We start from the raw sequence: 46,183 nt of genomic DNA, 5'->3' as shown, positions 1-46,183 counted from the left end.
CGCTTGATGCGCGTTCTGAGCGTCAGGTTGTTACGCTCGATACGCTGGGTGAATATCTTCCCGGTCAGATGCATCTCGCTCGGCACCTCTCTGGCGTAACTCCCCCAGTCATCAGTGGTGATAAAGCCTATCTGGAACGGAGAAAGCAGGCTCAGCAACCGACGGCATGTCTCATCGTTGCGTGGGCCAAAGGTATATGCCACGACGCGTTTTCTCTTGGTATCAAAGGCATACCAAAGCCAATGTCGATGCTGTTTGTTGCCGACATAGGCCCATTGCTCATCAAGTTCGCAGATAAGCGCCACGTCATCGAGCACCACCTTTTCGGAGGTTACTTGCCTTGGGGTGAGTTTTTTAGGGCGCGTATGACAGTGTTGATGCCAATCTTGAGCACGCGAGCAGTATCACGAACACCTGAGCCGTTGAACGCCATATCAACAATCTTGTCTTTGACGCCAGGCTTGCGGGCTTCATAGGTGTAGGTGAGCTGAAACACGTGCGGACAGACGGGGCAACGATAGCGAACATGGCCAGCAGGGGTCTTACCATGGCGATATACGTGGTCAGAGTTACAACGAGGACAGTGGACGGTGATGGATGCCATGAAGCTGTCGGTCTCAAAAGAGTTCATCATATCAACTCAACCGATCGGATGCATCACCGGCAATTGGATACCACTGGATGACCAGAAAGTTTATCGTATTGCCTCCAATACTTATATCGCGGCAGGTAAGGACGGCTATAACAGTCTGCTCAAGCGTGAAGACTTACCCAACAAAGGGGACTACGTTGACTCGGGCATAGGTGAAAATGAAATGTTTATGGAATATGCAGAAGCACAAGGAAATCTCACTGCCCTACCCTACCGTCACCTACTACAAACCTTGATATCTAAGCTAGCAATCAAATTCAACGGCGCCTGAGGGCGCCGTTTTTATGGCATACTCCCCAGCCAGCCATGCCCGAGGAGATGATTTGATGGCCAAGTACGACAAGATTTCCCCCGAGACCCAGCAGGAGGCGATGAAAATTGCCCGTGCCAACCAGAAGCCGGGGCAGACCAAGGAGCAGACCCAGCTTATCGCGCAAGGGATCCAGAAAGGCATCGACGAGTACAAGAAGCAGATGAAGGCGCGGGCCCGTGAAGCGAGCCGCCAGAAAAAATTGCAGGCCAAAGCCAGGCAGCCACAGGGCGCGCCACAAACCGAGGAACAAGACGATCAGCTGGAGCTGGTTGAAGTAAGCCATCAGCATCCCCTGCCCTGGATATTGCTGGTGCTGAGCTGGCTGGGATTTGCTGCAGCCTGGTTCTGGTTGCACTAAGAGTGCGCTAGCAAACCTTTATCCGAGATCCTCTTCACAGCCCGGGCCCGGGCTGCTGGTGATTACCTGCGAAGAGTGGTTAAATCCCGCGCCTCTTGCACCGGACAATCGGTTTTTTGACGATCAGTTTTCAGGAAAGATGTTATGAACCCCGCTCCGCTCTATCTGCTGGCCCCTTTTGTTCTGTTCCTTGTGACCATGCTGCTCTATCGCATTTCGCCGCTGCGGGCGGTCGCCGCCGGTGGGGTACGCTGGTTTATCCTCCCCGCCTTCACCCTGTTTATTTTACTGATCATCATCAATGGAGCCGCCGATCCCACCCTGCGCGATCCGGCATTCCACTGGTTGATGCCGGGCCTTGGCTTTGCCCTGAGCCTGTTTCCGGCCCTACCCAAGGCGCTGGTGCCACGGCTCGCGATCAAGGAGGGGGCCTTTGCCGCCCTCGGTCTGATGCTGATGAGCCTGGCCATGGTCTACTGACCGACTGGCACAGCCGTTAGCATGGCTCAAGGGGCGCTCTGTGACGGGCGCCCCTTGTACAAACAATGGCCTGCAGGCATCTTGGTGACAGGATAACCAGCAAGGAGGCCAAATGGACAATCCGCCCGATTTCATGGCGCTGTGGGATTATCAGGATCCCGCCGCCAGCGCCCTGCGTTTTCACACCCGTCTTCCCGAAGCGCGCGCCGCTGCCGACCTGCAACTCGAACTGGAGTTGCTGACCCAAATTGCCCGCACCCACTCGCTGCAGCGCCAGTTTGCCGAAGCCCATCAGCTGCTCGACGAGATAGCGCCTCGCCTCACCGACAAAACCCCCAGAGCCTGGATCCGGGCCCTGCTGGAGCGAGGCCGCACCTTTAACTCGGCGGGCGACAAAGCCAGAGCCAAACCGCTGTTTGAACAAGCCTGGCAATGGGGGCTCAAGGAGAAGGAGACCTATCTCGCCATCGACGCCGCCCACATGATCGCCATCGCTGCGCCGCTGGAAGAGCAGAGCCGCTGGCATCAACTGGCAATGGAGCTGGCGGAACGCAGCAGTGACGAGAAGGTGCGTGGCTGGCTGGCTCCCCTTTACAACAATCAGGGCTGGACCCTGTTCGAATTGGGCCGCTTTGATGAGGCGAAAATCCAGCAACAGAAGTGCCTGGCCTGGCATCTGCAGCATAACCAGCCGGCCAAGGCGTTTATCGCTCGCTGGAGTCTGGCTCGCCTGACTCGGGCCCAGGGTCAGCACCAGCAGGCGCTGGCAGAGCTGCACCTGCTCAAGGCCGATATGGCCGAGGCTGGCGAACCTGAGGATGGTTATCTGTTCGAGGAGCTGGGGGAGAATGCCTTGGTGCTGGACGATCCGCTGGCCGCGGAATACTTCTCCCGCGCCTGGTTTCTGCTGTCACAGGACCGCTGGTTCAGCGCCAACGAGGGGGAACGACTGGCCCGCCTCAAGCGCCTCGCCAAACTCTGATCCCCAAAATAGCAAGGGCGGCACGCTAGCCGCCCTTTCTGCTGGCAAGATGGTTCAGGCCCGATTGGACTCCTCCCACCCCTGCTTTTTACGGTAAATGGTGGAGGGGCTGATCTCGAGCAGGGCCGCCGCCTTGGGAATATTGCCGTCACAGCTGGCGATGGCCTGTTCAATCACCTCTTTTTCCACCAGCCAGAGCGGACGAATTGGCCCGTTGGCCACACCGGTGGCGGCCGGAGCCGATGCCACCGCTGCCGCAATCGCAGTCGGTAGCTGGGGACGAACCCCATTGAGCGGTGGCGGCAGAATATCCGGGCTCACCAGCTCCTTGTCATTGAGCACCACGATATTGCGTACCACGTTTTGCAACTCGCGTACGTTGCCGGGCCAGGGGTAGTCGAGCAGCACTCGCGCCGCCTCGACATCAAAATCCTTGAAGCGTTTGTTCTCCTCCTTGGCGTAGCTCTGCAGCAGGGTACGCGCCAGCAGCAGTATATCCTCACCCCGCTCCCGCAGCGGCGGCAGGGTAAGCGGAATGACGTGGAGCCGATAGTAGAGATCCTCGCGAAAACGGCCCGCTTTTACCTCGACCAGCGGATCCCGGTTGGTGGCGCAGATAAAGCGCACATCCACCGTCTCGAGCTTGCCGCTGCCGACCCGCTGCACGGTCCCGGTCTGAATAAAGCGCAGCAGCTTGCTCTGCAGGTCGAGATCCATCTCGCAGATCTCGTCGAGAAAGAGGGTACCGCCATCGGCAAGACTGGCTGCCCCTTTGCGATCCCCCTGGGCGCCGGTAAAAGAGCCCTTCACATGACCGAAGATCTCGCTCTCCATCAGATCGTGGGGAATGGCGGCGCAGTTGAGGGCAATAAAGGGCTGTTCGCTGCGGGGACTGCACTGGTGAATCGCCTCGGCACACACCTCTTTGCCGGTGCCGCTCTCGCCAGTGATAAAGACGGTCGCCTTGCTGGGCGCCGCGCTCTCGATGATGCGATAGACCGCCTGCATCGACATGGAGGCACCGATAAAACCGAAAAACGAGCTGCGTTCGAAATTCTCCCGATAGTGGGCAACCAGCGAGCTCAACTGCTGGTGTTTCAAGGCATTGCGAACGGTGGCGCAGAGCCGCTTGCTGTCAAACGGCTTGGTCAGAAAATCGAAGGCACCGAGGCGCATCGCCTCCACCGCCACATCTACCGAGCCGTGGGCGGTGATCACCACCACAGAGCAGGGCAACTGCTGTTCGGTGATCATTTGCAGAATATCCATACCGGACATATCCGGCAGCTCCAGATCCAGCAGCACCACGGGGGGAGGGCTTGCCAGCAACTGCGCCAACGCCTGCTGACCGCAGTCGGCCAGCACCACCTCGTACCCCTCCTGGCGCAAGTACTGTTCATAGACCACCGCCAGACTACGGGTATCTTCCACCAGCAGGACACGCGATTTATTTTCAGCCACTGGACTCATCCTTGTATTTGATTCTGCGATCTATTTTGCCTTATTTTCGCGCGCAAACCCAACGCCAAGACAGCTCTGTTATCCCGCGATTGCAGGGAATACACAAGTAAAAACGGCTCCTTAAGGAGCCGTTTTTCACTACAAGAAAAGATTACTTCTTGGCATCGTCTGCAGTCGGCTTCTCGATAGCCAGCAGCTCAACGTCAAACACCAGTACGGCATTCGCCGGGATGGAGCCTGCACCGTGCTCGCCATAGGCCAGCTTGGACGGCAGGAAGAACTTGAACTTGGAGCCAACCGGCATCAGCTGCACACCTTCGGTCCAACCCGGGATAACCTGGTTGAGCGGGAAGGTAGCCGGCTCGCCGCGATCGACGGAGCTGTCGAACTTGGTGCCATCGGTCAGGGTACCGGTGTAGTGAACCTTGACGATGTCGGTAGATTTCGGCTTGGCGCCAGTGCCCATCTTCTCGACCACGTATTGCAGGCCGGATTCAGTGCTCTTAACACCCTCTTTCTTGGCGTTGGCAGCCAGGAACTCTTCGCCCTTCTTCAGATTCTCAACGGCGTCTTTCTCGGCCTTGGCCTTGGTCAGCTCGTTGATCTTGGCGTCGTAATCCTGCAGTACCTTCTGGATCTCTTCATCAGTCATCTTGGCTTCTTTGCCCAGACCGTCAGTCACCCCTTTCAGGATCACGGCGTTGTCCAGTTTGATGCCCAGTTCCTGCTGACGCTCCAGGGTATTGGCGATGTAACGACCCATGGAGAGGCCAATTGCGTAGCCAGATTGCTCTTCAAAGCTCTTGGCTTCGGCCTTGGTCGCCTCTGCCGGCTTGCTGGCTTCTGCCTTCACTTCGGCGGTATTGGCCGCAGCAGGCTTCTCGTCTTTTTGGCAAGCAGTCAGACCGACGGCAACGGCCGCCGCCAACAGGGACACCTTCAGAAATTTGTTCATCAGTTTCTCCAAACTCCAAATACCGCTCTCGGTTCCATCGTGAAATGAGAGGTTTATCGTGATAAGCGCCTTATACTAACGCCGTGATCGCAGGTAACAAAAGCGTGAGACCGCAAAAATGATAAAAAGTGCCATTTATCTGGTGAGCCTCTGTTTAATGCTCACCGGTTGCGAGCAGAGCTCCCAACCCAACCAGCAAATGACCCTCGCCAGCACGGGTCTGCTGACCGCAGATCTCTCCAGTGATGGCAAGCAAGCCATCGTCTCCAGCATCAGCCAGGGCATCATCGTCTGGGATCTGGAACAGAACCGTCAACGCTGGCGCTGGAAGCAATCCGACTCGGCGGATGATCTGGTATTCATTACCCGCTTTTCCGAAGGCAACAGCCATGCCGTCACCGCCACCCCCGACACCTTTGCAACCTGGCGGCTGAGCGACGGGCAATCACAAGGCTACTACTCACTTCCTGAATCCAGGCTGAGGGACATCGCGCTCTCTGCCGACGGTCGTTATGTGCTGATCGGGCGGGAAGATGGCAAGGCCGAGTGGCTCGATACCCGAAGCGGTCGTCGCCTGCAGTTTCTGGGGCACACCGAACAGGTCAATACGGTGGATCTCTCCGCCAACGGTCGCTACGCCCTGACCGGCGGCAACGACTACAGCGCCTATCTGTGGGATACCCGTAGCGGGCAGGTGATCTGGCGCTTCAACCATGGTGGCCGGGTGATCATGGCCAGACTAGAGCCGAGCGGCCGCTACGCCTTCACCGCCGACAGCAGCCGGGCCAGCATCTGGGATCTGAAAACCGGCAAGGAGGTGAGTCAGCTGCAATATGATCACCGCTTCGAGGTCTACACCAGCGCCCGCTTTGCCAACGATGGCAAGTGGCTCATCACTGGCGCCCCTTCCCGTCAGCTCTCCCTGTGGCAAGTGAGCGATGGTGCCCTGCTGCAGAGCTGGCGCGTCTCGCCGCAACCCAAGGTGAAACCGCCCAGCGCAGTGGTCTACGGCGTCGCTTTGCGCGACAATAGCCACCTTGTCAGTGCCAGCTCCAGTGGTCTGGCCGAAATCTGGACAATCAAGTAAGGACCCGAAGGCCCATGAGTCAGCAACTTAACGATCGCATCGAAACCCTGGAAACCCGTCTCGCCTATGCGGAATACACCATAGAGCAGCTCAACGACGAGGTGACCACCCAGGGCCGTGAACTCGATCGGCTCAAATACCAGATCCAGCTGCTGATCGACAAACTGCAAAGCGTACAACCCAGCCAGATTGCCAGCATGGCCGAAGAAACCCCGCCGCCGCACTATTGATGGGTGCGCAATCAACAAGCTGTCTGCTCAAGACCAATAAAAATCCGAAACCGGCTAAACCGGTTTCGGATTTTTTTATCCAAATGCTCTGACAGCTGCGACTCGGCGCTTCAGAATCAGCCCGCGTTAACCTTTGTAGATCTTGGGGTTAAACACATCCCGCAGCCAGTCACCCAGCAGGTTGATGACCAGCACCAGCACCACCAGACAGATGCCTGGGAAGGCGGTGATCCACCAAGAGCCGGAGAAGATGTAGTTGAAGCCGACGCTGATAAGCGAACCGAGCGAGGGCTGATCAACCGGCATCCCCAGACCGAGGAAGGAGAGTGCAGCTTCACTCATGATGGCGTTGGCCACCTGCACAGTGGAGATCACCAGAATGGGCGACAGGCAGTTGGGCAGAATGTGGCGGAACATGATGCGCGGGGCGCGGAACCCCATCACCTTGGCCGCTTCCACATACTCCTTCTTCTTCTCCGCCAGCACAGAGGCGCGCACAGTACGGGCGTACTGCGGCCACTCGGCGATACCGATGATCACCACCAGCATCATGATGGCAAACTTCGAGTAAAACTCGGAGCCAAAGGTTGCCTGAAAGATGGCGGAGATGATGATCGCCACCATCATGGTGGAGAACGACAGCTGCACATCGGCAAAGCGCATCAGCAGGTTGTCGATACGACCACCGAAATAACCGGCAATCAGACCGATGACGATACCGAGCACCAGCTGCAGCGCCACCGCAAACAGGCCGATGGTGAGGGAGATACGGGCGCCATAGAGGATGGTGCTCCAGATATCCCGCCCCTGGTTGTCGGTGCCGAGCCAGAAGCGCTCCTCGCCACCTTCGAGCCAGGAGGGGGGCAACTCGGCATCCATCAGATCAAAACTGGTCTGGTCATAGACGTTGTGCGGGGCGAGCCACGGGGCCAGCAGCGCCGCCAGCACAAATACCACGAACACCGCAAAGCTGAACATGGCTACCTTGTCCCGCAGGAAGTAGTAGACGATGTCAGAGTTCTTGAATCGTGCCCAACGGCTTGGGCTTGCAGTTACAGCATTAGTCATGCGCTTACCCCTTGGCAGTCAGGTTAACGGTCGGGTTGATCAACCCGTAGAGCAGGTCGACTAGGGTATTGGTCACCACGAAGATCAATCCCACGAAGATGACGTAGGCGGTGATGAGGGGCGTATCGACCCGGTGGATCGCCTCGAGGAACAGGAAGCCGGTGCCCGGCCACTGGAACACGCTCTCGGTCAGAATGGTGTAGGCCACCATGGTGCCGATCTGCACCCCACCGACGGTAATGACCGGCAGCATGGTGTTCTTCAGAGCGTGCTGATAGTAGACCTTGTTGTTGTCCAGCCCCTTGGCGCGGGCAAACTTGACGTATTCGGAGGAGAGCTGCTCCAGCATCTCGGAGCGCACCAGCCGGATAAACAGCGGCAGCATGATGGAAGAGAGCGACACCGCCGGCAGGATCAGGTGCAGGATGCCGTCCCAGGTGAAGAAGCCCGACTCCCAGCCCAGCAGGTTACGGGTCTCGCCGCGGCCATAGGCAGGCAGCCAGCCCAGCTGGATGGAGAAGAGGTACATCAGCATGATGGCGGTCAAAAATACCGGTATCGAGATGCCGATACTGCTCCCCGCCATGATGATCTTGGTGGGAATGCTGCGCGGGCGGATCGCCGAATAGACACCAAGTGGAATGGAGACCACCACGATGATGAGCGCGGCAGCAAACACCAGCTCAAGGGTAGCCACCAGCTTGTCGAGGATCACCTCGAGAGCGGGTCGCTTGAAGAAATAGGAGGTGCCCAAATCCCCATGCACCGCATTTTTCAGAAAGCGGCTGTATTTGATGAGGAAGGGATCGTTGAGGCCCATCTTCTCGCGTAACTCGTGACGCTGGGCTTCGGAGACGGATTGTCCCACCAGCTCGCGCAACGGGTCACCCAGGTTGTCCTGGATGGAGAAGGCGACCAGGCTGATGACGAACATCACTATCACGGCCTGATAGAACCGTTTCAGCAGGAATGTAAACATGCTTGTCCTTCTACGTGGCCTGTGTCGTGGCACAGGCTTCTGTTAGTGGGCGGAGTGACCAGCTGACCACCCCGCCCCGTCCTTCCTTAGCGCTTCTCTTACTTGCTGACCACCAGGTCACCCAGGTAAGGGAAGTTCATCACGTTGACCACCGGCTTGATGTCGACGTTTTTCTTGGCGCCATAGGCCAGATCTTCCCAGTGCAACGGCACGTAGGCAGCATCTTCGATCAGCATGGCTTCGACCTTCTTCAGCATCTCAGCACGCTTGGCCGGATCGGTCTCGGCGTTGGCATCCATCACCAGCTTGTCAGCTTCGGCGTTGGCGTAACCGGCACAGTTGTACTGGCCCATACCGGTCTTGGCATCCTTGGTGAAGGTCAGGAACTCGAAGAAGTTCGCGGTATCTTCGGTGTCGGAGTGCCAGCCGATCAGCTGCATGTCCGCGGCGCACTTGTCAAACTCGGGCCAGTACTGGGCCACCGGCATGGTCTTCAGATCCACCTTGATGTTGATCTTGGCCAGCATGGCGGAGACAGCCTGGGCAATCTTGACATCGTTGACGTAGCGGGCAGCTGGGGAGATGAAGGTCATCTTGAAGCCTTTCTCGTAACCGGCCTCTTTCATCAGCTCCTTGGCCTTGGCCAGATCATACTGGGGTACCAGCGCCTCGTTGTGACCGGCATAGCCTTTCGGGCTCAGTTGGCCCGCTGGGGTACCGAAGCCCTTGTTGATCTTCTCGACGATGCCCACCTGGTTGATGGCGTAGTTGATCGCCTGACGTACACGCTTGTCTTTCAGTGCCGGGTTGGTGTTCTGGTTCAGCTCGATGATGATGGCGCGGGTACCGGACAGGGTGACCAGCTGGGAGTCCTTGCCATTCTTCACGCGCTCCAGATCGTTCGGCGCAACCGGATAGATCATGTCCACGTCGCCACCCAGCAGGGCTGCAACACGGGTCGCATCTTCCTTGATGGGCACCACGGTCAGGTTCTCGACGTTACCCTTGGAGGCTTTGTCCCAGTAGTTGGCGTTGCGGGCATAATCCAGCTTCACACCCTGCTCGCGGAACTTGACGGTGAACGGGCCAGTACCGGAGACGTGGGTAGAGGCGTAGGAGTCGCCGTTTTTGACGATCTCGGCCTTGTCTTTGCCCGCTTCGGTCTTGCCGGTGTAGAACTTGGAGTCCATCGGGAAGATGTAGGTGACGGTCTGCAGCACCAGCGGGAACGGCTTGGCGGTGACGAGATCCACGGTGTAGTCATCGACCTTCTTCACTTCGCTGATGGGATCGAAGATCGCCTTGAAGTCGACGGAGGATTTCAGGCGGTTGACGGTCCACACCACGTCGGCGGCGGTGAAGTCGTTACCGGAGTGGAACTTGACCCCTTTGCGCAGGTGGAAGCGGACGGTCTTGTCATCGACACGCTCGAACTTCTCGGCCAGACGGGGCTCGAACTGCAGGTCCTGGGTGTAGCGCATCAGAGGATCGAATACCAGGTGCGACATCTCCAGGGTCTGACCGGAGAGCTGCTCCTGCGGATCCAGCGAAGTGGCGTCAGAAGCGACACCCACCTTGATATCAGCGGCTGAGACACTGAAGGCGAAACCGGCGGCAAACAGCGCCAGGGCAATCTTGGACAATCCTTTCTTCATCTTGTTCTCCATGCTTTTGGCTTTCTTATGACACTTTTTTTGACAAGCAGACCGGCGCACCGGCGCTCTCCTAGCTTGCGATTTCCAGCCCCTCGCGGGACATTCCCTTGAACTCCGGCATGAGGGAGATCAGCTTGCGGCTGTACTCATGCTCGGCATTGGTAAAGAGTTTCTCGGTCTCGGCCACTTCCACCAAATGGCCGTGCTGCATCACCCCGATGCGGTCGCACATCTGGCGGATCACCGGCAGATCGTGGCTGATAAACAGCATGGTGAGCTTGAGCTCCTGCTGCAGATCCTTGAGCAGGTTGAGGATCTGGGCCTGCACCGACACATCCAGCGCCGAGGTCGGCTCGTCGCAGATAAGGAAGCGCGGGCGAGTGGCCAGGGCGCGGGCAATGGAGATGCGCTGGCGCTGACCGCCGGAGAACTCGTGGGGATACTTGACCCCGGCACCACGACCAAGACCCACGTGATCCAGCAGATCGCCGACAATCCCCTCAATCTGGCTCTCACTGCTCGCCAACTGATGGAAGCGGATCGGCTCGGCAATGATGTCGCGCACCTTCATCCGCGGGTTCATCGACGAATAGGGGTTCTGAAACACCATCTGCATCTGGCGACGCAGCGGGCGACGCTCGCGCTCGCTCTTGAGAGCGGTCAGATCGATCCCCTCAAAGAAGATTTTGCCGGTATCAGGCGGATAGAGACCGGTGATGGCGCGGGCAATAGTCGATTTGCCGGAGCCGGACTCCCCCACCAGACCGAAGGTTTCACCCTCGAAGATCTCGAAGCTGATGTTGTTGCAGGCGCGCACATATTGGCGGCGGCTCGGGAAGATAGAGTCCTTGGTGACGAATTTCAGATCGACGTTATCCACCCGCAGCAGCGCCCCTTCATAGGCACGCTCGTCCTGACTCTGGCCGAGCCAGTGGGTCTTGAGGTCGATATTGGTATCCGGCGCACTGGCATCCTCGATATAGGAGACCAGCGGGAAACGCACCAGCTTCACATCGGAGCGGGGTACCGCCGAGATGAGGCTGCGGGTATAGGGGTGATTGGGGCTGCCCAGCACCTGTTCGGTCAGGCCGAACTCCACCAGATCGCCGCGATACATCACCGCCACCTTGTCGGTAACGTTGGAGACTACCCCCATGTCGTGGGTCACCAGCATGCAGCCCACCTGACGCTCTTTGCAGAGGGCGCGGATAAGCTGGAGGATCTGATCCTGAATGGAGACGTCCAGCGCCGTGGTCGGCTCGTCGGCGATGATCAGCTCCGGATCGCAGGAGAGCGCGATGGCGATAACCACCCGCTGACGCATGCCACCGGAGAACTGGTGCGGATACTGTTTGATGCGCAGCTCCGGCTGCGGAATACCCACCGCCCCCATCAGCTCCAATGCCTTGGCAAAAGCGGCTTCGCGAGAGAGGTCGGTATTGGCCAGAATGGTCTCCACCAGCTGATGCTCAACGGTGAACAGCGGGTTGAGGGAGGTCATGGGGTCCTGGAAGATGAACCCGATACGGGAGCCACGGATGGCCCGCATCTCATTCTGGCTCTTGCCGGAGATGAGCTCGCCATTGAGATAGATATCGCCACGGGCGATGCGACCCGGCGGGCTCAGGAGATCGATAACGGCGTTGCCGATGGTGGACTTGCCGGCACCGGATTCACCGACCACCCCGACAATCTCACCCTTTTCGATAGAGAAAGAGAGATCCTTCACCGCGGCCAGCACCCCGTAGCGGGAGGGGTACTCGATCCGCAAGTTCTTTACTTCGAGCAAGGACATGTTTACCTCTGCGGGGGACATCCGTCCCAAATAATTCGTCCGTAAATCAGCCGCAGATGCCGGTTGTTACCTCGGGCAATATTTGCTCAATCCATGAGGCAGCGAAACCAGCGATCCGGGCGGGTTTTTTGCATTTTTTTGGAATAACCCGCGAGTAACTTAGACGGTTTGACCACGGGTGTAAATGATTGAGTTATACAATTCCGCAATGTTTTGTGCAGATAACCACCAATTCGGCAGAGATAAATGATGATTTTCATCACACAAATGGCCGGTGCGTCCGTACATCTATTGGTATCATTACTTTAATTTCAACAACAACGCAACAAGCAGCATTTATCACTATTTCCAAAACAATCACCAGCCCCGAATGAGTAGTGAATATTTATGTGAAATGGATGATAAACGGCAGCATATGCCGATGAATGAAAATTAAGCAGATATAAATCGGGGGATGCCAGAACGGTCATCCCCCGGAAGGTGGCTCTCAACCGAGCCAGAATGCCAGTAATTGCATACAAAACAGGGCGAACAGGCCGGCGATCAGATCGTCCAGCATGATGCCCAGGCCACCGTGGATCCGGCGATCAAACCAGGAGATGGGCCAGGGCTTGAGCACATCAAACAACCGGAACAGCGCGAAGCCCGCCACCACCCACTCCCAGCCGTCTGGCGCGGCGATCATGGTGACGCCAAAACCGATCACCTCGTCCCAGACGATGGCGCCGTGATCCGGCATACCGATGGCATCGGTGGCGCTCTGGCAGATACGAATACCGACCACAAACCCCACCGCCAGCAAGGCGATAAACCAGTGGGTCGGCAGCCCGCTCACCAGCAGGTAGAGCGGAATGGCCGCCAGGGTGCCCATGGTGCCCGGCGCCTTGGGGCTGAGACCGGAACCAAACCCCACCGCCAAAAAATGAAGCGGATTTTTCAGATCCAGTCGTTTCAGCTCGGGCTTTATCCTGAACAAACTCATGCGAAGTGATCCCACCCTTTCAGTTGCAGCTCGACCGCTTGGTCGCCACGCAGGTAGTCGATGCCCGGCTCGCCCGCCACGATGCGGCCGATGCGGCTGAACTTGACCCCGCTGTGGGCCAGCGCCGTATCGAGCGCGCCGCGGTACTCCTCCGGTACGGTAAAGCAGAGCTCGTAGTCATCGCCACCGGCCAGCGCCAGTTGCCACGCCTCCTGCTCGCTCACCGCATCCTGCAGCACCGGCGAGAGCGGCAGCAGATCGAGATCGATCTGGGCCCGCACGCCGGAGGCCTTGAGGATATGGCCGAGATCCGATGCCAGACCATCGGAGAGATCCAGCGCACTCCCCGCCAGCCCGCGCAGCGCCTGACCGGCCAGAATGCGGGGATGGGGATGGTCGAGCCGTGGCAGCACAGCAGCCAGCTGGTTCTCGTTGAGGGTGCGTTTGCCCAGCAGGTGGGAGAGCGCCAGCGCGGCATCCCCCAAAGTGCCGGTGACATAGATGCCGTCACCGGCTTTGGCGCCGCTGCGCATCAGGGCGCGACCGGCAGGCACCGATCCCTTCACCGAGATGGTGATGGAGAGCGGCCCGCGGGTCATGTCTCCGCCCACCAGCGCCACATTGTAGTACTCGGCCAGCTCCAGAAACCCTTCGGCAAAACCGGCGACCCAACCTTCGTTGATGGCAGGCAGAGTCAGCGCCAGCGATACCCAGCGCGGCTCGGCCCCCATGGCGGCGAGATCGGAGAGATTGACCGCCAGCGCCTTGTAGCCGAGATCCACCGGATCCATGTCGGGAAAGAAGTGTACGCCGCTCACCAGAGTGTCGGTGCTCACCGCCAGCTGGGTATCGGGGGGCAGGGTCAGCAGGGCACAGTCATCTCCAGGGCCCATCACCACGTCCTTGCGGGCGTGGGGGACCTTGAAGTACTTATCAATCAGCTCAAATTCACCCATACAGTAAAAAGCCAGCAATAAGCTGGCTCCTCTCTTAGATGCTGACGGACAGCAGGATCAACGCTTGTTCAGCGACTTGATCACCTTGTCCAGTACACCGTTGACAAACTTGTGGCTGTCATCGGCAGCAAAAGCTTTGGCCAGCTCGATCGCTTCGTTGATGACCACGCGCGGCGGTACATCATCACGACGGGTCAGCTCATAGGTCGCCAGACGCAGGATCGCCTTGTCCACCATGTCCACTTCTTCCAGCGGACGGGAGAGGAAAGGTGCAAACACCTTGTCCAGCTCGCTGCAGTGGAGGGCTACCCCGAACAGCAGATCGCGGAAATAGTTCAGGTCTACACCCTTGGTGTCCTGATCGATCTTGAACTGCTCTTCGATGTCACCCACGTTAGCCTTGGTCATCTGCCACTGGTAGATGGCCTGGGTGGCGCAATGGCGGGCTTTACGGCGCTCAGACGGTTTCAATGTACTTCTCCTCGTTACACGTCCAGTTCTTTCAGGACGTTGATCATTTCGAGCGCTGCCAGTGCAGCCTCTGCACCCTTGTTACCCGCCTTGGTACCTGCACGCTCGATGGCTTGTTCAATGTTTTCAGTGGTCAGCACACCGAAGGCAACGGGAATTTCATATTCCATCATTACCTGGGCCATGCCCTTGCTGTTCTCGTTTGCCACCAGGTCGAAGTGGTAGGTGCCGCCACGGATGACAGTACCGACCGCCACGATGGCATCGTATTGACCACTCTTGGCCAGCTTCTTGATGACCAATGGCATTTCAACCGCGCCCGGCACTTTTACCAGTGTCAGGTTGCTGTCCTGCACTTGACCTTGACGCTTCAGTACGTCCACCGCGCCGTTCACCAGACTGTCGTTGATGAAGCTGTTGAAACGGGCAACAACAATAGCAACGCGCGCCTCAGGAGCGGCGATATTTCCTTCGATAACCTTCATTGGAAATCCTGTATCTGTGCAATCAAAAGGGCCGGAGTCAAAAGTGCGCACATTCTAGCACAACAGACCCACGACAAAAACCATGGCCGCAATAGACGGCCATGATCGCGATGTAACCAGTCCTGCGCACTTACTCGCCGGTGAATTCCACGACTTCCAGATCGAAACAGCTCGGAAGGGGATGGTACTTCTCTGGTAGAACGTTACTCGCCGATGTACTCAACCACTTCCAAACCGAAACCACCCGGAAGGGGATGGTACTTCTCTGGTGGAGCTTTACTCGCCGACGTACTCAACCACTTCCAGACCGAAACCACCGAGGGCATGGTACTTCTTCGGTGAGCTCAACAGGCGCATCTTGCTTACGCCAAGGGCCTTGAGGATCTGGGAACCGACGCCCACCCGGCGCGAGGTGCCCTGCCACTTGGCTCCTTCCGGCGCCAGCCCCTTGTCGGCGGCTTCAAAACCCTTGACCCGGGCCAGCAGCTCGGCGCCATGGGATTCCGCCCCCAAAATCACCAGCACCCCGCCTTCGCTGGCAATGCGGGCCATGGATTTGGGCAGCGGCCAGCTGCGGGCGGCGTGGCGGTCGGTCAGCAGCAGATCGCTCAGCACATCGTGCAGATGAACCCGCACCAGGGTTGGCTGGTCGGCCTGCACCTCACCCTTTTTCAGGGCGAAGTGAACCTGATTGTCGATGGTGTCGCGGAAGGTGATGAGGTCGAACTCGCCAAACTCGGTCGGCAGCTTGCACTCGGCCACCTTCTCGACCGTGGTCTCGTGCTGGTTGCGGTACTCGATAAGGTCGGCGATGGTGCCAAGCTTGATGCCGTGCTCCTCGGCGAAGATCTCCAGGTCAGGACGGCGCGCCATGGTGCCATCCTCGTTGAGGATCTCGACGATGACGGCGGCCGCCTCGAAACCGGCCAGACGGGCCAGATCGCAACCCGCTTCGGTGTGACCGGCGCGGGTCAGCACGCCGCCATCCTGTGCCATCAGCGGGAAGATGTGGCCCGGCTGCACGAGATCGGCCGCTTTGGCATTGGGCGCCACAGCCGCCTGCACGGTCACCGCGCGATCCGCGGCGGAGATGCCTGTGGTCACCCCTTCTGCCGCCTCGATGGAGACGGTAAAGGCGGTGGAGAACTGGGCATTGTTGCGATCCACCATCAGCGGCAGCGCCAATTGCTTGCAGCGATCCCGGGTCAATGTCAGGCAGATGAGGCCACGGCCGTAGCGGGCCATGAAGTTGATATCCTCCGGACGGACGCAGGAGGCGGCCATGATGAGGTCCCCTTCGTTCTCCCTGTCTTCGTCATCCATCAGGATCACCATCTTGCCAGCCTTGATATCGGCAATGATTTCCTGGGTTGTGCTCAGCGCCATGGGCTACTCCATCAGTGTGCTTGGGGGTTGAGCCCGCAGGCTCAACGCAAATGCGTGTGTATGTTGCTCTAGATTGGGGCTAGCGGCTCCATTTCAATCAGAGCGGGATCACAGAAAATCGTTTTGGTGGCCAGACTCAGCGCACACCGTCAGAGAAAACCGGCCTTGGCCAGCGTCTCCATGGTCAGGGTCGAGGCGCTGCTCTCCTGACTTTTCCCCATCATCAGCCGCTCCAGATAGCGGGCGATCTGATCCACCTCGAGGTTGACCTTGTGGCCCGGCTTCCAGCTGGCGATGGTGGTCTCCTGCGCGGTGTGGGGCACGATAGTCAGGCGGAAAAGGTCCCCCTGCACCGCGTTGACGGTGAGGCTGATACCATCCACCGCAATGGAGCCTTTCTCGGCGATATAGCGGGAGAGCTCCCCCGGCGCCTTGATCCAGTACTCGATGGCGCGGCCGCTGCTGGAGACGCTTTTCACTTCCCCTACTCCGTCTACGTGGCCGGAGACCAGATGGCCGCCGAGGCGGGAGGTGGGCATCAGCGCCTTCTCGAGGTTGACCCGATCGCCCACTCTGGCGGCGGCAAAACCGGTACGGGAGAGGGTTTCCAGCGACACGTCGGCGGTATAGCTCTTGTCGCCGAGCGCCACGACGGTGAGGCAGACGCCGTTGGTGGCAATGGAGTCGCCCAGCTTGACGTCGCTAAAATCCAGGCCCGGGGCGTGCACGGTGAGGGCCATGTCGTCGCCCTGACGGCGCAGTTCTGCCAGGGTTCCCACCGCTTCTATAATTCCGGTAAACATGCAGATCACCTTGCTGATGACGGGGACTGATTATGCCCCCTTGAACATTGATAAATCAGGCTATTTTGGCGGTAATGCGAATATCCGGCCCCACCATGCGCACATCCTTGATGGCGAGCTTGGGCGCCTGGAACAGCCGGGTCAGGCCAGGCAGATGGAACAGACCGCGTCCCTCGTCGCCCATCAGTTTGGGCGCCTGATAGAGCACCAGCTCATCCACCAGCCCTTTTTCCAGCAGGGCGCCGCAGAGCCGCGGGCCCGCCTCGACCAGCACCGAGTTGACGTTCTGCTTGGCCAGCAGCATGAAGAGGCTGACCAGATCCAGCTTGCCATCCAGCAGCGGCAGCTCCAGCTGCTGCACCCACTCGGGCCACTCGCCGGACGCCTTGTGACGGGCCAGCAGCACCGGGCTCTCGCTCTGGAACAGAGGCAAGTCGGGTGTGAGGCGGTTTTGCGAATCGACGATAACCCGCAGCGGCTGGCGCAGGGTCTCCTTGGGATAACTTACCTTGACCGAGGGGGGCAGCTCGTCCCAGCGCACGGTCAGGGAGGCACCATCGGCCAGCACGGTTTCAGCGCTGGAGAGCACCGCATCGTGGCGGGCCCGCAGCCGTTGCACGTCACGGCGCGCATCCGGGGAGGTGATCCACTGGCTCTCGCCGCTCGCCATGGCGGTGCGGCCATCGAGGCTGGCCCCCAGCTTGACGGTCACCCGCGGGAAGGCGGTACGCATCCGCTTGAAAAAGCCCGGGTTGAGCGCCTCGGCTTCGCTCGCCAGCAGGCCGAAATCTGTCTTGATCCCCGCTTCGGAGAGCATGCGCAGGCCACGTCCGCCCACCTGGGGATTGGGATCGACCATGGCCGCCACCACCCGGGCCACGCCAGCGTTGATCAGCGCCTCGGCGCAGGGGGGAGTACGACCGTGGTGGGAGCAGGGTTCGAGGGTTACATAGGCGGTGGCGCCGCGGGCGTTGTCACCGGCGGCGCGCAGGGCGTAGACCTCGGCATGGGGCTCGCCCGCCTTCTGATGCCACCCTTCGCCAACCACCACGCCATCCTTGACCAGCACGGCGCCGACGCAGGGATTGGGGGCCGTGGTGTAGCGGCCGCGGCGGGCCAGTTCGAGGGCCCGACTCATCCATTGGTAATCATCTTGACTAAACATTCGGGCTCCTTTGACAACACATCTCGACTTTACGCAGTATCGTAGGTTCGATTAGCGCAGCGTAATCGGACGCGGCAACATGGGTGAGAATGGCGGTTTACTTCCCCAGCTTGGCGATCTCTTCGCCGAACTCGCGAATATCTTCGTGTCCTGAGGTAGAGAGGGGCGAAGCGGATATCCACTTGCCCATCCGATACCATCATTTCTCCAATTTGGCGATCTCTTCACCGAACTCGCGAATATCTTCGAAGCTGCGATAGACGGAGGCAAAGCGGATATAGGCCACCTTGTCCAGACTCTTAAGTTCATCCATCACCAGATTGCCCACCAGCTCGGAGGCGACTTCGCGCTCGCCGGTGGCACGCAGGCGGGATTTGATATGGTTGACCGCCTTTTCGATGGCCTCCATGCTCACCGGCCGCTTCTCCAGCGCCCGCAGGATGCCGGCGCGCAGCTTGTCTTCATTAAACGGCTCGCGGGAGCCGTTGGACTTGATGACGCGGGGCATCACCAGCTCGGCCATCTCGAAGGTGGTAAAACGCTCGTGACAGAGCAGACACTCACGACGGCGGCGCACCTGATGGCCTTCTGCCACCAGACGGGAATCGATCACCTTGGTATCAACCGCACTACAGAATGGGCAATGCATCGGACCTCCGGCGTTAATGGAACAGGGACCGGCCCGGCGGGCCAGGATCTAGGTCGGCCAGTGTAGCACGGCCATCCAAAACCGGTAAAAGCCAGAAAAAACAATGCCACCCGCAGGTGGCATTGGTCTCAAACCGGATGGTCTGACTTATCAGCCATAAACCGGGAATCGGCGGCAGATATCCAGCACCTTCTCGCGTACGGTGGCCAGCACGGCATCGTTGTCGTGGTTGTCCAGTACGTCGCAGATCCAGTGGGTCAACTCGATGGACTCGGCTTCCTTGAAACCGCGGCGGGTGATGGCCGGGGTACCAATCCGTACACCGGAGGTGACGAACGGGGAGCGCGGGTCGTTGGGCACGGAGTTCTTGTTGACGGTGATGTTGGCTTTGCCCAGCGCAGCGTCAGCATCCTTACCGGTCAGCTCGCGGCCGATCAGGTCAACCAGCATCAGGTGGTTGTCGGTACCACCGGAGACGATCTTGTAACCGCGCTCGATAAAGGTCGCAGCCATCGCCTTGGCGTTTTTCACGACCTGAGCCTGATAGGTCTTGAACTCCGGCTCCAGCGCTTCCTTGAAGGCCACGGCCTTGCCGGCGATGACGTGCATCAGCGGGCCGCCCTGACCACCCGGGAAGACGGCGGAGTTCAGCTTCTTGTACAGATCTTCGTCGTCCGCGGCGGAGAGGATCAGACCACCGCGCGGACCGGCCAGGGTCTTGTGGGTGGTGGAGGTGACCACGTGAGCGTGGGGCACCGGGTTCGGGTAGACGCCGGCGGCAATCAGACCGGCTACGTGGGCCATGTCCACGAACAGGTAAGCACCGATCTTGTCGGCGATTTCGCGCATGCGGGCCCAGTCGACGATGCCGGAGTAGGCGGAGAAGCCGCCGATCATCATCTTCGGCTTGTGCTCAACGGCCAGGCGCTCCATCTCGTCGTAGTCGATCTTGCCGGACTCGTCGATGCCGTAGGGGATGATGTTGTAAAGCTTGCCGGAGAAGTTGACGGGGGAGCCGTGGGTCAGGTGACCGCCGTGGGCCAGGTTCATGCCGAGCACGGTGTCGCCCGGTTGCAGCAGGGCCATGTAGACGGCGCTGTTGGCCTGGGAGCCGGAGTGCGGCTGCACGTTGGCGTAGGTGGCACCGAACAGCTCTTTGGCGCGCTCGATGGCCAGGGTTTCAACCACATCCACATACTCGCAACCGCCGTAGTAACGCTTGGCCGGGTAGCCTTCGGCGTACTTGTTGGTCAACTGGGAGCCCTGGGCTTCCATGACGCGGGGGCTGGTGTAGTTCTCGGACGCAATCAGCTCGATGTGCTCTTCCTGACGACGGGTCTCGTCTGTGATGGCCTGCCACAGCTCTGGATCATAGCCGGCGATGGTCATGTCACGTTTCAACATCCGTTTCTCTCCTGAAAATCGTTTGCGCGTTAGGTGAAGTGGGCGCGGGCATTGTAACGTGAGCTGGATCAAAGAGACAGTCCAACCACCTAAAAAAATGTTGAATTTATGTTGTAAAAAACAAGATTCCCTCCCCGTTCAATACTCTGGCCGCTCCGCCAAACGGCACATTTTTCATCCCGCCGCGGGCGGGCAAAACCCGAAGGGGATCACAACGCCCTCTTTATCCATCCTGTAACATATTCATTCGAAACAAATTTAATGATGATGGAGCTGATTGCAGCCATGCATCCGAGGGGCTGCACCTAACCGGAGGAGTTCAAGATGGACCATCTGCTGACATTCGTGATCCTGGCTGTCTTTTTTCTGTTCTACTGGGTCTACTACACCAGCCAACGCAAACATCTCCCCACCACCTCGTGGGAGCAGCTCCCCACCAAAGCCGACTATCTGGCGGCCCACCCTGAATCAGTCGATGGCGACATCATCTTCTGTTATCACTGCGGCCACCACGAGTTGCGGGAGGTGGGCATGATGCACCTGACCGATTTTCGCCGGGAATGGGTCTGTGCCAAGTGCAAGCAGGTGCTGTTTCGCGAGAGCGAATAACGGCGCAGGGGCTGGCCCCCTCTGAACGTTGTGCATCGCCAGCAGGGATCAGAACGGCGCATCCCTGTTGGCCGCCAGCCACTGCTGCAACCCGCTCACCGCCGCGTCAAATTGCGCCCCGATTGCCGCAGGATCCCCGCCTCCCGCCTCAAGAGCCGCACAGTGGCTGGCAAATTCGGTCAACCCCAGCGCCAGCGCACTCCCCTTGAGCTTGTGCGCCAGCTGACGTTGCTCACTTCCCTCACCCTGAGCCAACTTATCCAGCAACACCCGCCCTTGCGACTCAAACAGCGCGACCAGCTGACGGATCCGCGCCATGCCGAGCAGGGGCAGATCGGCATCCAGCACCGGATTGGCACACTCGGGGTGGTTAGTTGGGGGCACGGCTACTGATAACTGCACCTGTGGCTCGATAGCGGCGCCCTCTTGCCGAAATAGTTGATCTATGGCGTTCGCCAGCACCGCCAGCCGTACCGGCTTGCCGACAAAATCGACAAACCCGGCGGCAAGGCAGTGGCGGATATCCTCCGGATACATCTGGGCCGAGATGGCGATGGCGGGCAGCGGCCGCTCATGCATCTCCTCGCTGATGGCGGCCAGATCCTCGCGCAGGGTCATACCGTCCATATCGGGCAGATTGATATCGAGCAGCGCCAGCTCGAAGGGGCACTCGGTCACCAGCGCCAGCGCGCTGCGACCATCCTCCGCCAGGGTGACGCGATGGCCGAGGCGGGTCAGCATGCCGTGCGCCACCAGCCGGTTGATCTCGTTATCCTCCACCAGCAGGATGTCGCGGGACTGGCCAAGATGCAGCGGTTGCGCCTCGGCAGGCAGCTGGGCACTCGAGCGCTGCAACGGCAAACTGAAGCTGAATTCACACCCCTTGCCCGGTTCGCTGGCAAGGATAAGCTCGCCCCCCATGGCGGCCACCAGCTTGCGGCTGATCGCCAGTCCCAGCCCGGTGCCGCCCTGATGGCCTATATCACGCTTGCGCTGGCGAAACGCCTCGAACACCGCCTCCTGCTCATCGGCCGGAATGCCGGGGCCGGTATCGCGCACTACGAAGCGGATGCAGGGCTCGGCACAAGGGCCATGACAGACAAGGGGCGCCACCGTCAGGGTAATCTGGCCACGGGCGGTAAACTTGACCGCATTGCCGAGCAAGTTGCCGAGCACCTGGCGCAGCTTGCCCAGATCCCCCTCGACCACAGGCGCCAGCTCGGGCGCATACTCCAGCACCAGGGCCACTCCTCTGGCCGCTGCCTTTGGCCGAAACAACGCGCAGAGCTCATCCACCAGCAGGAACAGGGGGAAGGGCTCACGGCGCGCCTCCACATGGCCCGCTTCTATCTTGGAGTAGTCGAGAATGTCGTTGAGGATCTCCAGCAGGGATTCGCCACTGTGCTCGATGGCGGCCAGATATCGCTGCTGGGTATCGCTCAGGTGGGTATCTTCCAGCAGTGTCAGCCCCCCGAGAATGCCGTTCATGGGGGTGCGGATCTCGTGGCTCATGGTGGCGAGAAACACCGACTTGGCGCGGTTGGCCTGTTCGGCCTCGGCGCGGGCTTGCCGCTGCTTCTCCACCTCCTCATTGAGCCGCTCGTTGGCGTGGCTGAGCTGGCCGGTGCGCTCCTCGACCCGCGACTCCAGCTCGCGCTGATAGCGGCCCAGCTCAACCGCATTGTCACGAAACACCTGCAGGGCCCGACCCAACTCCGCCAGCTCATCGCGCCCGGAGCTGGCGATCGGCTCAAGGGGGGCCAGATCCCCGCGCGCCAACCGGCTCATCCCCGCCACCGCCCGTTGCAGCGGCCAGACGATCCGGCCATAGACCATGCGCCACATCAACAGCATCAGCAGTAGCAGGGTGAGCAGGCCAATGGCCATCAACGCCTGCTCCAGCAGCCTTAGGCGCTGGCTTAGCGCCTGCTGGCTCTGCCCCAGCGAATCGCGGGCACGGCTGACCAGCTCTCCGACCTGCTGGTTGAGACTGCTCATCAGGGCTTCATTGGCATTGGCCAGCACCCGCAGCGCCTCCCCCTTGCCGAGCCAGTCGCTGCGCAGTTGCACCAACTTGTCGCTCTGCGCCAGCACGGTCAGCGCCTGCTCCACCGCCTGCCGGCGGGCCGGATCGGTCACAGCCCCGGCCCGCAGTTGCAAGATGGCCAACTCCCGCTGCCCCTCTTGCAATAGCGTTTGCAACTGTTCCTGCCGTTCGCTGCGCCACATCTCTTCGATGCGCTGCTGCTGCATCAGGGTGCGATGACGCAGCTCGGTCATCTGCTCCAGCCAGTCGAGATCCTGCTCCAGCAGGCGGTCCAGCGTCCGGGCCGCCTGCGCACCTTGCTGTTGGTAGAGGGAACCCAATCCCGCCACCATCACGGTTTCGGCGTTCTCCATCTGGCTGCGCGCCAGCTCGGCGATCTGTCCGGCCGCCGCCACCAGACGGGCCCGCTGCGCTTCACCCTGCGCCATCAGGGTCAACCGCTCCCCCACCAGCCAGCCCTGCTGGCCCAGATTGCCGATGATGCTCTGACTGAGCTGATCGAGGCTTGTTGAACCCTGCCCACGGCCGAGTTGCGCCAGCACCTGTTGCAGTTGTTGCCCCTGCAGGGTGAGCAAGCGTCCCTGATGCTCCCGCTCCTGCTCGCTGGTTGCGGTGGCCAGCAGCCGTGACGCGCTCTGGATCTCGCCGCTGAGGCGAGAGAGCGTGCGGGCCAGCTCCTGATCGGCCAACGTCTGCTGCACCCCTTGCTCCAGCTGGCGCAGATGGCTAAGCCCCACCCAGCCCAGCAGGGAGGCACTCAGTGTGAGTAATGCCATCAGGGAGAAGGCCAGCAGCAACTTGCCACCCAGGCCGGAAAAGATTCTCACGGGAAGTCCCTTGGTTGTGGTCGGCTTTGACCGGATAATATGACCCAACACTTTAACAAAACCCCTGACCATGCGAAGCGTCTATCTCTCCCCGTTGTTGCTGATCTGGTTGCTAATGCTTCCCCGCGCCGCCCTCGCCTTTGCGGTCGATATCTGGCCCGGCGGCGAATTCAGCGGCCAGCCGGTGCGCCAGCAGTGGCCGGAATCCGCCGCCGCAACCAAACCGCTGACCCTCTGTGCCCTCTACCCCCATCTGCGCGACGCCTACTGGCTTTCGGTCAATCAGGGCATGGTTGACGAGGCGAAGCGGCTGGGAGTCAAGTTGCAGATCCACGAAGCGGGGGGGTACGGCGCCCTCGCCGAGCAGCGCCAGCAGTTGCAACGCTGCGTGCAGGAAGGGAGCGACGCCATCTTGCTCGGCGCGGCGAGCTATCAGGGCTTGCGCGAGGCCATCAAGGTCACGCCGCTGCCGGTCTTTGGGCTGGTCAACGATCTGCCCAACGGTCTGGTGCAGGCGAAGGTGGGGGTCTCCTGGTACCAGATGGGCTGGCAAATCGGCCACTGGCTGGCGCAGCGTCACCCCGCCGGCAGCAAACCGGTCTTGGTCGCCCTCTTCCCCGGCCCGCAGGCGAGCGGCGGCAACAACTTCGTCGAGCCGGGCTTTGCCGACGCCATCAAGGGGAGCGCCATCAAACTGGTCACTACCGAGCGCGGCGACAACAGCCGGGAAATCCAGCGCACGCTGGTGCAGCAGACGCTGGCCCGCTATCCCGACCTCGACTATCTGGTGGGGGGCGCCATCGCCGCCGAAGTGGCGGTCAACGAGCTGGCGCAGCGCCATCTCGACAGGCCCCAGGTGCTGAGCACCTACTTCAGCCACGGCGTACAGCGGGGCTTGCGCCGGGGCAAGATCCTGGCCGCCAACAGCGATCAGATGCGGCTGCAGGGGCGCCTTGCGGTCGCTCAGGCGGTCTGTCTGCTGCAACACCCTGATGCCAATGCCGAGCAGTGCCCTCGGGTGATGGGGCCACCCATTCTGACGCTGTCTGCACCGCTGGCCGACCCCGCCGATTCCCTCTCGGATGGCGCTTTTCGTCCCGTCTATCGGGTCGAATAGCCGTTCCAAATCTGATCAGCACACTCAAGGAGAAGAGATGAAAGAGTTACATGCCAGCTGCCTGTGCGGCGCCGTCGCCCTGACCCTGCCGGATCAGTTCGACTATATGGGGAACTGCCACTGCAGCGAATGCCGCAAGTTTTCAGGGGGAGATTACGCCTCGGTCGGCGGACTGGATGGCAACAAGGTCACCATAGTGAAGGGGGAAGAGGCCATCGGCCGCTACCGGAAATCGGCAGAGACCACCCTGGCCTTCTGTCGTCACTGCTGCTCCAGCCTGTTCAGCCAGAAGAGCAGCAGCGGCAAGATCAACCTGCGCCTCGGGGTACTGGACGATGTGCCGAGCCAGCGACCCGCGTTTCACATCTTTGTCGGCTCCAAGGCGCCCTGGCACCAGATTGGCGACGACTGCCCGCAATTTGATACCCGCCCGCCGGTCTGATACCCGGTCAAACAGGTCAAGGTCACCGCAACGGGGTCAGGAGGCTATCTCGCCGGCAAACAGATAGCCTTCACCATGGACGGTGACAAACAGCTGGGGATCCCGCGGATCCGCTTCCATCTTGCCGCGCAGCCGCCGGATCAACACGTCTATGGTGCGATCGCTCGGGCCATCGCCGCGATGGCTGATAAGGGTCAGGATCCGCTCCCGACTGAGCACCCGCCCGGCATGGGCGACAAAGGCCACCAGCACTTCATATTCCGCCTTGGTCAGGCGCACCGGCACTCCGTCCTTGCTGAGCTGGCGACGGGGAATGTCAAAACGCCAGGGGCCAAAGCGCACCGCATCGTCAGCCACCGCAGGCTCGCTCGGCGCGGCGGCCGCCAGCGAGATCCGCCACAGCAGATTCTTGACCCGCACCAGCAACTCCCGTAGCTCGAACGGCTTGGTGACATAGTCGTCGGCCCCCATCTCGAGGCCGACTATCCGGTCTACCGCATCACTGCGGCCGGTGACCAGAATGATCCCCACCGTGCTGCGCGCCCGCAGTTCACGGGTCAGCAGCAGACCATCTTCCCCCGGCAGGTTGATATCCAGCATCACCAGATCGACCGTTTGTTCCGCCAGCACGGCGCGCATCTCCTGGCCATTTTCGACCGCCGTCACCCGATAGCCCTCCCGCTCGAAATAGCCAGTCAGCTTCTCGCGGGTAACCGCATCATCTTCAACAACCAGAATGTGGTAGCTCATGGGCAGGGTTCACGATGGTCGACAAGGGAGGATTATTCTATTCACATTTTGTCATAAATACCCCTATTTCATTAATTTGTGGCGGCAGCCCTGTTCACAACGCCTCCCTATCATGGCTCCCATCAAAAAAGTGATGTGAGAGAGCATGATGAAAAAACTGTGGCACTTCCTGCGCACCCCCAGCCGTCGCTGGTCGGTACTGGCGCTGCTTCTGGTAGGCGTCGGCGTCACCCTCGCGGGCACCGTCGGCCTGCACTACGGCTTTGAGAAAACCAGCAGCCTCGAATTCTGTATCTCCTGCCACTCCATGAAAGACACCGTCTATCCGGAGTACAAGGAGTCCATCCACTTCAAGAATGCCTCAGGGGTACAGGCGGTCTGTACCGACTGTCACCAGCCGAAGGACTTTGTCGGCAAGGTGGCCCGCAAGATGGAGGCGGCCAACGACCTCTATCAGGAGTACATAGGCCACAGCATCGACACCCAGGAGAAGTTCGAGGACCGGCGCCTGCATCTGGCCGAGAAGGTGTGGGCGCGGATGAGCAGCCAGAACTCCAAGACCTGCAAGTCCTGCCACAGCTACGACAACATGGATCACGCCAAGCAGTCCCCGGCGGCAGCGCTGGCGATGAAAGATGCGGCGGCGAAGAACATGAACTGCATCGAGTGCCACAAGGGCATCGCCCACGAACTGCCCAACATGGCGGGGGGCTTCCGGGCCACTTACGCCACTCTGGTCAACGACGCGCAAGAGGCGCCAGCCGCCGAGACCCTCTACAACCTAGGTGAAAAAGATCTCTATGCCAGCGAACAGAGCACCGACCCGGTCGGCAAACTGCTGCCCGCCTCCCGTATCGACGTGGTGGACCGCAGCGGCGATCGCCTCAAGGTGACCATCGAAGGGTGGCGCGAGAGCGACGGCAAGGGCCGGGTGCTGAGCGAATACATGGGCAAGCGGGTCTTCGTCGCTACCATCCGTGATGAACTGAAAGCGAGCGAGAAAGTGCTCAAGCAGGAGACCGACAGCGCCACCCATCTCAAGTGGGAGCAGGTTCAGGTGCAGGCCTGGGTCGATGGCAAGGGCTTTGAGTCCTCGCTCAAGCCAATCTGGGATTACGCCGGCGAGATGTACAAATCCACCTGTAACTCCTGCCACGGCGCGCCGGATCCCGCTCACTTCACTGCCAACGGCTGGATTTCGGGACTCAAGGCGATGTCTGCCTACTATCGCCTGAGCAAGGAAGAGGAGCGCACCCTGCTCAAATACCTGCAAAACCATGCCGCCGATACCGGTGGTCAGGGCAGCCACTAAGTCCGGATTCGAAAGAGGAATAACAAGATGATCAATATTTCCCGTCGTGGTTTTCTGGGTGGCTTGCTGGCCAGCGGTGCCTCTGCCCTGATCGGCCCCTCCCTGCTCGGTCGCGCCGTGATGGCTGCCGAGTCCGGCGAAAAACTGGTGCAGTCCGGCTCCCACTGGGGCGCCTTCCGTGCCCGGGTGGTCGATGGCCGCTGGGTCGAGACCCTGCCGTTCGAGCATGACAAGCACCCCACCGACATGCTCAAGGCCTTGAGTGAAGTGGTCTACAACCCCTCCCGCATCCGCTACCCCATGGTGCGGCTGGACTGGTTGCGCAAGGGCCACCAGTCCGACACCAGCGAACGCGGCCAGAACCGCTTCGTGCGTGTCACATGGTCCCAGGCGCTGGACTTCTTCTATCACGAGCTGGAGCGGGTGCAGAAGACCTATGGCCCGAGCGCCCTCTATGCCGGCCACTCCGGCTGGCAGTCGGTGGGCAAGCTGCACTCCGCTGGTGCCATGCTGGGGCGCGCCATGAACCTGCACGGCACCTATCTGGCCAAGGCCGGTGACTACTCCACCGGTGCAGCCCAGGTGATCCTGCCCCACGTGGCGGGCGCCATGGAGGTGTATGAGCAGCAGACCTCCTGGCCGCTGGTGCTGAAACACAGCAAGACCATCGTCATCTGGGGCTCCGATCCCATCAAGAACTTGCAGGTGGGCTGGCTGGTGCCGGATCACAGCGTCTACGACTACTGGGCGCAGTTGAAAGAGAAGGTGGCCAAGGGCGAGATCCGGGTGATCAGTGTCGATCCGGTCAAATCCAAGACCCAGAAGTACCTCAATTGCGATCAGGTGACCCTGAATCCGCAAACCGACGTACCGCTGATGCTGGGCATCGCCCACACCCTCTACAGCGAGAAGCGCCACGATGAAGCGTTCCTGAAAAACTACACCACCGGTTTTGACAAGTTCCTGCCCTATCTGCTGGGCACCAGCGACGGTCAGGTGAAGGATGCGGAGTGGGCCGCCGCCATCTGTGGCGTCCCTGCCGAGACCATCCGCGAGCTGGCCCGCGCCATGAGCAGCGGTCGTACCCAGCTTATCGGCGGCTGGTGCGTGCAGCGCATGCACCACGGCGAACAGTACGCCTGGATGCTGGTGGTTCTAGCCTCGATGATTGGCCAGATCGGCCTGCCGGGGGGCGGTTACGGCTTTGGCTGGCACTACAACGGGGCGGGCACCATCACCTCCAGCGGCCCCATCATGTCAGGTTTCAGCTCGGTCATTCCCGGGGTCAAGCCGCTCCATGACGGCGACTGGAAGGGCTACTCCAAATACATTCCGGTGGCCCGCTTCGTCGACTGCATCCTCAATCCGGGCAAGCAGATCGCCTTCAACGGCCAGACCATCACCTACCCCCACATGAAGATGGCGGTGTTCTGCGGCAACAACCCGTTCCACCACCAGCAGGATCGCAACAAGATGGTCGCCGCCTGGCGCAAGCTGGAAACCGTGGTCAGCATCGATCACCAGTGGACGGCCAGCTGCCGTTTCGCCGATATCGTGCTGCCCGCCACCACCACCTATGAGCGGGACGACATAGAGCAGTGGGGCTCCCACTCCAACGCGGGCATTCTGGCCATGTACAAGGTGGTGGAGCCGCTGTTCGAGGCGCGGGATGACTACGACATCTTCGCCGATCTTTGCCGTCGCTTTGGTCGTGAGGTCGAGTTCACCGGTGGCAAGAGCAAGCTGGAGTGGATCCAGAGCATCTATGACGATGCCCGCCTGCAGGGTCGCGGCATCGGCATCCGTCTGCCCCGTTTCAGCCAGTTCTGGCACGGCGAGGGCTTCGTCACCTTCCCGGCAGGCCAACCCTGGGTGCGCCACGAGTCGTTCCGTCAGGAGCCGGATCTGGAGCCGCTCGGTACCCCGTCTGGCCTTATCGAGATCTACTCCAAGACCATCGCCGACTACGGCTATGGGGATTGCCCGGGCCATCCGGTCTGGATCGAACCCTACGAGCGCTCCCACGGCGGGCCGGGCAGCAAACAGTACCCGCTGCACCTGCAATCCTGCCACCCGGACAAGCGGCTGCACAGCCAGCTCTGCTCCTCCGACAACTACCGCGCCACCTACACGGTGCAGGGTCGCGAACCTGTCTATATGAATCCGCAGGATGCCAAATCCCGCGGCCTCAAGGACGGCGATCTGGTGCGGGTGTTCAACGGTCGCGGTCAGGTATTGGCCGGTCTGGTGGTAAGCGATGACTACGCCCCCGGCGTGGTGCGCATTCAGGAAGGAGCCTGGTATGGCCCGCAAGAGGGTGGCAAGGTGGGGACGCTCTGTACCTACGGCGATCCCAACGTACTGACCGCTGACATCGGCTCCTCCAGCCTGGCGCAGGCTACCACGGCCCATACCGCGCTGGTGGAGATCGAGAAGTTCCGCGGGCAGGCACCTGCCGTCACTGCCTTCGGCGCGCCGGAATCGGCCAAGGGCATCGACCCCATGTTCCCGGCACTCTGACCCCGGGGGGACGAAAGCGCCCCCTTGAGTTTCCTTTATTTTTAAAGTCGTTAGAATCGGGAGCCATCAAGGCTCCCGATTGCCATCCACGGAGGAAAAATGCAGGAATTTATGGCTACCAGCGAACGCCGGGCCGAACTCTACTGGTGGTTCTCCACCCTGTTCGCAGCCGAACTCAGTGATGAGCAGATCGCCGAATATGACACTTATGATGTGCGAAGCTTCCTGAAAAGCCTCTCCACCCTGGATCCGATGCGCGAAGCCGTGGCCGAACTCAACGAGGCCATCGCGCGCTTGTTGGTGCGCCCGGATCGCCAGCTAGAGCTTGCCGCCGACTTCGCCGGGCTGTTTCTGGTGGATCCCAAACAGGGCGCCATGCCCTATGAATCGCTCTACCGCGGCGAGGCCAAGCTGCTGATGCAGGCCCCGATGGCCGAGATGCAGGCCCGCCTCGATCGCCTTGGTATCAATGTCAGCGATAAATACAAAGAGCCTGCCGACCATCTGGCAATCGAGCTGGATCTGATGGGCAATCTCATCATCCGCGCGGCGGAAGCCAAGAGCGCGGCCGAGCGGGAGCGCTGGCTCGACGAGCAGGAAGCGCTGCTGCACGGCCATCTGCTGGGCTGGTTTGACAAGTTCGAAAGCGCCTGTCGCGCCGCCGACCGGTTTGGCTTCTACGGCGCCAGTGCCCGTCTGCTGGGGGTCTTCCTCAAGATGGATGCCAACTACCTCTCTCTGGTCAAACCGGCACCGTCCGCCGACTGAGGCCGCGATGAAGACAGCCCTGCTTCTGATTGCATGCTGGCTGCTGGCCCTGATCCCGCTGGATCAGGGCATTACTCCCCTGATCGCGCTGCTGTTCAACCCGGATCGCGAGCTCTACGGCACCGCCCAGCTCACCGGCTTTGCCGGCATCCTGCTCACCCTCTACCTTGCCAATCTCGGCGTCGAGGTGGTGTTGCGCCGCCGCTTCCAGATCGCCGGCATGCTGGCGCTGCTGGCCGCCTGGATCGACTTCATCAACAGCAGTGGCAGCGAGTCGCACTTCCTGCTGCTCTATCTGCTTGCCCTCCCCTTCCATCTGATCGGCTGGCTGGTATTTGTGCGCGGTATTCAGGCGTTTGGTCGCCAGAAGGGATAACCACTCGCCCCCTTTCGCCATCCTTTTTATCAGGTTTTTCTGCCTATTCTTGCCGTCAAAACAACCAGATAACTCCGCTTGACTCCCGGCCAAACAGTTCGTGCCATACTGACAACTGATGCAAGTGATAAAACAATCAATGCCGAGGTCATCATGGATGGGAAGCTTTTCAACGCCGACACCGAGGCAATGTTGACCCAGCTGTCAGATCACACCGTCCTGGAACAGCTGATGGATAATGCCCCTCTGGGCATCGGCGTCTTTGACTGCGAATTTCGCTACCGTAAAGTCAATCAGGTGCTGGCCGACATCAATGGCAAAAGCATCGAGGAGCATCAGGGCAAGCATCTCCGAGAGGTGGTTCCCAAGCTGGCCCCGACCCTGGAGCCCATGTTTCAGCAGATCATGCGAAGCGGCATGCCCTACGTAGATATCGCCATCACGGGCCAAACCGCGGCGTACGACAACAGCTCACGCCGCTTTCAGGCCACCTACAGCCCGATGCGGGATGAGAAGGGAGAGCTGAACGGCATCCTTGCCATCGTGCGTGACATCACCGAGCAGTACGAAACCGAACAACGGCTGCAACTGGCAATGCGAGCGGCCCAAATCGGGGTGTGGGAGTGGCACGTGGCGGAGGACAGATTACTGTTCGACGGCCAGATTGAGCCGCTGCTGGGCATCGAGGCCAACCAGTTCCACGGCGGGCTGCAAGCGTTCGTCGACTGTTTTGAACCGGAATCCGGCAGCCAGCTCAAGGCCGCCCTGCAAAGTCATGACCCCATCCATCTCACCCTGAGCTACCTCACCGCTCTCAACGAGCGCCACTGGGTCGATATTCATGCCGACCATGTCCCCGCCACCGAGTCGGTCGGCCACCGGGTCATGGGGGTCATTCACAATGCCACCGCCCGCCGCCGTCAGGAGGAGCGACTCCATCAGGCCAACGTGGTATTCGATACCACGGCCGAGGGGATCATCATCCTCGACAGCGAGCACCATATTCTGTCGGTCAACCCGGCCTTCACCATGCTGACCCAATACAATGCTGAGGAGGTGATAGGCCGTACCCCGGATATCATCATGCATCCCAGGCGCTACACTGACCTCGACTATCCCTGGTATCACCTGCGCCCCGGCAACAACGCCTGGCATGGCGAGATGGTTTGTCTGCGCAAGGATGGTAGCTACTTCTCCTCCTGGCAGCAGATCAGTGCTGTCTATGACAACTTCAACAACACCACTCACTATGTGATCGCCCTTTCCGACATCAGCGCCATTCGCAAGGTGGAGGCCGAGCTGAATCACCTTGCCTATCACGATCCCCTGACCGAGCTGGGCAATCGTCATCTATTGCAGGAGCGGCTGGCCCTTGAGCTGAAAACCGCGCAGCTCAATCGCAAACGGTTGGGGCTGCTCTTTATCGATCTGGATGGCTTCAAGCTGATCAACGACAGCCTGGGCCACGGAGTTGGCGATGAGCTGCTCAAGCGGCTGGCAGAGCGGATCCGCGGCTGCCTGCAACACAACGATCTGGCGACCCGCCTCGGGGGAGACGAGTTTCTGGTGCTGATCCCCTATCTGGAGGAGCCTGACGAGCTGGCAACCCTGGCCAATACCCTGCTGACCGTGTTGCGTGAACCGGTTGAGCTGGCCCATGAGCTGGTGGCAATCTCGGCAAGTATCGGTATCGCCATCTATCCCGATCATGCAGACAGCCCGGAAACCCTGGTCAGCGCCGCCGACAGCGCCATGTACGAGGCGAAAAGTCAGGGGCGCAACGGATTCCAGTTCTATACCCCCTGCATGGCAGCTCGAGCCCGCGAGCGGATGCAGATTGAGCAGGGTCTGCTCAAGGCCCTGGAGCTCGAACAGCTCTGCATCTTCTATCAACCCATGACCAATCTGGCCAACGGCCACCTGAGTGGACTGGAAGCCCTGCTGCGCTGGCAGCATCCCAATGAGGGAATGATAGCGCCGACCCGTTTTATTCCGGTGGCGGAGGAGTGCGGCCTGATCGAGAAAATTGGGGAATGGGTGATGCGCAACGCCTGCGAGCAGGGACAAAACTGGCTGGCCGCCGGCCTGCCGGTGCCCCGCTTGTCGGTCAATGTGTCGGTGCGGGAGATGCGCTCCCCGGGCTATGTTGAACGGGTCGCCGCCATCCTGGCCGAGACAGGGTTTCCGCCAGAACGGCTCGAGATCGAGGTGACTGAGAGCATCATCCAGCGGGTCGAACAGAGTCTGGATCTCTTTACCCGCCTGAAAAATCTCGGCGTGCAGATTGCCATCGATGACTTTGGTACCGGCTTCTCGTCATTGAGTCTGCTCAAGACCCTGCCGATCGATCGCATCAAGATCGACCGGGCGTTTGTGCAGGCATTACCGGAAGACAAGAACAGTCGGGAGCTCTGCCGCACCATCATCAATCTGGCCGACAGTCTGGATATGGAGGTCACCGCCGAAGGGATTGAAACCAAGGCACAACACGCCTTCTTGCAGTCACTCAACTGCGGCGAAGGACAGGGTTATCTGTTCAGCAAACCACTGCATGTCGAACATATGGGAGATCGCCTGCATCAACGCTACGTCTCATAGCGGCAGGCAATCATCATCACCAGCCGGTCGGCATCCGCCTCCTGGCTGCCGACCGGATTACCACTCGATCTGCAAGCGGGATTCCCTACCATCATCACGATCATTGAGCATGCGCGTCAACGGTGATTCGCCAGCATAACGGGGAGCTGGATCGCTGAAGGTGAGTCTGGTACCGGGCTCCTTGGCCTGCCATGCATGACCAAGCTGATCGGCCACCCGATCCCGCAGCGCAGGTGAAGCCTCCTGATGGGTGATCGCAAACTCTTTCGGAGGTTCGCCAGCGGGCACTGGCGCATCAAACTGCCAGAGGGATGCACAGAGCAACAGAGAAAACATCATGACCTCCAATTAATCGACACGGCCCCCTTTTACTCAACCACCGATTAATTGTCACTCTTTGTCCTGTAACCAACTGTTGCCGCCTATCCAAAAGTCTAATTGCCCCCCGCAACCAAAGGTATAAGTTGTTAAGAAACCATTAAAAGATCTATTCAAAGGAGTGAGTGATGAGCGAGAGCAAGGTCTACCCAGTCAAACCCCACATCAGCAGCAATGCACTGCTCGACAAGGGCGACTATGCCGCCATGTATCAGGCTTCCGTCGAGGATCCCGATACCTTCTGGGGAGAGCAGGGAAAAATTCTCGACTGGATGAAACCCTATACCAAGGTCAAGAACACCTCCTACGATCCGGGCCATGTCTCCATCAAATGGTTTGAAGATGGCCAGCTCAACGTCTCGGCCAACTGTCTCGATCGCCATCTCGCCGAACGAGGTGACAAGGTCGCCATCATCTGGGAAGGGGACAACCCCGCCGAAGATCGCAAACTCACCTACCGCGAATTGCACAGTGAAGTGTGCAAGTTTGCCAACGTATTGAAAGCACAAGGGGTTCACCGCGGCGACGTGGTCTGCCTCTATATGCCTATGGTACCCGAAGCCGCCATCGCCATGCTGGCCTGTACCCGCATAGGCGCGGTACACAGCATCGTCTTCGGCGGCTTCTCGCCGGAAGCGCTGGCTGGTCGCATCATCGACTCGGGCTCGCGCATCGTGATCACCGCCGACGAGGGGCTGCGTGGTGGCCGTCCGGTGCCGCTCAAGAAGAATGTGGATGAAGCGCTCACCAACCCGGATACCCAGGTCAACAAGGTGATCGTGCTCAAGCGCACCGGCGGCAATGTCGCCTGGTACAACCACCGCGACATCTGGTGGCATGAAGCGACCGCCGCCGTCAGCAGCGACTGCCCGCCCGAGGCGATGAACGCCGAAGATCCGCTCTTTATCCTCTATACCTCCGGCTCCACCGGCAAACCCAAGGGGGTGCTGCACACCACCGGCGGCTATCTGGTCTATGCCACCCTCACCTTCAAATATGTGTTCGACTACCACGAAGAGGACATCTACTGGTGTACCGCCGATGTGGGCTGGGTCACTGGTCACTCCTATCTGGTCTACGGGCCGCTTGCCAACGGTGCCACCACCATCATGTTCGAAGGGGTGCCCAACTACCCGGCCACCAACCGCATGAGTCAGGTGGTGGACAAGCATAAGGTCACCATCCTTTATACTGCACCAACCGCCATCCGTGCCCTGATGGCCAAGGGTAACGAAGCGGTCACCGGCACGTCACGCCAGAGCCTGCGCATCATGGGTTCGGTGGGTGAACCCATCAACCCGGAAGCCTGGGAGTGGTACTACCGCACCATTGGCGATGAGCGCTGCCCCATTGTCGATACCTGGTGGCAAACCGAGACCGGCGGCATCCTGATTACGCCGCTGCCCGGCGTCACCGACCTGAAACCGGGCTCGGCGACTCGTCCCTTCTTCGGGGTGCAACCGGCGCTGGTCGACAACATGGGCGAGCCGCTGGAGGGGGCCACCGAGGGCAATCTGGTGATCACCGACTCCTGGCCGGGTCAGATGCGCACCGTATTCGGCGATCACGAGCGGTTCGAGCAGACCTACTTCTCCACCTTCCCGGGCCGCTACTTCACCGGCGACGGTGCCCGTCGCGACGAGGACGGCTACTACTGGATTACCGGTCGGGTGGATGATGTACTGAACGTCTCCGGCCACCGCATGGGTACCGCCGAAATTGAATCGGCGCTGGTGGCCCATCCCAAGATCGCTGAAGCCGCGGTGGTGGGGGTTCCTCACGAGATCAAGGGTCAGGGCATCTATGCCTATGTCACCCTGATCGCCGGGGAAGAGCCGAGCCGCGAGCTGCACAAAGAAGTGAAGGAGTGGGTCCGCAAGGAGATTGGTGCCATCGCCACGCCGGACGTGATCCACTGGGCAGAGGGGCTGCCGAAGACCCGTTCCGGCAAGATCATGCGCCGCATCTTGCGCAAGATCGCCACCGGCGAGACCGACAGCCTGGGGGATATCTCCACCCTGGCGGATCCGGGGGTAGTAGACAAACTCATTCGCGAGAAGTCGGAAGCAGCCTGATCCCGCTTCGTTTGTTGCTCAACAAAGCCGGCCCTGTGCCGGCTTTGTCGTTTCTCATCCGCCAGCAAACAGCAAGGCGGTAGCTACGGAGCCTTGCCGACCGAAACGTGCAATAAATAGCCAGATGTAGAGATTAGACCAGTAAAATGCTGCTAATTTTCACGAAATCAATATAATTGCGAAATCTGTGTGCCAGGGCACACCGATTTGCGCAGAAAATGGCTAGATTTCTGGTAGTCCACAAGATAGCTGATAGATAGCAGCATTATCATCGAGGATGTACTCAATATGTCGCAAAATCACCGCATTCTCCTGCTCAACGGACCAAACCTGAATCTGCTGGGCAAACGGGAACCGGGTATCTACGGCAGCAAGACGCTTGATGAGATCGTCGCCGATCTGAAGCTTAACGCCAGCAAACTCGGTGTCACTCTGGAACATCTGCAATCCAACGCCGAACATGAGTTGGTCGGCCGCATCCATCAGGCCATGGGCCAAGTGGATTTTATCATCATCAATCCAGCCGCCTTCACCCACACCAGCGTCGCCATTCGCGATGCGCTGCTGGGTGTCGCGATCCCTTTTATCGAGGTTCACCTGTCAAACGTCCATGCCAGGGAGCCGTTCCGTCATCACTCCTATCTGTCTGATGTCGCAAAAGGGGTCATCTGCGGGCTGGGAGCCGATGGCTACCAATTCGCTTTAACCGCGGCCGTGCACCATCTGCGCGCGGCTTGATAATCACTGATCAGATAAAGAAGAAAGAGAATGCTAATGGATATCCGCAAAATCAAGAAGCTGATTGAACTGGTTGAAGAGTCCGGCATCGCCGAACTGGAGATCTCCGAAGGTGAAGAGTCCGTTCGCATCAGCCGCAACTTCTCCGGTCAGGTGACCACCGCCATGCCGCAGATGATGATGCAGCAAGCCGCTCCGGTTGCCGCACCTGCCGCTGCCGCCCCGGTTGCCGCCGCACCGGCCGCAGATGCCGCCCCGAGCGGTCACCTGATGCGCTCCCCGATGGTTGGCTCCTTCTACCGCTCCTCCAGCCCGGATGCCAAGCCGTTCGCGGAAGTGGGTCAGCAAGTCAATGTCGGCGACACCCTGTGCATCGTCGAAGCCATGAAAATGATGAACCAAATCGAGTCTGACAAGGCCGGTGTGATCAAAGCGATCCTGGTTGAAAATGGTCAGGCCGTCGAATTTGACGAGCCGCTGTTCATCATCGAATAAGGGAAATCGCCACCCATGTTGGACAAAGTAGTCATCGCCAACCGCGGTGAAATTGCCCTGCGGATCCTGCGCGCCTGTAAAGAGCTCGGGATCAAGACAGTGGCCGTTCACTCCACCGCCGACCGGGAGCTCAAACATGTGCTGCTGGCCGACGAATCCATCTGTATCGGCAGACCGGCCAGTACTGAATCCTACCTCAACGTCCCGGCCATCATCGCCGCTGCCGAGGTAACCGGTGCCGTGGCCATCCACCCGGGTTACGGCTTCCTCTCCGAGAACGCCGATTTCGCCGAAGTGGTCGAAAAGTCCGGCTTCATCTTCATCGGCCCGCGCGCCGAGACCATTCGCCTGATGGGTGACAAGGTCTCCGCCATCGAAGCGATGAAGAAAGCGGGCGTACCGTGTGTACCGGGCTCTGACGGCCCCGTCGACAACGACACCAAGCACAACGCCGCCATTGCCAAGCGCATCGGCTATCCGGTGATCATCAAGGCCGCCGGTGGCGGTGGTGGTCGCGGTATGCGCGTGGTGCGCAATGAAGCGGAACTGGCGGGCGCCATCGCCCTGACCAAATCCGAAGCAGGCCAGTTCTTCAAGAACGACATGGTCTACATGGAGAAGTACCTGGAAAACCCGCGCCACATCGAAATTCAGGTGTTGGCAGACGGCCAGGGCAACGCCCTCTATCTGGGCGAGCGTGACTGCTCCATGCAGCGTCGCCACCAGAAAGTGGTGGAAGAGGCGCCGGCACCGGGCATCACCGCCGAAATGCGCAAGTTCATCGGTGAGCGCTGTGTGCGTGCCTGTATCGAGATCGGCTACCGCGGTGCGGGTACTTTCGAGTTCCTGTACGAGAACGGCGAGTTCTATTTCATCGAAATGAACACCCGTATCCAGGTTGAGCATCCGGTCACCGAGATGGTCACCGGTATCGATCTGATCAAGGAGCAGCTGCGCATCGCCGCCGGCCAGCCCCTGTCGATCACCCAGCAGGATATCCGTATCCGTGGCCATGCCATTGAGTGCCGGATCAACGCCGAAGATCCGGCCACCTTCATGCCCTCTCCGGGTCTGGTGCAGCGCTTCCACGCGCCGGGTGGTCTGGGCGTGCGTTGGGACTCCCACATCTATGCCGGTTACAAGGTACCGCCCCACTACGATTCGATGATCGGCAAGCTGATCTGCTACGGCGAGAATCGTGACATTGCCATCGCCCGCATGCGCCATGCGCTGGACGAGCTGGTGGTGGAAGGGATCAAGACCAACGTACCGTTGCAAAAAGAGATCATGAAAGACGAAAACTTCCAGCACGGTGGCACCAATATCCACTATCTGCACAAGAAGTTGGGTCTGTAAGGATCGCTGATAGAGACCCGATGACATTGCACGGTGGCAGTACCAACGCCCACTATCTGCACAAGAAGTTGGGTCTGTAAGGATCGCTGATAGAGACCGGACTTCCGGTGGAAGTCTGCTCCGCAAGGAGCCTCTGCTGAAAAAGGGCCATGGCGACATGGCCCTTTTTTGTTATCCTTGCGCCCCTCAAATTTGTCGGAGGCCAAGGTGAACCGTTTTGCTCTCGCCCGCCGGGAAGCAGCTTTCTGTCTGCTGCTGACCCTGTTCTACTTCTTTGCCTGGTATGGCACCGCCTATTTTATCCCGCTCCAGCTGGAGTTGTGGGGGCTGCCGTTGTGGTTCCTGCTCAGCTGCATGGTGATGCCGCTGCTGTTCATTCTGCTCTGCGCCCTGATGGTGAACCGGCTGTTTGTGGAGATCCCCCTCGATACCCACTCCCCTTCCGGCAAGGAGTCATCCCATGAATCTTGAGTTGATGCTGCCGCTCGTCATCTATCTGGTGCTGGTGCTGGGGGTGGGTTTCTGGGCCAGCCGCCATCGCGCAGAAGGCAACTTCGTGCAGGAGTACTTCATCGGCAACCGCAGCATGGGTGGGCTGGTGCTGGCGATGACGCTAGTGGCCACCTACACCTCGGCCTCCTCCTTTATCGGTGGGCCGGGCGCGGCCTACAAGATCGGTCTGGGCTGGGTGTTGCTAGCGATGATCCAGCTGCCCACCGTCTGGCTCACTCTGGGGGTGCTTGGCAAGAAGTTCGCCATCATCGCCCGCCGGGTCAATGCGGTGACCATCAACGACATGCTGTGGGCCCGCTACCAGAGCAAGGCAGTGGTGATCCTCGGCTCCGTTACTATCATCCTCGCCTTTATCGCGACCATGGTGGTGCAGTTTATCGGCGGCGCCCGCCTGCTGGAGACCGCCACCGGCCTCTCCTACCAGCAGGGCTTGATGCTGTTTGCCAGCTGCGTACTGCTCTACACCATCATCGGCGGCTTCCGCGCCGTGGTGATGACCGATGCCCTGCAGGGGATCATCATGCTGATCGGCACCGGCGCCCTGCTGGCAGGAATTCTGATTGCCGGTGACGGGCTGCCGAACCTTATCCACCAGCTCAGGGAGATCGATCCCAAGCTGGTAAGCCCGCAAGGGGCTGGCGACATGCTGACCCAGCCCTTTATGCTGAGCTTCTGGATCCTGGTCTGTGTCGGGGTGGTGGGGCTGCCCCACTCGGCGTTGCGCTGCTTTGGCTATCGCGACAGCAAGGCGCTCCATCGCGGCATTCTGATCGGCACCGTGGTCAGCGCCCTGCTGATGTTCGGCATGCATCTGGCGGGCGCACTTGGCCGCGCCATCCTGCCGGGCATGGACAGCCCGGACAAGATCATGCCCTCCCTGATGATGGAAGTGCTACCCCCCTGGCTGGCCGGGGTCTTTCTGGCAGCGCCGATGGCGGCCATCATGTCCACCATCGACTCCCAGCTGATCCAGGCTTCCGCCACTCTGGTGAAAGATCTCTACCTCAACTATCTCAATCCAAAGCAGGAGAAGCTGGAAGTGCGCATCCCCCGCCTCTCCCTGCTCTGTACCCTGATCCTCGGCACTCTGGTGCTGCTGGCGGCGTTGCAACCGCCCGAGATGATCATCTGGCTCAACCTGCTCGCCTTTGGCGGATTGCAAGCGGTGTTCCTCTGGCCACTGGTGCTCGGCCTCTACTGGTCGCGGGCCAACGGCCCGGGCGCACTGGCCAGCATGGTCAGCGGCATCGTCAGCTATGGGGTACTCAGTCAATGGGGTATCAAGCTGGCTGGCCTGCACGCCATCGTGCCAAGCCTCACGCTGGCGCTGGTGATCTTTATCACGGTCAGCCTGCTGACGGCACCGCCCTCGCGGGAAGTGCGCGAGCTTTTCGGGCAGAAATAATAAAAATATAAATTAGGGGTTCCAAAACTATCCCCAAATAGGTGTTTTCCGGTTAAACTGTGCGCCAAGTCACAGAACGTAGCCGCTGTATGCCCGTTAAAGCCACTCGACAAGTCGTTACTCAAGCCCTGCAGCGGCTCGGTTATGCCCTACTGCTGCCCGTCTCCATCCTGCCGATGGCGGCGTTGATCTACCGGCTTGGTCAACCCGACGTGCTCGATTTGGCGGTGCTCTCCCTCACTGGTCAGGCGATCTTCAGCCAGATGCCGCTTATCTATGCGGTGGCGATCGCCTTTGGCCTGAGTCGGCAGGAGCTGGGCGGACAGACGCTGGCGGGTGCGGTCAACTTCCTGCTGCTCAGCACCGCCTTCAATACGCTGGCCCCCAACCTGCACGCCGACATGATCTGCGGTCTGCTGGCGGGGCTCACCACCGCAATCATCTACCCCTGGGTACACCAGCAAACCCTGCCCCGCTGGCTGCAGATCGCCAGGGGGGAGTTTCCCAGCCTGCTGGTGTCGGCCTTGGCCTGCCTGCTGATCGCCATCCCCCTTTCGCTGCTGTGGCCGCCGCTGGAGCGCGGGCTGACCCTGCTCACTTCCGAGCTGCTTATCACGCCGTTTGGCGCCTTCTGCTACGGCACCCTCAACCGCTTGCTAATCCCGCTCGGACTCCATCAGGTATTGGGCAGCGTCATCGGCCTTGGCGAGAGCAACCTGCAGGCGCTGGCCACCGCCCAGCCCCTTCATGAAGGATATGTAGCCGGTCTTTACCCCATCATCATGTTCGGCCTGCCGGGCGCCTGTTTTGCCATCTGGCTGCACCGCCAACGGATGCAGCGGCTGCCACAGGGCGGGCTGCTGCTCACCCTGGCGCTAACCTCGGCACTGGTGGGTATCACAGAGCCTATCGAATTTTTGTTCGCCTTTACCGCCCCCTGGCTGTTTCTCGCCCACGCCCTGCTGACCGGGCTATCGCTCGCTGTCTGTAGCGGGCTGGGGATCAAGGTGGGCAGTTACTTCTCCGCCGGTCTGCTGGATCTAGTGCTGAGCTATCAGGCAGGGGAGCACAGCTTCTGGCTCATCCCGGTCGGTATCCTGTTCTTCGTTGCCTACACCCTGCTGTTCTATCAACTTCTGGAGCGTGCCCCGCTCAGCATGCCGAGCAAGCCCATCGCAGTGGAGCATCCGCGCCTTGCCAGTGTTGCCCCCTCAGACCCGCAGATGCTGGCGATCCAGTACCTCAAGGTGCTGGGCGGGATGGACAATCTGGTGGCGATGAGTGTCTGTATCACCCGCCTCAGCCTGCGGGTGCGCGATATTTCACTGGTGGATGAATCCCGCCTACTGGGCCTGGGCTGCCTCTCCTGGATCCAGCTCAACGACCACCAGCTGGTGCTGGTGCTGGGCCCCAGTGCCAGCCTGATTGAAGGGCAGATCCGCATGCTGGCGGAGCGCCAGTCGGTCCCGCTCGGCCTCAAACCAAATCAGGAGTCGGCCAGCCAGAGCAGCTGGTAACTCAGGCAAACGGCAACCGCTCGGCCACGAAATCCATCAGAGTGCGTAGGGCGGGAGCCAGATGCTCCCGGCTCGGATAGATAAGGTAAAACGGGTTGGCCGGAATGGGCTGATCCGGCAACACCTTCTGCAATCGCCCCGCCGCCAAATCCCCTTCACAGACATGGTGGGGCAACAGGGCAATCCCCCCGTCATGAAGCGCCATCTCCCGCAGCGCCAGCAAGCTGTTGCTGACACAGGCCCCCTGTGGCCGCCAGCCCCCCTCCTGCAATGGCCACACCGGCATGGCCGAGTGCACCAGACAGGCATAACGGCCCAGTTCGCTCAACTGTTGCGGCATGCCGTGGGCCGCCAGATAGGCAGGCGCCGCCACCAGATGGCGCGCCACCTGACCGATACGCCGACAGATGAGGCTGGAGTCTTTCAGCGGTGCCGCCCGCAGCGCCAAATCATAACCTTCCCCCACCAGATCGAGCTGTTCGTCACTCAGGGTCAGTTCCAGCACCACTTCGGGATAGAGGGCGCGAAACTCGGCGAGGATCCGGCCAAGCAGCAGGGTGCCGGTCGCCTCGGGGGCAGTGATCCGCACCCGCCCCGCCGGGGCCGAGCGCAGCCGTGCCATCGCCAGATTGGCACTGCGGGCCAGTGCCAGCAGCCCCTGACAGTGCTCCACATAGAGCTCCCCCTGCGGCGTCAGGCTCAACCTGCGGGTGGTACGCTGCAACAGCCGCACCCCGAGCTGGGATTCGAGCCGCGAGATCTTCTGGCTCACCGATGACTTGGGCATACCGAGCAGCTCGGCGGCCCGGGTAAAGCTTCCCTGCTCCACCACGGTGGCAAACAGCCCCATCAACTCCAGATCGACATTGTTCATATATTCAAACAGTCTTTATCGATTACCCATCTTAATCTTGATAATCAACCAGACTAGAGTGAGTGGCAATCCCGAACACAGCGATTAGAAAGGAAAAACCATGAAAGCCATTGCCCTGACTCACTATCTGCCAAGCGACCACCCCGACTGCTTCATCGCCGCCAACCAGCCCGATCCGGTTCCGGGCCCGCGGGATCTGCTGGTGCGGGTCACCGCCACCTCCGTCAATCCGGTAGATACCAAGGTGCGCTCCCCCAAGGCCAAAATTGAAAACTCGCCCCGGGTACTCGGCTGGGATGCGGTGGGGGAAGTGATCGCCACCGGCAGCGAAGTGACCCTGTTCAAGGCGGGCGACCGGGTCTGGTATGCCGGTGATATCAGCCGCCCGGGCAGCAACAGCGCCCTGCAACTGGTGGATGAGCGCATCGCCGCCATCGCCCCCACCAGCTTGAGCGATGTGGAGGCCGCCGCCCTGCCGCTCACCGCCATCACCGCCTGGGAGACCCTGTTCGAGCGCTTCGCTCTTACCCGCGAAAGCCGTGGCAAACTGCTGATCATCGGCGGCGCCGGTGGCGTGGGTTCCATCGCCATCCAGCTGGCCCGCCAGCTCACCGACATGGAGGTGATTGCGACCGCCTCCCGCCCCGAGAGCCGCGAGTGGTGCCTCGAGATGGGCGCCCATCAGGTCGTGAACCACCACAAGTTGCAGGAGGAGCTGACCGCCCTTGGCATCACTCAGGTCGATGCCATCTTCTGCACCAACGCCACCGCCGAGCACTGGGCCACCATGGCCGGGCTGATCCGCCCGTTTGGCCATATCTGCACCATCGCCGAATCGAGCGAGCCGTGGGATCTCTCCCTGCTCAAGAGCAAGAGCGTCACCTTCAGCCAGGAGTTCATGTTCACCCGCTCCCTGTTCCAGACGCCGGACATGATCGAACAGCACCGCCTGCTCGGCCGGGTGGCGGCACTGGTCGATGAAGGAGTATTGCAGACCACCCTGACCAGAACCATCCCGTCACTGACCCCGGTCACGCTGGCTCAGGCCCATGCCGAGGTGGAAGCAGGCCGCATGGTAGGCAAGCTGGTGATCGACATGAGCGGCTTTGCCAACTAAGCCCTCCAACGCACCATGATGGGATAAGTTCACCAAGGAGATGCCCCAAACGGGCACAATCAGCGGCACTCATGGCTGCCTGTGGCAGGCCAACGTCCGACAATCAGCCAAAAAAGAGGCCATTTCGCGAGAAATGGCCTGAATACCTGAACATTGGGGTAACAATCACACACATATCCTTATGCAGGACATATTCGTCTTTGCATCTGGCGTGCCAACAGCAGCATGAATGCGCCAAAACGGCGTCAGCCCGTCCTTGAGCAAGGTGCCGACCTTGCTCTTTTTTTGTCTGGCAGACTGTTTACCAGGCAAACAAGTGCAGATAAAAAAATGCCACCCGAGGGTGGCAGTGAAAGATGACGGAACTTGAGCAAAGCGTTCAGCGAAAACCGGTCGCCTTCGCCTGCATAGAGCAATACAGGAACCGTGCCAATCCGGCAAAAGCCCCCGAATCTCTCCACGTCATGGGCAAACCACGACAGCACTGCCCCATGATGGTAGAATCTCGCGGTTTCACATTTATGAAGAGTCGACGCCATGCCCTGGATACAAATTCGAATCAACGCCACTGCCAAGACCGCAGACAAGGTGAGCAACATGCTGCTGGGGCGTGGAGCCCAGGCGGTGACCTTTATGGATGCCAAGGATGTGCCCGTCTACGAACCCATGCCCGGTGAAACCCCGCTCTGGGGCGAGACCGAAGTGATGGGTCTGTTTGATGCCGAAACCGATCCGGCCCCCACCATCGCCTTCTTCCAGCAGATCTTCGGCGAAAACGTCGGCTACAAGGTCGAGCAGCTGGAAGACAAGGACTGGGTGCGCGAGTGGATGGATCACTTCCACCCCATGCAGTTTGGCGAGCGCCTCTGGATCTGCCCGAGCTGGCGCGATGTGCCGAACCCCGATGCAGTCAACGTCATGCTGGATCCGGGTCTGGCCTTCGGTACCGGTACCCACCCCACCACCGCCCTCTGCCTGCAATGGCTGGACGGCCTCGATCTGACCGGTAAAACCGTGGTCGACTTTGGTTGCGGCTCCGGCATTCTCGGCATCGCCGCCCTGAAACTGGGTGCCGCCCGCGTCATCGGAATCGACATCGACCCGCAGGCTATTCAGGCCAGCCGCGACAACGCCGCGCGCAACGGCGTCGCCGACCAGATTGAGCTCTACCTGCCGGCCGACCAGCCGCAAGATGTCGAAGCGGACGTGGTGGTCGCCAACATCCTGGCCGGCCCGCTGCGCGAACTGGCTCCACTTATCGCCGGCCACGGCAAGCCGGGCAGCCTGATGGCCCTCTCCGGCGTGCTGGAGAGCCAGGCACCGGAGCTGGAAACTATCTACGGCCAATGGTTCGAGATGGACCCGACCGCCGTCAAGGAGGAGTGGTGCCGCCTCTCTGGCCGCAAGCACGGCTAAACATAGCTCCCGCTCTCAAGGCGGCAAGTCAGCATCTTTATTAAACAAGAGCACCCGCGGGTGCTCTTGTTGTTTCTCCCTTTTCTCACTCTGGGGGAAGGTTCACGCTTCTCTGGCCAATGAGGGATTAACATCGTTCCTCCACATCATTGAGGCCCTGCCATGACCGAATACCAGAAGATGATCAGCAGCCAACCGTACAACTGCATGGCACCCGAGTTGGCCCAGTTGCGCAGGGAGGCGGCACGGCGCTATCGCCGTTTCAATCAGGCGGAAGATGGGGCTGAGCAGCGGGCACTACTGGCGGAGCTGATTGGCGAATTGGCTGAGAACGCCTTCATCTGCCCGCCCCTCTACTGCACCTATGGCCGCCACATCCACCTGGGCAAGGACTCCTACATCAATATGGGAGCGACCCTGCTGGACAATGCCCCCATCCGTATCGGAGCCAACGTGATGATTGGGCCAAACGTGCAGATCTATACCGCAGCCCATGCACTGGAGGCCGACGAACGGATTCAGGGGGTAATCCCCCCGAAAAACTGGGGTGCTCATAAGTAGAATTTTCTCGTATCTTGAACGCAGGAGGTTCTACATGAAAACATCACGCTTTAGCG

At 60.1% G+C, this 46,183-nt stretch carries 42 protein-coding genes and 2 pseudogenes; 24 read left to right on the top strand and 20 right to left on the bottom strand.

Going from position 1 to position 46,183, the window contains the following annotated elements:
- Positions 1–621, bottom strand: a pseudogene (locus AB5Y97_RS00670) (IS1 family transposase); the annotation flags it as partial.
- On the opposite strand from AB5Y97_RS00670, the gene AB5Y97_RS00665 reads away from it, so the two are divergent.
- The 4 genes from AB5Y97_RS00665 to AB5Y97_RS00650 all read left to right on the top strand — a co-directional run bounded on the left by AB5Y97_RS00665 (position 603) and on the right by AB5Y97_RS00650 (position 2,785).
- Positions 603–923: a 5'-nucleotidase C-terminal domain-containing protein gene (locus AB5Y97_RS00665; RefSeq protein WP_234920499.1), complete on the top strand. Its 321-nt coding sequence runs from the start codon at positions 603–605 to the stop codon at positions 921–923. The pseudogene AB5Y97_RS00670 and the gene AB5Y97_RS00665 sit on opposite strands and share 19 nt — an antisense overlap.
- Before the next feature lie 55 nt (positions 924–978).
- Positions 979–1,323: a DUF2956 domain-containing protein gene (locus AB5Y97_RS00660; RefSeq protein WP_005349520.1), complete on the top strand. Its 345-nt coding sequence runs from the start codon at positions 979–981 to the stop codon at positions 1,321–1,323.
- Between the two features lie 144 nt (positions 1,324–1,467).
- Positions 1,468–1,803 (top strand): hypothetical protein, encoded by a 336-nt coding sequence (locus AB5Y97_RS00655; protein WP_005335280.1) that lies wholly within the window; start codon positions 1,468–1,470, stop codon positions 1,801–1,803.
- Between the two features lie 112 nt (positions 1,804–1,915).
- On the top strand, positions 1,916–2,785 hold the full coding sequence (locus AB5Y97_RS00650; protein ID WP_201945767.1) for a tetratricopeptide repeat protein: 870 nt from the start codon (positions 1,916–1,918) through the stop codon (positions 2,783–2,785).
- Between the two features lie 54 nt (positions 2,786–2,839).
- Here the strand turns inward: AB5Y97_RS00650 and AB5Y97_RS00645 are convergent, their stop codons facing one another.
- On the bottom strand, positions 2,840–4,246 hold the full coding sequence (locus tag AB5Y97_RS00645) for a sigma-54 dependent transcriptional regulator (RefSeq protein WP_100654426.1): 1,407 nt from the start codon (positions 4,244–4,246) through the stop codon (positions 2,840–2,842).
- A 151-nt stretch (positions 4,247–4,397) separates the two neighbouring features.
- A complete protein-coding gene (gene fkpA, locus AB5Y97_RS00640; RefSeq protein ID WP_005335283.1) occupies positions 4,398–5,201 on the bottom strand; it encodes an FKBP-type peptidyl-prolyl cis-trans isomerase in 804 nt (267 codons plus the stop codon).
- Between the two features lie 118 nt (positions 5,202–5,319).
- On the opposite strand from fkpA, the gene AB5Y97_RS00635 reads away from it, so the two are divergent.
- Both AB5Y97_RS00635 and AB5Y97_RS00630 read left to right on the top strand, forming a co-directional pair.
- On the top strand, positions 5,320–6,288 hold the full coding sequence (locus AB5Y97_RS00635; protein WP_043820853.1) for a vegetatible incompatibility protein HET-E-1: 969 nt from the start codon (positions 5,320–5,322) through the stop codon (positions 6,286–6,288).
- A 14-nt stretch (positions 6,289–6,302) separates the two neighbouring features.
- Positions 6,303–6,518 (top strand): SlyX family protein, encoded by a 216-nt coding sequence (locus AB5Y97_RS00630; RefSeq protein WP_005335285.1) that lies wholly within the window; start codon positions 6,303–6,305, stop codon positions 6,516–6,518.
- A gap of 126 nt (positions 6,519–6,644) precedes the next feature.
- Here the strand turns inward: AB5Y97_RS00630 and AB5Y97_RS00625 are convergent, their stop codons facing one another.
- The 13 genes from AB5Y97_RS00625 to glyA all read right to left on the bottom strand — a co-directional run bounded on the left by AB5Y97_RS00625 (position 6,645) and on the right by glyA (position 20,316).
- The gene (locus tag AB5Y97_RS00625) at positions 6,645–7,586 is read right to left on the bottom strand and encodes an ABC transporter permease (RefSeq protein ID WP_019445927.1); all 942 of its coding nucleotides are present in this window, start codon (positions 7,584–7,586) and stop codon (positions 6,645–6,647) included.
- Between the two features lie 4 nt (positions 7,587–7,590).
- Positions 7,591–8,565: an ABC transporter permease gene (locus AB5Y97_RS00620; protein WP_005349514.1), complete on the bottom strand. Its 975-nt coding sequence runs from the start codon at positions 8,563–8,565 to the stop codon at positions 7,591–7,593.
- A 98-nt stretch (positions 8,566–8,663) separates the two neighbouring features.
- A complete protein-coding gene (locus tag AB5Y97_RS00615) occupies positions 8,664–10,220 on the bottom strand; it encodes an ABC transporter substrate-binding protein (RefSeq protein WP_368157054.1) in 1,557 nt (518 codons plus the stop codon).
- Between the two features lie 70 nt (positions 10,221–10,290).
- A complete protein-coding gene (locus tag AB5Y97_RS00610; RefSeq protein WP_368157052.1) occupies positions 10,291–12,015 on the bottom strand; it encodes a dipeptide ABC transporter ATP-binding protein in 1,725 nt (574 codons plus the stop codon).
- 487 nt (positions 12,016–12,502) lie between these two features.
- Positions 12,503–12,997: a phosphatidylglycerophosphatase A gene (locus AB5Y97_RS00605; RefSeq protein ID WP_201945773.1), complete on the bottom strand. Its 495-nt coding sequence runs from the start codon at positions 12,995–12,997 to the stop codon at positions 12,503–12,505.
- The gene (gene thiL / locus AB5Y97_RS00600; protein ID WP_201945774.1) at positions 12,994–13,953 is read right to left on the bottom strand and encodes a thiamine-phosphate kinase; all 960 of its coding nucleotides are present in this window, start codon (positions 13,951–13,953) and stop codon (positions 12,994–12,996) included. Before thiL ends, AB5Y97_RS00605 begins: the two co-directional genes overlap by 4 nt.
- Before the next feature lie 57 nt (positions 13,954–14,010).
- Positions 14,011–14,424, bottom strand: coding sequence for a transcription antitermination factor NusB (nusB, locus tag AB5Y97_RS00595; RefSeq protein ID WP_005343514.1), 414 nt, complete (start codon positions 14,422–14,424; stop codon positions 14,011–14,013).
- A 14-nt stretch (positions 14,425–14,438) separates the two neighbouring features.
- Positions 14,439–14,909 carry a 6,7-dimethyl-8-ribityllumazine synthase gene (ribE, locus tag AB5Y97_RS00590; RefSeq protein WP_005338866.1) on the bottom strand — a complete coding sequence of 157 codons (471 nt, stop codon included), beginning with the start codon at positions 14,907–14,909 and terminating at the stop codon, positions 14,439–14,441.
- Positions 14,910–15,185: 276 nt separating this feature from the next.
- Complete coding sequence (gene ribBA / locus AB5Y97_RS00585; RefSeq protein WP_201945776.1) at positions 15,186–16,295, bottom strand: bifunctional 3,4-dihydroxy-2-butanone-4-phosphate synthase/GTP cyclohydrolase II; 1,110 nt, start codon at positions 16,293–16,295, stop codon at positions 15,186–15,188.
- 149 nt (positions 16,296–16,444) lie between these two features.
- A complete protein-coding gene (locus AB5Y97_RS00580; protein ID WP_005349507.1) occupies positions 16,445–17,098 on the bottom strand; it encodes a riboflavin synthase in 654 nt (217 codons plus the stop codon).
- A 55-nt stretch (positions 17,099–17,153) separates the two neighbouring features.
- Positions 17,154–18,263: a bifunctional diaminohydroxyphosphoribosylaminopyrimidine deaminase/5-amino-6-(5-phosphoribosylamino)uracil reductase RibD gene (ribD, locus tag AB5Y97_RS00575; protein ID WP_201945777.1), complete on the bottom strand. Its 1,110-nt coding sequence runs from the start codon at positions 18,261–18,263 to the stop codon at positions 17,154–17,156.
- 199 nt (positions 18,264–18,462) lie between these two features.
- On the bottom strand, positions 18,463–18,912 hold the full coding sequence (gene nrdR, locus AB5Y97_RS00570) for a transcriptional regulator NrdR (protein ID WP_005338880.1): 450 nt from the start codon (positions 18,910–18,912) through the stop codon (positions 18,463–18,465).
- Between the two features lie 150 nt (positions 18,913–19,062).
- Positions 19,063–20,316 (bottom strand): serine hydroxymethyltransferase, encoded by a 1,254-nt coding sequence (gene glyA, locus AB5Y97_RS00565; RefSeq protein ID WP_368157049.1) that lies wholly within the window; start codon positions 20,314–20,316, stop codon positions 19,063–19,065.
- 324 nt (positions 20,317–20,640) lie between these two features.
- On the opposite strand from glyA, the gene AB5Y97_RS00560 reads away from it, so the two are divergent.
- Complete coding sequence (locus AB5Y97_RS00560) at positions 20,641–20,925, top strand: hypothetical protein (RefSeq protein WP_201945778.1); 285 nt, start codon at positions 20,641–20,643, stop codon at positions 20,923–20,925.
- A 48-nt stretch (positions 20,926–20,973) separates the two neighbouring features.
- On the opposite strand, the gene torS is transcribed toward AB5Y97_RS00560, so the two are convergent.
- A complete protein-coding gene (gene torS, locus AB5Y97_RS00555) occupies positions 20,974–23,799 on the bottom strand; it encodes a TMAO reductase system sensor histidine kinase/response regulator TorS (RefSeq protein WP_201945779.1) in 2,826 nt (941 codons plus the stop codon).
- A 70-nt stretch (positions 23,800–23,869) separates the two neighbouring features.
- Between torS and torT the strand changes: the two genes are divergently transcribed.
- Both torT and AB5Y97_RS00545 read left to right on the top strand, forming a co-directional pair.
- Positions 23,870–24,916 carry a TMAO reductase system periplasmic protein TorT gene (gene torT / locus AB5Y97_RS00550; protein ID WP_368157046.1) on the top strand — a complete coding sequence of 349 codons (1,047 nt, stop codon included), beginning with the start codon at positions 23,870–23,872 and terminating at the stop codon, positions 24,914–24,916.
- A 37-nt stretch (positions 24,917–24,953) separates the two neighbouring features.
- Positions 24,954–25,358 (top strand): GFA family protein, encoded by a 405-nt coding sequence (locus tag AB5Y97_RS00545; RefSeq protein WP_201945781.1) that lies wholly within the window; start codon positions 24,954–24,956, stop codon positions 25,356–25,358.
- A gap of 36 nt (positions 25,359–25,394) precedes the next feature.
- Here the strand turns inward: AB5Y97_RS00545 and torR are convergent, their stop codons facing one another.
- Entirely contained in the window at positions 25,395–26,108 is a 714-nt protein-coding gene (gene torR / locus AB5Y97_RS00540) for a two-component system response regulator TorR (RefSeq protein ID WP_042080622.1), read from the bottom strand.
- A 145-nt stretch (positions 26,109–26,253) separates the two neighbouring features.
- On the opposite strand from torR, the gene torC reads away from it, so the two are divergent.
- The 5 genes from torC to AB5Y97_RS00515 all read left to right on the top strand — a co-directional run bounded on the left by torC (position 26,254) and on the right by AB5Y97_RS00515 (position 33,682).
- Complete coding sequence (gene torC, locus AB5Y97_RS00535) at positions 26,254–27,420, top strand: pentaheme c-type cytochrome TorC (RefSeq protein ID WP_201945783.1); 1,167 nt, start codon at positions 26,254–26,256, stop codon at positions 27,418–27,420.
- 27 nt (positions 27,421–27,447) lie between these two features.
- Positions 27,448–29,940, top strand: coding sequence for a trimethylamine-N-oxide reductase TorA (gene torA / locus AB5Y97_RS00530; RefSeq protein ID WP_368157043.1), 2,493 nt, complete (start codon positions 27,448–27,450; stop codon positions 29,938–29,940).
- Positions 29,941–30,039: 99 nt separating this feature from the next.
- A complete protein-coding gene (torD, locus tag AB5Y97_RS00525; RefSeq protein ID WP_368157041.1) occupies positions 30,040–30,708 on the top strand; it encodes a molecular chaperone TorD in 669 nt (222 codons plus the stop codon).
- A 7-nt stretch (positions 30,709–30,715) separates the two neighbouring features.
- Positions 30,716–31,084: a hypothetical protein gene (locus AB5Y97_RS00520; protein WP_069554383.1), complete on the top strand. Its 369-nt coding sequence runs from the start codon at positions 30,716–30,718 to the stop codon at positions 31,082–31,084.
- A gap of 189 nt (positions 31,085–31,273) precedes the next feature.
- Entirely contained in the window at positions 31,274–33,682 is a 2,409-nt protein-coding gene (locus AB5Y97_RS00515; RefSeq protein ID WP_227016222.1) for an EAL domain-containing protein, read from the top strand.
- Positions 33,683–33,739: 57 nt separating this feature from the next.
- Here AB5Y97_RS00515 and AB5Y97_RS00510 read toward each other — a convergent pair whose 3' ends face one another.
- Positions 33,740–34,021: a hypothetical protein gene (locus AB5Y97_RS00510; protein ID WP_235655418.1), complete on the bottom strand. Its 282-nt coding sequence runs from the start codon at positions 34,019–34,021 to the stop codon at positions 33,740–33,742.
- Between the two features lie 167 nt (positions 34,022–34,188).
- On the opposite strand from AB5Y97_RS00510, the gene acs reads away from it, so the two are divergent.
- From acs to AB5Y97_RS00475, 7 genes are all read left to right on the top strand, one after another.
- The gene (gene acs, locus AB5Y97_RS00505; protein WP_368157038.1) at positions 34,189–36,135 is read left to right on the top strand and encodes an acetate--CoA ligase; all 1,947 of its coding nucleotides are present in this window, start codon (positions 34,189–34,191) and stop codon (positions 36,133–36,135) included.
- 288 nt (positions 36,136–36,423) lie between these two features.
- Positions 36,424–36,873 carry a type II 3-dehydroquinate dehydratase gene (gene aroQ / locus AB5Y97_RS00500; RefSeq protein ID WP_129504641.1) on the top strand — a complete coding sequence of 150 codons (450 nt, stop codon included), beginning with the start codon at positions 36,424–36,426 and terminating at the stop codon, positions 36,871–36,873.
- Between the two features lie 36 nt (positions 36,874–36,909).
- Positions 36,910–37,368, top strand: a complete 459-nt coding sequence (accB, locus tag AB5Y97_RS00495) for an acetyl-CoA carboxylase biotin carboxyl carrier protein (RefSeq protein ID WP_005338908.1) — start codon at positions 36,910–36,912, stop codon at positions 37,366–37,368.
- A 15-nt stretch (positions 37,369–37,383) separates the two neighbouring features.
- The gene (gene accC / locus AB5Y97_RS00490) at positions 37,384–38,724 is read left to right on the top strand and encodes an acetyl-CoA carboxylase biotin carboxylase subunit (RefSeq protein WP_279499865.1); all 1,341 of its coding nucleotides are present in this window, start codon (positions 37,384–37,386) and stop codon (positions 38,722–38,724) included.
- Between the two features lie 207 nt (positions 38,725–38,931).
- On the top strand, positions 38,932–39,195 hold the full coding sequence (locus AB5Y97_RS00485) for a YhdT family protein (RefSeq protein ID WP_005349483.1): 264 nt from the start codon (positions 38,932–38,934) through the stop codon (positions 39,193–39,195).
- On the top strand, positions 39,185–40,642 hold the full coding sequence (gene panF, locus AB5Y97_RS00480; protein WP_368157035.1) for a sodium/pantothenate symporter: 1,458 nt from the start codon (positions 39,185–39,187) through the stop codon (positions 40,640–40,642). The genes AB5Y97_RS00485 and panF overlap by 11 nt, the downstream gene beginning before the upstream one ends.
- 89 nt (positions 40,643–40,731) lie before the next feature.
- Positions 40,732–42,159, top strand: a complete 1,428-nt coding sequence (locus tag AB5Y97_RS00475; RefSeq protein WP_368157033.1) for a PTS transporter subunit EIIC — start codon at positions 40,732–40,734, stop codon at positions 42,157–42,159.
- 1 nt (position 42,160) lies between these two features.
- Here the strand turns inward: AB5Y97_RS00475 and AB5Y97_RS00470 are convergent, their stop codons facing one another.
- Positions 42,161–43,033, bottom strand: coding sequence for a LysR family transcriptional regulator (locus AB5Y97_RS00470; protein WP_005358412.1), 873 nt, complete (start codon positions 43,031–43,033; stop codon positions 42,161–42,163).
- 100 nt (positions 43,034–43,133) lie between these two features.
- On the opposite strand from AB5Y97_RS00470, the gene AB5Y97_RS00465 reads away from it, so the two are divergent.
- The 3 genes and pseudogenes from AB5Y97_RS00465 to AB5Y97_RS00455 all read left to right on the top strand — a co-directional run.
- A complete protein-coding gene (locus AB5Y97_RS00465) occupies positions 43,134–44,150 on the top strand; it encodes a zinc-binding alcohol dehydrogenase family protein (protein ID WP_201945788.1) in 1,017 nt (338 codons plus the stop codon).
- A 537-nt stretch (positions 44,151–44,687) separates the two neighbouring features.
- Positions 44,688–45,566 (top strand): 50S ribosomal protein L11 methyltransferase, encoded by an 879-nt coding sequence (gene prmA / locus AB5Y97_RS00460; protein WP_005358410.1) that lies wholly within the window; start codon positions 44,688–44,690, stop codon positions 45,564–45,566.
- Positions 45,567–45,728: 162 nt separating this feature from the next.
- Positions 45,729–46,094 (top strand): annotated as a pseudogene (locus AB5Y97_RS00455) (maltose acetyltransferase domain-containing protein); the annotation flags it as partial.
- Positions 46,095–46,183 lie beyond the last annotated feature (89 nt).

Origin of the sequence: Aeromonas sp. R10-2 (assembly GCF_040908445.1) — a bacterium.
In the GTDB taxonomy this organism is placed as follows: domain Bacteria; phylum Pseudomonadota; class Gammaproteobacteria; order Enterobacterales; family Aeromonadaceae; genus Aeromonas; species Aeromonas veronii.
This window is presented reverse-complemented; position numbering and strand designations above follow the sequence as displayed.

Bases quoted from the DNA above. Each gene is read 5' to 3' on its own strand.
- thiL (WP_201945774.1), bottom strand. From the start codon at position 13,953: ATGGGTGAATTTGAGCTGATTGATAAGTACTTCAAGGTCCCCCACGCC.
- torR (WP_042080622.1), bottom strand. From the start codon at position 26,108: ATGAGCTACCACATTCTGGTTGTTGAAGATGATGCGGTTACCCGCGAG.
- AB5Y97_RS00610 (WP_368157052.1), bottom strand. From the start codon at position 12,015: ATGTCCTTGCTCGAAGTAAAGAACTTGCGGATCGAGTACCCCTCCCGC.
- AB5Y97_RS00635 (WP_043820853.1), top strand. From the start codon at position 5,320: ATGATAAAAAGTGCCATTTATCTGGTGAGCCTCTGTTTAATGCTCACC.
- AB5Y97_RS00630 (WP_005335285.1), top strand. From the start codon at position 6,303: ATGAGTCAGCAACTTAACGATCGCATCGAAACCCTGGAAACCCGTCTC.
- AB5Y97_RS00580 (WP_005349507.1), bottom strand. From the start codon at position 17,098: ATGTTTACCGGAATTATAGAAGCGGTGGGAACCCTGGCAGAACTGCGC.
- AB5Y97_RS00520 (WP_069554383.1), top strand. From the start codon at position 30,716: ATGAAGACAGCCCTGCTTCTGATTGCATGCTGGCTGCTGGCCCTGATC.
- AB5Y97_RS00665 (WP_234920499.1), top strand. From the start codon at position 603: ATGAAGCTGTCGGTCTCAAAAGAGTTCATCATATCAACTCAACCGATC.
- AB5Y97_RS00620 (WP_005349514.1), bottom strand. From the start codon at position 8,565: ATGTTTACATTCCTGCTGAAACGGTTCTATCAGGCCGTGATAGTGATG.
- AB5Y97_RS00615 (WP_368157054.1), bottom strand. From the start codon at position 10,220: ATGAAGAAAGGATTGTCCAAGATTGCCCTGGCGCTGTTTGCCGCCGGT.
- accB (WP_005338908.1), top strand. From the start codon at position 36,910: ATGGATATCCGCAAAATCAAGAAGCTGATTGAACTGGTTGAAGAGTCC.
- AB5Y97_RS00515 (WP_227016222.1), top strand. From the start codon at position 31,274: ATGTTGACCCAGCTGTCAGATCACACCGTCCTGGAACAGCTGATGGAT.
- AB5Y97_RS00560 (WP_201945778.1), top strand. From the start codon at position 20,641: ATGGACCATCTGCTGACATTCGTGATCCTGGCTGTCTTTTTTCTGTTC.
- AB5Y97_RS00510 (WP_235655418.1), bottom strand. From the start codon at position 34,021: ATGATGTTTTCTCTGTTGCTCTGTGCATCCCTCTGGCAGTTTGATGCG.
- ribD (WP_201945777.1), bottom strand. From the start codon at position 18,263: ATGTTTAGTCAAGATGATTACCAATGGATGAGTCGGGCCCTCGAACTG.
- ribBA (WP_201945776.1), bottom strand. From the start codon at position 16,295: ATGGCGCTGAGCACAACCCAGGAAATCATTGCCGATATCAAGGCTGGC.
- ribE (WP_005338866.1), bottom strand. From the start codon at position 14,909: ATGAAGGTTATCGAAGGAAATATCGCCGCTCCTGAGGCGCGCGTTGCT.
- aroQ (WP_129504641.1), top strand. From the start codon at position 36,424: ATGTCGCAAAATCACCGCATTCTCCTGCTCAACGGACCAAACCTGAAT.
- prmA (WP_005358410.1), top strand. From the start codon at position 44,688: ATGCCCTGGATACAAATTCGAATCAACGCCACTGCCAAGACCGCAGAC.
- torC (WP_201945783.1), top strand. From the start codon at position 26,254: ATGATGAAAAAACTGTGGCACTTCCTGCGCACCCCCAGCCGTCGCTGG.
- panF (WP_368157035.1), top strand. From the start codon at position 39,185: ATGAATCTTGAGTTGATGCTGCCGCTCGTCATCTATCTGGTGCTGGTG.
- AB5Y97_RS00605 (WP_201945773.1), bottom strand. From the start codon at position 12,997: ATGAGTTTGTTCAGGATAAAGCCCGAGCTGAAACGACTGGATCTGAAA.
- torD (WP_368157041.1), top strand. From the start codon at position 30,040: ATGCAGGAATTTATGGCTACCAGCGAACGCCGGGCCGAACTCTACTGG.
- AB5Y97_RS00470 (WP_005358412.1), bottom strand. From the start codon at position 43,033: ATGAACAATGTCGATCTGGAGTTGATGGGGCTGTTTGCCACCGTGGTG.
- AB5Y97_RS00625 (WP_019445927.1), bottom strand. From the start codon at position 7,586: ATGACTAATGCTGTAACTGCAAGCCCAAGCCGTTGGGCACGATTCAAG.
- nrdR (WP_005338880.1), bottom strand. From the start codon at position 18,912: ATGCATTGCCCATTCTGTAGTGCGGTTGATACCAAGGTGATCGATTCC.
- AB5Y97_RS00475 (WP_368157033.1), top strand. From the start codon at position 40,732: ATGCCCGTTAAAGCCACTCGACAAGTCGTTACTCAAGCCCTGCAGCGG.
- torA (WP_368157043.1), top strand. From the start codon at position 27,448: ATGATCAATATTTCCCGTCGTGGTTTTCTGGGTGGCTTGCTGGCCAGC.
- acs (WP_368157038.1), top strand. From the start codon at position 34,189: ATGAGCGAGAGCAAGGTCTACCCAGTCAAACCCCACATCAGCAGCAAT.
- AB5Y97_RS00465 (WP_201945788.1), top strand. From the start codon at position 43,134: ATGAAAGCCATTGCCCTGACTCACTATCTGCCAAGCGACCACCCCGAC.
- AB5Y97_RS00655 (WP_005335280.1), top strand. From the start codon at position 1,468: ATGAACCCCGCTCCGCTCTATCTGCTGGCCCCTTTTGTTCTGTTCCTT.
- AB5Y97_RS00660 (WP_005349520.1), top strand. From the start codon at position 979: ATGGCCAAGTACGACAAGATTTCCCCCGAGACCCAGCAGGAGGCGATG.
- torT (WP_368157046.1), top strand. From the start codon at position 23,870: ATGCGAAGCGTCTATCTCTCCCCGTTGTTGCTGATCTGGTTGCTAATG.
- fkpA (WP_005335283.1), bottom strand. From the start codon at position 5,201: ATGAACAAATTTCTGAAGGTGTCCCTGTTGGCGGCGGCCGTTGCCGTC.
- AB5Y97_RS00650 (WP_201945767.1), top strand. From the start codon at position 1,916: ATGGACAATCCGCCCGATTTCATGGCGCTGTGGGATTATCAGGATCCC.
- accC (WP_279499865.1), top strand. From the start codon at position 37,384: ATGTTGGACAAAGTAGTCATCGCCAACCGCGGTGAAATTGCCCTGCGG.
- glyA (WP_368157049.1), bottom strand. From the start codon at position 20,316: ATGTTGAAACGTGACATGACCATCGCCGGCTATGATCCAGAGCTGTGG.
- AB5Y97_RS00545 (WP_201945781.1), top strand. From the start codon at position 24,954: ATGAAAGAGTTACATGCCAGCTGCCTGTGCGGCGCCGTCGCCCTGACC.